The 57,671-nt window shown below is 38.1% G+C and carries 38 protein-coding genes and 1 pseudogene (2 of these 39 cut by a window edge); 32 read left to right on the forward strand and 7 right to left on the reverse strand.

The annotated features are described in order from the left end of the window. Both VEB00_13965 and VEB00_13970 read left to right on the forward strand, forming a co-directional pair. A protein-coding gene (locus VEB00_13965) for a S41 family peptidase (protein ID HYF84123.1) crosses the window boundary here: on the forward strand, window positions 1–1,299 show its 3' portion. 126 nt of this gene lie to the left of the window's left edge; 1,299 of the gene's 1,425 nt are visible here — the last part of the coding sequence; the start codon falls outside the window, past its left edge; the stop codon is at window positions 1,297–1,299. A gap of 391 nt (window positions 1,300–1,690) precedes the next feature. Then, window positions 1,691–3,301: a CTP synthase gene (locus tag VEB00_13970; GenBank protein ID HYF84124.1), complete on the forward strand. Its 1,611-nt coding sequence runs from the start codon at window positions 1,691–1,693 to the stop codon at window positions 3,299–3,301. Between the two features lie 59 nt (window positions 3,302–3,360). Here the strand turns inward: VEB00_13970 and VEB00_13975 are convergent, their stop codons facing one another. After that, window positions 3,361–5,793, reverse strand: a complete 2,433-nt coding sequence (locus VEB00_13975; protein ID HYF84125.1) for a hypothetical protein — start codon at window positions 5,791–5,793, stop codon at window positions 3,361–3,363. A 297-nt stretch (window positions 5,794–6,090) separates the two neighbouring features. Between VEB00_13975 and VEB00_13980 the strand changes: the two genes are divergently transcribed. The 18 genes and pseudogenes from VEB00_13980 (at window position 6,091) to VEB00_14065 (ending at window position 30,755) form a co-directional block, all read left to right on the forward strand. Further along, the gene (locus VEB00_13980) at window positions 6,091–9,795 is read left to right on the forward strand and encodes a hypothetical protein (protein ID HYF84126.1); all 3,705 of its coding nucleotides are present in this window, start codon (window positions 6,091–6,093) and stop codon (window positions 9,793–9,795) included. 147 nt (window positions 9,796–9,942) lie between these two features. Then, window positions 9,943–12,369: an O-antigen ligase family protein gene (locus VEB00_13985; GenBank protein ID HYF84127.1), complete on the forward strand. Its 2,427-nt coding sequence runs from the start codon at window positions 9,943–9,945 to the stop codon at window positions 12,367–12,369. Between the two features lie 108 nt (window positions 12,370–12,477). Further along, window positions 12,478–13,317: a dTDP-4-dehydrorhamnose reductase gene (gene rfbD / locus VEB00_13990; GenBank protein ID HYF84128.1), complete on the forward strand. Its 840-nt coding sequence runs from the start codon at window positions 12,478–12,480 to the stop codon at window positions 13,315–13,317. A gap of 96 nt (window positions 13,318–13,413) precedes the next feature. Beyond that, window positions 13,414–14,283 (forward strand): glucose-1-phosphate thymidylyltransferase RfbA, encoded by an 870-nt coding sequence (gene rfbA / locus VEB00_13995; GenBank protein HYF84129.1) that lies wholly within the window; start codon window positions 13,414–13,416, stop codon window positions 14,281–14,283. Window positions 14,284–14,395: 112 nt separating this feature from the next. Then, on the forward strand, window positions 14,396–15,451 hold the full coding sequence (rfbB, locus tag VEB00_14000) for a dTDP-glucose 4,6-dehydratase (GenBank protein HYF84130.1): 1,056 nt from the start codon (window positions 14,396–14,398) through the stop codon (window positions 15,449–15,451). A gap of 114 nt (window positions 15,452–15,565) precedes the next feature. After that, window positions 15,566–16,364: pseudogene (locus tag VEB00_14005) on the forward strand (3-hydroxyacyl-CoA dehydrogenase NAD-binding domain-containing protein). Between the two features lie 61 nt (window positions 16,365–16,425). Next, on the forward strand, window positions 16,426–17,208 hold the full coding sequence (locus VEB00_14010) for an ABC transporter permease (GenBank protein HYF84131.1): 783 nt from the start codon (window positions 16,426–16,428) through the stop codon (window positions 17,206–17,208). A 22-nt stretch (window positions 17,209–17,230) separates the two neighbouring features. Next, window positions 17,231–17,992, forward strand: a complete 762-nt coding sequence (locus VEB00_14015) for an ABC transporter ATP-binding protein (protein ID HYF84132.1) — start codon at window positions 17,231–17,233, stop codon at window positions 17,990–17,992. A 2-nt stretch (window positions 17,993–17,994) separates the two neighbouring features. Continuing rightward, window positions 17,995–19,095, forward strand: coding sequence for a glycosyltransferase (locus VEB00_14020; GenBank protein HYF84133.1), 1,101 nt, complete (start codon window positions 17,995–17,997; stop codon window positions 19,093–19,095). Window positions 19,096–19,101: 6 nt separating this feature from the next. After that, window positions 19,102–21,999, forward strand: a complete 2,898-nt coding sequence (locus VEB00_14025) for a glycosyltransferase (protein ID HYF84134.1) — start codon at window positions 19,102–19,104, stop codon at window positions 21,997–21,999. A gap of 80 nt (window positions 22,000–22,079) precedes the next feature. Then, the gene (locus VEB00_14030; GenBank protein ID HYF84135.1) at window positions 22,080–23,198 is read left to right on the forward strand and encodes a DegT/DnrJ/EryC1/StrS family aminotransferase; all 1,119 of its coding nucleotides are present in this window, start codon (window positions 22,080–22,082) and stop codon (window positions 23,196–23,198) included. Between the two features lie 151 nt (window positions 23,199–23,349). Further along, on the forward strand, window positions 23,350–24,324 hold the full coding sequence (locus VEB00_14035; GenBank protein HYF84136.1) for an ATP-grasp domain-containing protein: 975 nt from the start codon (window positions 23,350–23,352) through the stop codon (window positions 24,322–24,324). Beyond that, a complete protein-coding gene (locus tag VEB00_14040) occupies window positions 24,314–25,579 on the forward strand; it encodes an aspartate aminotransferase family protein (GenBank protein ID HYF84137.1) in 1,266 nt (421 codons plus the stop codon). Before VEB00_14035 ends, VEB00_14040 begins: the two co-directional genes overlap by 11 nt. Before the next feature lie 5 nt (window positions 25,580–25,584). Then, window positions 25,585–26,781 carry an iron-containing alcohol dehydrogenase gene (locus VEB00_14045; protein ID HYF84138.1) on the forward strand — a complete coding sequence of 399 codons (1,197 nt, stop codon included), beginning with the start codon at window positions 25,585–25,587 and terminating at the stop codon, window positions 26,779–26,781. Window positions 26,782–26,810: 29 nt separating this feature from the next. Then, a complete protein-coding gene (rfbC, locus tag VEB00_14050) occupies window positions 26,811–27,362 on the forward strand; it encodes a dTDP-4-dehydrorhamnose 3,5-epimerase (GenBank protein HYF84139.1) in 552 nt (183 codons plus the stop codon). Window positions 27,363–27,455: 93 nt separating this feature from the next. Beyond that, window positions 27,456–28,475, forward strand: a complete 1,020-nt coding sequence (locus VEB00_14055) for a glycosyltransferase family 2 protein (protein HYF84140.1) — start codon at window positions 27,456–27,458, stop codon at window positions 28,473–28,475. 1 nt (window position 28,476) lies between these two features. Continuing rightward, a complete protein-coding gene (locus tag VEB00_14060) occupies window positions 28,477–29,355 on the forward strand; it encodes a glycosyltransferase family 2 protein (GenBank protein HYF84141.1) in 879 nt (292 codons plus the stop codon). Next, a complete protein-coding gene (locus VEB00_14065) occupies window positions 29,352–30,755 on the forward strand; it encodes an undecaprenyl-phosphate glucose phosphotransferase (GenBank protein ID HYF84142.1) in 1,404 nt (467 codons plus the stop codon). The genes VEB00_14060 and VEB00_14065 overlap by 4 nt, the downstream gene beginning before the upstream one ends. A gap of 60 nt (window positions 30,756–30,815) precedes the next feature. Here the strand turns inward: VEB00_14065 and VEB00_14070 are convergent, their stop codons facing one another. Next, window positions 30,816–31,976 carry a TolC family protein gene (locus VEB00_14070; GenBank protein ID HYF84143.1) on the reverse strand — a complete coding sequence of 387 codons (1,161 nt, stop codon included), beginning with the start codon at window positions 31,974–31,976 and terminating at the stop codon, window positions 30,816–30,818. Window positions 31,977–32,403: 427 nt separating this feature from the next. Here VEB00_14070 and VEB00_14075 point away from each other — a divergent pair, with 427 nt between their 5' ends. Further along, on the forward strand, window positions 32,404–35,814 hold the full coding sequence (locus VEB00_14075; GenBank protein ID HYF84144.1) for a hypothetical protein: 3,411 nt from the start codon (window positions 32,404–32,406) through the stop codon (window positions 35,812–35,814). A gap of 81 nt (window positions 35,815–35,895) precedes the next feature. Here VEB00_14075 and VEB00_14080 read toward each other — a convergent pair whose 3' ends face one another. Genes VEB00_14080 through VEB00_14090 form a run of 3 tightly spaced genes read right to left on the reverse strand, consistent with a single transcriptional unit; the run spans window position 35,896 to window position 39,108 of the window. Next, window positions 35,896–37,107 carry an ABC transporter permease gene (locus VEB00_14080; protein HYF84145.1) on the reverse strand — a complete coding sequence of 404 codons (1,212 nt, stop codon included), beginning with the start codon at window positions 37,105–37,107 and terminating at the stop codon, window positions 35,896–35,898. Continuing rightward, window positions 37,104–37,814 carry an ABC transporter ATP-binding protein gene (locus tag VEB00_14085; protein ID HYF84146.1) on the reverse strand — a complete coding sequence of 237 codons (711 nt, stop codon included), beginning with the start codon at window positions 37,812–37,814 and terminating at the stop codon, window positions 37,104–37,106. The genes VEB00_14080 and VEB00_14085 overlap by 4 nt, the downstream gene beginning before the upstream one ends. Next, entirely contained in the window at window positions 37,798–39,108 is a 1,311-nt protein-coding gene (locus VEB00_14090; GenBank protein HYF84147.1) for an HlyD family efflux transporter periplasmic adaptor subunit, read from the reverse strand. Before VEB00_14090 ends, VEB00_14085 begins: the two co-directional genes overlap by 17 nt. Window positions 39,109–39,459: 351 nt before the next feature. Between VEB00_14090 and VEB00_14095 the strand changes: the two genes are divergently transcribed. Next, window positions 39,460–41,040 (forward strand): tetratricopeptide repeat protein, encoded by a 1,581-nt coding sequence (locus VEB00_14095; protein ID HYF84148.1) that lies wholly within the window; start codon window positions 39,460–39,462, stop codon window positions 41,038–41,040. A 41-nt stretch (window positions 41,041–41,081) separates the two neighbouring features. On the opposite strand, the gene VEB00_14100 is transcribed toward VEB00_14095, so the two are convergent. Next, window positions 41,082–44,768, reverse strand: a complete 3,687-nt coding sequence (locus tag VEB00_14100) for an Ig-like domain-containing protein (protein ID HYF84149.1) — start codon at window positions 44,766–44,768, stop codon at window positions 41,082–41,084. 581 nt (window positions 44,769–45,349) lie between these two features. Here VEB00_14100 and VEB00_14105 point away from each other — a divergent pair. Genes VEB00_14105 through VEB00_14125 form a run of 5 tightly spaced genes read left to right on the forward strand, consistent with a single transcriptional unit; the run spans window position 45,350 to window position 50,895 of the window. Then, window positions 45,350–47,071 (forward strand): S-layer homology domain-containing protein, encoded by a 1,722-nt coding sequence (locus VEB00_14105; protein ID HYF84150.1) that lies wholly within the window; start codon window positions 45,350–45,352, stop codon window positions 47,069–47,071. A 55-nt stretch (window positions 47,072–47,126) separates the two neighbouring features. Continuing rightward, entirely contained in the window at window positions 47,127–48,077 is a 951-nt protein-coding gene (locus VEB00_14110) for a glycosyltransferase family 2 protein (protein ID HYF84151.1), read from the forward strand. Next, a complete protein-coding gene (locus VEB00_14115) occupies window positions 48,061–49,044 on the forward strand; it encodes a lysylphosphatidylglycerol synthase transmembrane domain-containing protein (protein ID HYF84152.1) in 984 nt (327 codons plus the stop codon). Before VEB00_14110 ends, VEB00_14115 begins: the two co-directional genes overlap by 17 nt. Next, the gene (locus tag VEB00_14120; protein HYF84153.1) at window positions 49,041–50,402 is read left to right on the forward strand and encodes an NAD(P)/FAD-dependent oxidoreductase; all 1,362 of its coding nucleotides are present in this window, start codon (window positions 49,041–49,043) and stop codon (window positions 50,400–50,402) included. Before VEB00_14115 ends, VEB00_14120 begins: the two co-directional genes overlap by 4 nt. Window positions 50,403–50,406: 4 nt before the next feature. After that, window positions 50,407–50,895 (forward strand): transposase, encoded by a 489-nt coding sequence (locus VEB00_14125; GenBank protein ID HYF84154.1) that lies wholly within the window; start codon window positions 50,407–50,409, stop codon window positions 50,893–50,895. Window positions 50,896–50,919: 24 nt separating this feature from the next. Here the strand turns inward: VEB00_14125 and VEB00_14130 are convergent, their stop codons facing one another. Further along, window positions 50,920–53,025: a DUF2298 domain-containing protein gene (locus VEB00_14130; protein ID HYF84155.1), complete on the reverse strand. Its 2,106-nt coding sequence runs from the start codon at window positions 53,023–53,025 to the stop codon at window positions 50,920–50,922. A 248-nt stretch (window positions 53,026–53,273) separates the two neighbouring features. Here VEB00_14130 and galU point away from each other — a divergent pair, with 248 nt between their 5' ends. From galU to VEB00_14155, 5 genes are all read left to right on the forward strand, one after another. Next, complete coding sequence (galU, locus tag VEB00_14135; GenBank protein HYF84156.1) at window positions 53,274–54,137, forward strand: UTP--glucose-1-phosphate uridylyltransferase GalU; 864 nt, start codon at window positions 53,274–53,276, stop codon at window positions 54,135–54,137. Between the two features lie 223 nt (window positions 54,138–54,360). Continuing rightward, the gene (locus tag VEB00_14140) at window positions 54,361–56,058 is read left to right on the forward strand and encodes a phospho-sugar mutase (protein ID HYF84157.1); all 1,698 of its coding nucleotides are present in this window, start codon (window positions 54,361–54,363) and stop codon (window positions 56,056–56,058) included. 82 nt (window positions 56,059–56,140) lie between these two features. Then, complete coding sequence (locus tag VEB00_14145; GenBank protein HYF84158.1) at window positions 56,141–56,542, forward strand: response regulator; 402 nt, start codon at window positions 56,141–56,143, stop codon at window positions 56,540–56,542. A gap of 35 nt (window positions 56,543–56,577) precedes the next feature. Then, the gene (locus VEB00_14150; GenBank protein HYF84159.1) at window positions 56,578–56,961 is read left to right on the forward strand and encodes a hotdog fold domain-containing protein; all 384 of its coding nucleotides are present in this window, start codon (window positions 56,578–56,580) and stop codon (window positions 56,959–56,961) included. Between the two features lie 134 nt (window positions 56,962–57,095). Then, window positions 57,096–57,671: the 5' portion of a 3-keto-5-aminohexanoate cleavage protein gene (locus tag VEB00_14155; protein ID HYF84160.1), read on the forward strand. 240 nt of this gene lie beyond the right edge of the window; the window shows 576 of its 816 coding nt (coding positions 1–576); the start codon lies at window positions 57,096–57,098; its stop codon lies off the right edge, out of view.

A 57,671-nucleotide genomic window follows, 5' to 3' on the forward strand; every position in this document is an offset into this window, starting at 1 on the left:
TCTGAAGCTGCTCAGAAGATAGAAATGATGATGGACATAATAAAGGACGAATATTATAAGGACGTGAAGGAGGAAGACCTCTTAGAGGGTGCCATTAAAGGGATGTTTGAAACCCTGGACTCTCACAGCACCTATTTCAATCCTGAAGATTACAGCGAATTCATGAGCGACATAAAAGGTGAAATCGTAGGTATCGGTGTACAGATTGAAAGGCGAGATGAAAGAATAACTGTAGTTGCTCCTATTGAAGGAACACCGGCATACAAAGCTGGCTTGAAAACCGGAGACAAAATTATCAGTGTCGACGGAGTAGATATATCCGGATATACACCTGATAAGGCAGCAAAACTCATACGAGGCGAGGAAGGTACAACAGTAAAGATAGGTGTAAAAAGGGATGGAGTAAAGGATACAATTAACTTTGAATTCGTCAGGGAGCTTATCGTGTTAAATCCTGTGAAGTATGAGATAAAGGAAGGAAATATAGGCTACATACGAATCAGTGAGTTTTCAGAGAGCATCTACGACAATTTCGCAAACGCAGTAGATGAGTTTAGCGAAAAAGGAGTAAAGGGTGTTGTCATAGACCTCAGAGGAAATCCCGGAGGACTTCTGGACCAGGTGATAGAAGTGTGCAAGCTGTTGATACCTAAAGGACCGATAGTCAAGATACAGGTCAAAAATGAAATAGTTGAAACATATGAATCTGAGCTTGATAAAGCACCCTTCAAGCTGGTAGTGCTCACTAACGGAGGAAGCGCATCAGCCTCTGAAATAATGGCCGGCGCTATAAAAGACAGCAAAACGGGAATACTTGTGGGAGAAAAAACCTACGGCAAAGGCACAGTACAGCAGACAATGCGAGTCCAGGGCGGTGGCGGAGTGAAGCTTACTATAGCCAACTATCTGACTCCAAGCGGTTTCTCTCTTGACGGCATAGGAATCACACCTGATATTGAAGTGAAAGCCAGTGCTGCAGGTGCAGCTGCTGAGTATGCTCCAATAAAAGGCGACAGAAGCATAAAAAGCGGAATCATAGGCCTTGATGTGCTGGGAGTGCAACAGAGGCTGAACGCCATAGGGTATGATATAAAGAAGCAGGACGGTATTTTCGGCGAAATGACAAAGACAGCACTGCTGAAGTTCCAGAAGGATAATAGTCTCAAACTGGATGCTTCCATAGACGCTGACGACCTCAAAACTCTCCAGAGCAAGTTTGAAGAAAAACTGAGCAAAGGCGATCCCCAGCTCGACAGAGCAATGGCTGAGATGAAGAAGATGTTAGAAGCTGGGCAATAAGGTGGTTACGCGTTACGAGTTTCGCGTTTCGCGATTTAGCTTAGAGTTGGAGATTGTATAGAAGTACTTAATCAATAATACAGTGTAATTCAACCATAAAAACAAGAAGGTTAAAAAGTTTTAACCTTCTTGTAGTTTTTTGTTGATTTATATTATAATAATTAAGTATAATATATAAGTTATGAGAAATTTTATAGTATCAGGAGTAAATATATGAGCAAGACCAATTTTAAGGAATTGAAAATATGGCAAATTGCAAAAGATATAGCTGTGGATATATATAGAATTACTGATAGCACAAAATGCGCAACTCGTAACGCGAAACGCGCAACCCGAATTAACATTTAATTATTTACATAAATTATTGATTATATAAAGGAGGTATACAGAATTGTCTCATACTAAATATATCTTTGTCACCGGAGGCGTTGTTTCATCTCTAGGGAAAGGCATAACTGCTGCATCGCTGGGAAGGCTTCTTAAAAGCCGCGGACTGAGGGTAAGCTTGCAGAAGATGGATCCATACCTGAACTTTGACCCGGGAACAATGTCACCATACCAGCACGGAGAAGTATTCGTAACAGATGATGGAGCAGAAACAGACCTGGACTTGGGACATTACGAGAGGTTTACCGATACCAATCTCACAAAGAACAGCAATGTGACCACAGGAAAGATATATTGGTCGGTAATAAGCAAGGAAAGAAAAGGGGATTACCTCGGCGGCACAGTACAGGTAATACCTCATATAACAAACGAAATCAAATCAAGGATATACAGGGTTGCCAATGAATCAAGCCCAGATGTGGTTATAACAGAAATAGGCGGTACAGTAGGCGACATAGAAAGCTTGCCTTTCCTTGAAGCAATAAGACAGGTCAAATATGAAGTCGGAAGCGAAAATGTGCTTTTTCTACATGTCACATTAGTACCGTACCTTTCAAAAGCTGGAGAGCTTAAGACAAAACCTACACAGCACAGCGTGAAGGAGCTCAGGGGCATAGGTATCCAGCCGGATATCATCGTATGCAGAACCGAACAGCCGATTTCAGTTGATTTGAAGGATAAAATAGGTCTGTTTTGCAACCTTGAGGGAGACTCTGTTGTTCAGAACCTGGATGCAGATAATCTTTATGAAGTACCATTGATGCTTCATAATGAAGGTTTAGACGCTCTCGTAATAAAGAAGCTGGGGCTTAAATGCGGAAAAGCTGAACTTACAGAGTGGATAGAAATGGTCAATAAGATAAAAAATCTTAAAAATAAAGTTACAATCGCACTTGTAGGAAAATATGTAGAGCTGCACGATGCCTATATGTCAGTGGCAGAAGCTTTGAGGCATGCAGGTATAGCCAATGATGCGGAGATAGATATAAGGTGGATTCATTCAGAGGAAGTTCTTGAAGAAAACGTAAACGAGTACATGAATGGAGTTGACGGAGTGCTGGTGCCAGGAGGCTTCGGACACAGAGGCATAGAGGGCAAGATACTCGTAGCCAAGCATGCCAGAGAGCACAAGGTACCATACTTCGGAATATGTCTTGGAATGCAGGTGGCAGTTATAGAGTATGCCAGAAATGTTCTGAATCTTAAGGATGCTCACAGCACCGAGCTTGATGAGAACACTCCATACGGAGTAATACACCTTATGCCGGAGCAGGAAGAGATAGACGAGAAGGGCGGCACAATGAGACTCGGACTGTATCCCTGCAAGGTGGCGGAAAATACAAAGGCCTACGAAGCATACGGCGAAGAGTTGGTATTCGAAAGACACAGACATAGATATGAGTTCAACAACCAGTTCAGAGACCAGGTGCTGACCCATGGAATGCTGCTTAGCGGACTTTCACCTGATGAAAGACTGGTAGAGATGGTAGAACTTAAGGATCACCCATGGTTCGTGGGCTGCCAATTCCATCCGGAATTCAAATCCAGACCACAAAGACCACAGCCGCTATTCAGAGAATTCATAAAAGCAGCATTGGAATATAATAAGAAGTAAAAAAATAAAAGCTTTGGAGTAATCCAAAGCTTTTTCTATTAACCTCGAACCAAATGTATCTACTCTCCAAAAGTAGCTTTGGCGCTTACCTCTTTCGCTTTAAAAGTCACAGTAACCTCATCTTTATCTGCAACACGGACTTTAGCAGAGGCAGGAGCCTCCTTGGTAAACGCAAGCTTAACCGTAAATATCCCAGTGTTGATGCCTGTTTCGGTAAGAGTATATTCCAAATTGGTCTTGCCGCTTTTTGCTCTCACAAGCACATCCACCTTGTCACGGACAGTCGTGCTCTTGTTCTGGTCAGAATCATTCAAGCTGACTGTCATATATGTGTCATAACCTTTATAGGCTGCCTTATCCAATGTGAGCTTAGGCACAGATATGCCTCCCCAGGTTGCATATGCCGTCCGATACTCGGTGCTGCCACTTTTTGTATCCTTGTCGGTGTACACTATTTCCAGGCGGTCTGTGGCACTTAGGGCTATTGATGGATTATTAGAACCCTTTCCATTAATATATAGAGTACCGGTATATATTCCGGTGTTTTTATTTGTCTCCGTCAAGGTGACCGCGGTATATCTTGCGTTGCCTTGCATCTTCGCAGTCACTTTTAACTCGTCTTTTTCGTTGATATTGTTGCCTATATCAAAATCCTTTACTGTAATTCTGACAGGAGAGCTATTTCCTTTATATTCCGGTCTGTCCAGAGTAATCTGACCATCTTGCGGAATCCAGATTGCAGAGCATTCAACTTTGCTGTTTTTATCTTTTTTTGGGGTGTAAGAGGTATATACTATATCATTATTAGCAGCTTTCAGTACTTTATCAGAGGAGTTGGAGAATTTGCCAAAATAGAAAGTGCCAGTAAACTCGCCTGAGTCAAGGCCTGTTTCCAATAACTCAAGACTAATCTGGGAGCCGGTAGAAGTATATAGCTTTACATCAACATTGTCGAGCTTCTCTCTTGATTTATTCAAATCCATATTTTGCAGAGTAACTTTAGCTGCTGTATTATATCCTACGTAATTTAGCTTATCGAATTTCATCACAGTACTCAGATATTTCCAGTTAATAGACCTTGAAACCTCCTTGCTGCTTCCGTCAAGGGCAGTTTTATCAAAATATTTTATTGTTATTTCATCAGTTGGATATACTTGCAGTATATGTCCTTCTGTTTCCTCTTCTGTAAAATAAAGCTTTCCCTTGAAGATACCAGTATTGGTGCCGGTTTCTTCAAGCCATAATGACGTATCCTTGATACTAGACTCAGATGAGACTTTAATTATTATATTATCCTTTATATTTGGCATGTTGGCATCGGCATCATTTATCGTAATCTCCAGCATATTGCCACTGCCTTCAATATTATCAGCAGAAGTCAAGATGCTGGCCTCTGCATACTGAAAACTGGCTGTGGCTGTATTTATTGCATATTCCTTGTTTGATGTATTTCTATCATCTGTATAAGTTGCAGTAATTGTATCGGAAGGATTAATCCTAAGTAGTTTCTTACTACTTTCTGTCGAGCTTGCATTGAATCCGAAGCTGCCGGAGAAGGTTCCTGTGTTTACTCCAGTTTCTGTAGCAAGTATTATGAAGCCTTGGGGGTCAGATTTCGATACAAGCCTTACTCTAGCCACTTCCTTATAATCCTTTCGGAGATTAATATCTTGATCAGTGACTGTTACTGTAGCTAATGAATGTAGTCCAAGATAACTGGTTTTATTCAGACGGAGAGTACCTGAGAATGGTTTCCATATAGCGCCGCACGTTATAGTTTTGGCAATTCCCGTTAATCCAGTCGCATCATTATATGTAACGGTGATAGTATCTTCGGAAGATATTAAAAGCAGTTTGGACGAATCGTCAGCCTTATCCATCCTGAGTCCGAAATTACCTGTGAATATTCCTGAGTCTGGCTTGGTTTCTTTAAGCTTAACCGGAAAACCCTTGGGATATGATGTTGAACTTACATTAACAGTTGCTTCTTCCTTAATATTAGGGTTTAGATTAAGGTCAATATCATCCAAGGTTATAATAGGCTGAAGTCCTAGTCCGCTATAGGAGGTTCTATCAAGTTTTACTTCCGCATCATATATCTTCCAGGAAGCTGAAAAAGTTTGTTTTTCAAATTCCACATAGAGTTTAGCACCATCTTTGATTTTGATTACTCTCTCGGTTGCACTTGATTTGCTTAGACTAAAAGAGATTTGAGATGTAAAAACGTCTGAGTTCAAATTTTCCTCTTGCAGATACGCGTAAAAGCCTGTAGGATCCTCACTGCTATATACTTTGATCACAATATGTTCAGTTTTATTTTTATATAAATTATAACTTGGAGCTGTTACGGATACATTCATATGGTCACCAAGGCCAGAGTAAATAGAACTATCCAATTTCAGTGTTGATGCTGTTGTATCACAGCAGGCAGTTATGGTAAAATAAGATGCAGTTAGCAATATAAGACTCAATACCAACATTTTTCTTTTCATTATAAAGGCATCTCCCTCTCAAAGTGATCAAGCTTTTTAGTAACAATATAAATATACTATATTTGCCAGCAAATATAAATAAATTACTTATCGCAAATTTCGCGCCTTGAATAGCAGGTCCTCGAACCCCGTACTTCGAATCTCAAGCCAGAAAATCCTACTTACTTTCTTTACAGTATTGTTACATATCATTCCCACACATTGACTCTATATATAAGTGTTGCTATAATGTGAAATAGGTAGCAGTCCCTTTACAGGGTGCTATAAAAATTATTACATATCGAGGAGGTTGGTTAAATGAAGAAGACACTCGCGTTGGTCTTAGCTCTTGCTATGGTATTCTCAACAATAACAGTAGCATTTGCTGAAGGCACAATCGGTGCAGACGCTCAGATCTGTTCAGATCTGGGAATGCTCAAAGGTTCAACCGGTACAGTAGATGCAGCTTATACTGCAACTGCTCCAACAAGAATACAGGCAGCGGTTATGGTTTTAAGACTTAGGGGTCTTGAAGCAGACGCTCTGGCTTTCCCAGGCGAAGCTAATTTCACAGATGGAAACATAGCTTGGGCAGAAGGCAGCAATTTACTTGCTTACTTGAAAGCTAACCCACAGCTCGGCTGGGGTGGTAATCCTGACGGAAGCTTCAACCCATCAGGTCTTATGACAGCTCAGGCTTACTACAAAGTAATGCTTGAAGCTCTTGGTTACAAGCAGAACACAGCTGAAGTTGTAGGCGATTTTGCTTATGCTGATGTAGTTACATTCGCAGCCAGCAAGGGTCTTACAAAGGTAGCAGCAGTTACTAATTTCACAGTTAATGACCTTGCTACAGCTACAGTTGAAACTTTAAATGCTAACATGAAGGATGGCGGCAAGACTCTTGTTGCTACACTCGTAGAAGCTGGCAAAGTTGACAAAGCTAAAGCAGTTGCAGCTGGCCTTTATACTGATGTATTAACAACTACAGCAGCTAAATTGGATTCAGTTTCAACATTAGGTAACAGCTCAGTATTGGTTGAGTTTGACGGCGATGTTGAAAAAGCATTTGCTGAAAACGTAGCTAACTACAAAGTTGTTGAAAAAGGAACAACTACAGCAGTAGAAGTTAAGGCAGCTGTTCTTGACGGAACTGAATTAGTAGTTCTTGAAACACCAGCTCTTACAGCTGGTAAGGCTTATACACTCACAGTAGCTGGTGCATCAAAGAACTTTGCAGGTATTGCAAAGGACAGCAGTGCTCCTGAAATTGATGATGTAGACAGTGCTGACACAGAAAGAGTAGTTGTTACATTCACAACTAGCATGGATCTTGCTACAGCTCTTGACAAAGCTAACTATGCAATAGAAGGCGTAACAATTGAGAGCATAGCTTGGGATGATGCTGATGGCGCAAGAGACGCTGTAGAACTTACTACAAAAGGTCTTGTTGCTAGCAAAACTTACAAGGTTGCAGTTACAAACGTAAAGAGCATTGACGCTGTTACTATGAAATCAGACAGCATGAACTTCGTTGCTAAGTCTGATAAGAAAGCTCCAAGGCTCGATACTGATAATGACAATACTTTTGTTGATACAAACACAAGAATAGTTGTTACATTTACTGATGATAATGAGCTTACAAAGGAAAGCGCTGAAAACTTAGCTAACTACAAGCTCGAAATCGGCAATACTACAAACACTCTCGAAATCACTGCTGCTAAGTTAGTAGAATTTGATGACAATGATTTGAGAGTAGAACTTACAACAGTTCCACAGAAGAACAACCAGAAGTATGAACTTCATGTTAGCAACATAGTTGACACTTCAGTTCTTGCTAACAAGATGGCTAAAGAAGAGACAATTAACCTCTACGGTGAAGATGTAGATGAAGATGCTCCTGAATTAGTTGGAATGGAATATCTTTCCAAGAATTTAGTAGATGTTGAGTTTGATGATGACAGCAGATTGGATACTACTTCAATTCTTGATATAAACAACTATGAATTCGATAATGATGTAGTAGTTGAAAAGGCTGAACTTGCAGATGCAGATGATGCTGACAATATGGTTGTTAGACTTACAGTAAGCGATCTTGGTGAAGAAAGCAGATATGAAATTACTGTAGAAAATATCGCTGACGAGTATGGCAATGTAATGGATAAGCCAGAAGACGATCAGGAAACTTATGATAAGGAAGACGTAGCAAGAGTTGCTGGACTTCTTAGAGCAGAAGCTACAAGTGACACTGAAATAGTACTTCACTTCCAGTACAAAGATCTTGTTGAAGCTACTGCTGAAGACGTAGCTAACTACGAAATCGACGGCGACATTGGAACTCCAAGTAAAGCTTCCTATGACGACGAAGACAACACAGTAACATTGACAACAGAAGAAATGGATGCTAATGCAGAATATGAAATAACAATAAACGGAGTTACGGACATAGCTGGTAATGAGATTGTTGACTTAACTGCTGATGTTGTTGTTGCATCAACTGAAAACGACACAGAAGCTCCTGAAATTGATGAAATTGAATCCGATTTCAGCACTATAGTAGTTGTAACATTCAACGAAGCTATGGAAGTTGACCCAGCAGCATATACGGCTGTTGGTGGCTTGGAAATTGAAATAGACATCAATGGTGCAACAGTTGGTGGAAACGTATTTGGAACATATGCAGTATCAGGTGACGAAGATGATACAGTTCTTGAGTTCACAGTACCTGCATTTTTAGATGATAAAGATGTAGAACTGGTTAGCACAACTGCTGTTGACCTGGCTGGAAACGCTGCTGATGTAGACGAAGATGGTATCGAATTCTCAGCATCAGACGAACCAGTTGATGCTATCGAATTGGATACATGGGATCAGACAGATGTATTCACTTTCGAACTCCAGTACAGTGCAAAGGTTAGACTCATTAACTCACTTTTAGATCAAGTTTCTGATGGTGGATATGACTTCACTATCGAAGTTGATGATGATGACAAGACATTGGTAACTCTTACATCAGACGATGAGTTGGAAGTTGATGACGAGATATACCTCATACTTGACAACATGCTTGTGGGCTTCCACGGAGAACCTGTAGCTGACACTGATAAAAATGAAGCTGGAACTGCTAATTCAGCAACATATCTTGAAGTTGAACTTGAAGATGAAGACGAGCCATTCATTGAATCAGTAAAAGCAACTGATAGAACAACAGTAGATATTACCTTCAGCGAAGACCTGGAAGATGCAGGTTCTTGGATAATCGCATACGAAGATGAAGATGGCGATATGCAGGATATGACTATCGGTACTCCAGAACTTGACGATAACGTAGTAACATTAACACTTACTAATGAAATATTCGAGTCCGACATGGTGTATACTCTCATCGTAACAGATCTTCCTAAGGATCTTACAGGAAATGAAATGGATGCTGAGACTGGGGAAGACGAAAATGATGACGGAGTATATGACTTCGCAGGAACTGATGTAGTAGGTACTGATGCTTACATTACTGGTGTTAAGGTTGTAAACGGTACTAAGTTTAAGGTATATACAAGTGCAGATGTTACAGTTGCTACACAGGACGTATATTTAACCTCATTTGCTACAGCTGAAACTGACGAAACTGACGAGTTCTTATTTGTAGCTGGTACAGTTACAGTAGCTACTTACGATGATATACCAACATCCGTACTTGCTGTTGATAATGACTACAAAGTAACAATCAACGGTATGGAATATGAATTCGAAGGCGTAGTTGAAAATGACATCGATGTAGACTATGATGACGGTGCAAATGTCGCAGTTGAAGGCGATGAACTCTTCGAATTTGACTTTGATGATATGGAAGAAAACGACTTAGTTGTAGTTCTTGGCAATACTAACGCAGCTGCAGAAGTTGACGCAAACGAAGAAGCTGTTATAGATGCTGCAACAATCAGTGGAGAAGTTGAAATACTTGTTATGAGAGGCAACGTAGTACTCTTCTACTTGCCAAACTTCGACCTGGAAGATTTGAGATAATCTCAGACCATTAAGAAGGATGAGCGAAAGCTTATCCTTCTTTTTTTCTGCACAAATTTGTATTTGTATTATATCTGCTGTCGTTTTATTGTATAATATGTATATATATTGAATAGAATGTCAATTAACTAAGTTGAGGTGTATGAAATGAATGAACTGAAAGAAAAGATCAACCCCTTGGATTATACTCTTCTCGCACTTGTATCTATTATCATTGTAGTCATTCCGTTTTATAGAGGGCTGTTTTTTAGGGAAAACTATTTGCCGGCAGTTATTGTAACTTCATTGCTATTTTTGCTCATGTCAGCCCTAATGATTTATAAGAGACTCCGCATTTTTGAGAACTTTATGGATATTGCTATTCTGGGTTTAGTTACCGCCTATTTTATATCTTTCATATTTGGCATATCTAAAATGGATAGCCTGGATGGTTTGCTGAAGTATGCAGCAGCCTTCATGTTTTATAAGATAGCTTACCATGCAGCAAAAAATAGTAAGCTTAGACAATGGCTTCTGAATGTCTTGATATTCTCAGGCTTTCTTATATCCCTAGTATCAATGCTTGGGTCAGCAGATATAGTAAAGATAAATGGAATATTCGGATGGGGTCAAAGGCTAAACGGGCTATATCAGTATCCTAATGCTACAGCTGCTGTACTTAGTGCAGTTTTTCTACTTAATATTATTATGATACTTAATATAAAGAACAAGCATGTAAAGGCATTATACATAGTATCTGCTGCGACTATATTTCTCACTTTCATGGAAACAAGGTCAAGGGGTGGCATGCTTTCCATGATGGCGGCATGGTTATTAGCTTTAATCCTGCTTAGGGGAAGAGACAGGCTCAAGCTGATCTTATACTCGGCATTATGCGGTATATTGGCATTTGCGGCATATAACAAGGTTTATGACACTTTTATAAGTAAAAGTGGGTTCCTGTCTATTTACGCTTTATTTGTATTAGCTTCTGCCGCCTTTGGATACCTGGCTGTCCTATTAGAAAAGTATCTGGAGAGAATAAACGAAAGATATATAGGCAAAACACTCATGGGCATTTTCGCAGTCGCAGTCGTGGCAGTTATAGCTGCATTTAACATTACAATGCCTTTACAGCTGTCAAATGCGCTGCCTATAAGTGAATATCAAATATTTCAGATTAAACCGGCCAGCTCCTATATAGCCACAATAAATGCCGAAAGCGGCAATGGGATAGATTCGCGGATGGCTGTGTCAATTGACAGTATTGATGGTGCAAGGGTCAAGACAAACATTTATAACAATCAGTTAGAAATAAATGAAGATAAGGATATGCAGATTGAATTTAATACCTTGGAAACTACAAGTTACATAGTACTCAACATCGGGGTAGGCACACAAGGAAATGATATTCAAGTAGATAAGTTTACAATCAAGGAGAAATCCACTGGGCAGCTTATAGAGAATGTAAAGTTGAACTATAGGTTTATACCAGATGATATAGCTAAGAAGATTAATGAAATAAGCTTGAAGACAGAAAGCTCATCTGAGAGACTAGTATTCGTAAAAGATGGTATTGAGATGTTTAAGGACTATATGTTCGTTGGTACAGGGGCAAAGGGCTGGAGGATATTATATCCTAAGTATCAATCATATAGGTATAGTTCAAATGAAGCACATAACTATTACCTTCAGACTGCCATTGAATCGGGTGTTCTTGGTATTGTCTCAGTAATCGCACTGCTGGTTATTATTACAGCAGCATCTTATAAAGTCTATAGGAAAGATGAAGCAAACAGAAATATAATAATAAGTGTTTTCATTGCTACATTCGCCCTTCTTGCGCATGCTTTAATTGACTTTGATTTATCTTACTATGCAATATTACTGCTGCTATTTGCGCTTCTAGGGCTGTTATCAAGCTTTACAAATCAGCAGGAGGTAATGACGATCAAATCTGGCCGGACAAACATAAGCACCTATATAGGTGCTGTACTAGCTGTGGTTGTGCTATTAGTATCATCATCTAACTATTCCGGATTAATTGATGGTGACAGAGGCGCTAAACTAATGGATACAGACATAGGTAAAGCAAAGGAATATATTGAAAAATCTATAAAGAAAGACTTCTATAATCCAAATAATATAGTTAATTACAATCAATTACTGGCGTATGAAGGTGAAAAAGATAAAGATAAGAGTAAGATAACAAATGCATATGAAAACTATTTAAACCTTGAAAGAATAGACCCATATAAAGTGAAGTATTACCAAACGATGCTTAGCTTCTACTTAAAGCATGGGTACCTGGATGAGGCCAATGGAATCATGGACAGAGCGATCGAACTTCAACCCTTAGACCCGCAGAACTATGAATCGAAGGTGTCTATTGGCACCAATATTATGTCAATATTTATGAAGAATAAAGACTATAAGAAGGCGCTTGAATACTGTACAAATATTATTAACACAGAAGAGCATTATATAAATGTAAACAAACGTGTACTTACACCCTTTGAGCTTACTGAAAAGACCAAGTCACTTATTAGTAATGCTAAAGAACTAAAGCCGGAATTAGAACAAAAAACTAAGTAGTATAGGTATATGTTGGTTCATTGTGCAGGATTTTTATCATTAAAAGTAGAATAAAACAAATGCTTGCTATTTATTTGATGATTATTAGCAATAGTGAGGAGAGCGGCTATGAAAGTTTTGATTACCGGCTGTACCGGTATGCTAGGCTCGGATTTAGTGAAGGCTTGCAGCAGTACGCATGAAGTAGTAGGCACGTGCTCTGAAGACTTTGATATAACAAGTCTGAAAGAAACACAGGATTATATCAAGCATATTAAACCGGATGTGATAATCCACTCTGCTGCCTTTACTGATGTTGATGGTTGTGAGAGTAATATTGATAAAGCTTTTGTGATTAATGCCCTAGGTACAAGAAACATAGCTTTAGCCGCCAATGAGGTAAATGCCTCAGTAGCCTATATTAGTACCGACTATGTTTATGACGGTACTAAGGATTCGCCCTACTTTGAATATGATACAGTTAACCCTTTAAGTATATATGGGAAAAGCAAGCTTGAGGGGGAGAATTTCATAAAATCATTAAAAGGGAGATTTTATATTATAAGAACCTCATGGCTTTTTGGCAATAATGGAAAAAACTTTGTGAAAACTATGCTGGAGCTTTCAAAGACAAAGGATACACTGAATATAGTAAATGACCAGATAGGATCACCAACATATACGCCTGACCTTGCTGAAGCTATAAATGAGTTAATAATGAGCGAACGTTATGGGATATATCATATTACAAACAGTGGATATTGCTCGTGGTTTGACTTTGCCAGAGAGATATTCAAGTTTGCAGGTATAGATCATATGAACCTGGAGGCTATAACAACTGAAACTCTTGGCAGACCGGCACCTAGACCAAGGAACTCCAGACTAGAAAAGTTTTACTGGAAGCTCAATGGGTTTGAAGAGTTGAGGTCATATAAGGAAGCTGTTGCAGAGTATATCACTAAATTATAACTACTGGAATATGTCATCCTGAGCTAAGCGAAGGATCTTAGACTTAAAGAGATACGATACCAATTAAAAACAAATGATTATTAGGGGGATTATGAAATGAAAGGTATAATACTTGCGGGGGGCGCCGGGACAAGGCTTTACCCAATAACAAAATCAGTTTCAAAACAGATACTTCCTATCTATGACAAGCCTATGATATACTACCCTTTGTCGGTACTAATGCTGGCTGGCATTAGAGATATACTTCTAATTTCTACTCCAAGGGATATTGGAACATATAAAGAGCTATTAGGTGATGGAAATCAAATAGGTATTAATCTTTCATATGAAATTCAAGAGCATCCTAGAGGACTTGCAGATGCTTTCATTGTTGGGGAAAAATTTATAGGCAGTGATAAAGTTTGTTTGATTCTAGGAGACAATATATTCTATGGGCAGAGCTTTTCAGAGATTCTTAAAAGAGCTGTTGATAGAGAAAACGGAGCTACTATATTCGGTTATTACGTAAAGAACCCCGGAGAATTTGGGGTAGTTGAGTTTGATAAAAGCAATAATGCAGTTTCTATAGAAGAAAAGCCGGAGCAGCCCAAATCCAGCTATGCAGTTCCGGGCTTATATTTCTATGATAATAGCGTAATTGATATTGCTAAGAATGTAAAACCTTCAGCACGAGGTGAAATTGAGATAACTTCTGTAAACAATGAGTACTTAAGAAGAGGGCAGCTTAAAGTGGAATTGTTCGGTAGAGGCATGGCATGGCTTGATACGGGAACTCACAGAGGACTATTGGAAGCGAGCAACTTTGTAGAAGCGGTTCAGAACAGACAGGGGTTGTATGTAGCTTGTATAGAGGAGATTGCATACAGGAAGGGATATATCTCAAAAGAACAGTTGCTAGATGTAGCTAGTTTGCTTGAAAAGACGGATTATGGGAAATATCTCATAAGCATCGCAGAAGGTGTATAAAGACGGGAAACAACTATCAAAGAAATAGATTAGTGGAGCTTAGGATTGGCATCTTACTGATTTCGAGTAACAGTACTGAATACTAAGTACTGATTAATTCTGGAGGATAAACATGAAGACATATTTGGTAACAGGTGGAGCGGGCTTTATTGGATCGAACTTTATTCATTATATGTTAAAGAAGTATTCAGATATTAGAATAATTAATCTAGATAAGTTAACTTATGCAGGCAATCTGGAAAATCTAAAGGATACGGGAAGTAATCCTGCTTATACATTTATTCACGCAGATATATGTGACAAAGACGCAGTAACGAAGATATTTCAAGAAAATGCTATTGATTATGTGATTAATTTTGCGGCAGAGTCACATGTTGACAGGAGTATAAGAGAACCAGAAGTATTTGTAACAACAAATGTGCTTGGTACAGTCACATTATTAAATGCATCAAAAAATGCATGGGAAACAGGAACTGGGTTTATGGAAGGCAAAAAGTTCCTTCAAGTGTCCACTGATGAGGTATATGGCTCATTGGGATCAACAGGATATTTTACGGAGGAAACCCCACTGGATCCCCACAGCCCGTATTCATCGAGTAAAACATCTGCAGATCTTATGGTAAAAGCATACTATGATACTTATAAAATGCCAGTTAACATCACTCGCTGTTCAAACAATTACGGACCATACCAGTTTCCTGAAAAGCTGATACCTCTGGTAATTAACAACTGTTTAAACAAGAGAGCATTACCTGTCTATGGCGATGGTATGAATATAAGGGATTGGTTATATGTAGATGACCATTGTAAGGCAATTGATATGGTTATAAATAACGGCAGATTAGGGGAGGTCTATAATATTGGCGGCCACAATGAACGAACGAATATATACATTGTGAAAGCTATCATTGACTATATAAACAAGAATGTGGATAATACAGTGACAGAAAAGCTGATAAAGTATGTTGAGGATAGAAAAGGTCACGATAGAAGGTATGGTATAGACCCAGCTAAAATAAAAAAAGAACTTGGATGGTATCCAGAAACTAGTTTTGAAGTGGGAATAGAAAAGACAATAAAATGGTATCTCGATAATAAAGCCTGGATGGAAAGCATTACGACAGGGGAGTATCAGAATTATTATATAAAGATGTATGAAAGCAAATAATGCTTACCCAATATTGATTGAAGCAATTGCCTTGAAAATTAGGCACAGCGTAATGTAAACTAATAGACTTGATGTAAAAATAATCAAAAATACCAGCATACAGGAGGTACATATATGAGAATTGGCATTATTGATACGGGACAAATGAGTGTTGGCATTACACAAGTATTTATATCTAAGGGTTATGAATTAACTGTTATCGGTAGAAATACTGATAGTATAAATAATTTTAGAAAAAAAAATAGATCGTAATTTAGATAAATTAGTTGAAAAGCAGAAGATATCGGATTTAGATAAAAATGAATATACTTCGCTAATTAATACTCATTTAGATTATGATGTAATTATGGGCTCAGATATTATAATTGAAGCAGTAATAGAAGATATTAATGTTAAAAAAGATATTTTTAAGAAGCTAGATGGTATATGCGATAGTGATACTATTTTAGCAACTAATACATCTTCATTATCTATAACTGAATTAGCAGCTGTTACAAAAAGACCGGAGAAAGTGATAGGAATGCACTTTTTTAATCCAGCGCCAATAATGAAATTAGTTGAAGTTGTAAGAGGTCTATCAACTTCAAATGAAACGTTTGATAAAGTTAAAGACACAGCGGGATTCGCAGTAAACAGAATATTAATACCAATGATAAATGAAGCTATATGCGTATTAAGCGAAGGCACAGCTTCTAAAGAAGATATTGATGAATCTATGAAATTAGGTGCAAATCATCCAATGGGCCCATTAGAATTATCTGATTTTATTGGAAATGATGTTGTACTGGCAATAATGGAAATTCTATATAGAGAAACAGGAGATAGCAAATATAGACCATGTCCATTATTGAGGAAGATGGTAAGAGCAGGTTGTGTTGGAAAAAAGGAAAATAAAGGGTTTTATTCTTATTAACTCTTCAGCTGCTTGTGAGATTTAAGCTGTTAAGTTTTAATAGATTTATTGGAGGAACATAATGCTAAATTACTTTGAGAGAATTTATGCTGCTCGTTATTTTTGGTGGAGCTTGGTTAAAGCAGAGCTTAGAAATAAATACAGACGCTCTACTCTAGGTTTGTTGTGGAGTCTACTTTATCCATTTCTGGTAACATTACTTTTGGTTTATGTACTTGGTTCAATATTTAAGACGAATATACTTGATTTAATACCGTTTATTTATTCGGGTTTTATTGTATGGGATGTTATAAGTGGCTCTTTTTTATATGGTGCAGGGGGCATCATAAATTCTGAAGCATATATTAAGCAGTTTTCGCATCCCCTCGCGATATATTCTCTAAAGCAGACCCTAGTTCTTATAATTAATGCATTGATTTCTGGAATAGGCGTTTTTGCTTGGTGTGCTGTTGTAAAACCGCAAAATATTCCTTATATGATATTAACATTGCCAATTACAATTTTGCTATTGTTTTTATTCAGTTGGTCAGTTACAACATTATCAGGTATAATAAATACAAAATTTAGGGATTTTCAGCAAATGATAGGACTTATTATCCAGGCTTTATGGTTTATATCTCCGGTGTATTTTGAAACAAAAGTTTTCATTAATGCAAATTTAGGTTATTTAGTTTACTATAACCCTATAGCCAGAATTATGAATTTGGTAAGGGCTCCTTTTATTGACGGTACTCCCGCGACAGGTACAGATTATTTGTTTGTCATAGGTACTGTTGCTGTATTTTTTGTTATAGACATATTTTTAATTAAGAGAAATGAAAAAGAATTAATATTTTATATATAAGTTTAAGATTGGAGTACTAGTGATGAGTAATTGCTTTATTGATATGAAAGATCTCAGTCTTTATTATCCTTCAGCTCCTTATAATGCAAAGTCTTTGAAGGAATTAATATTTGGCATTGTAAAACGTAAGCAAACTAGCATTATTATTAAGGATGTTCAGGCTTTGAAAAATATCAGCCTTCATATAGAAGAAGGAGATCGTCTAGGGGTTATTGGTGCTAATGGCTCAGGTAAAAGTACTTTGCTTAAGGCTATAGCAGGGATATATCCTCCTGTTAGCGGTACTTTAAAGACAATGGGCACTATAAGGTCCCTATTTGAGCTTAGCCTTGGTTTTGATTTGCACGGAACGGGTCGTGAAAACATATTGTATCGTTCGTATCTTTTGGGGGATACACCTAGGACAGTTAAATCAAAAATGCAGGATATTATCGAATTTGCAGATTTAGGCGAATTTATTGATTATCCTATCAAGACTTATTCTGCTGGTATGCAGATGCGACTTGCTTTTGCCATATCAACTACTGTAAGCGGTGATATACTCTTGCTTGATGAGGCAATAGGCGCAGGTGATGCTGCATTTATGGTGAAAGTTAAAAACAGAGTTAATGAAATGGTAGCAAATTCGAAAATATTAGTTTTGGTTTCCCATGATTTTGAAACAGTAAAACAAATATGTAATCGTGTGATATGGCTTGGACATGGCAATATTATTATGGATGGAAAGCCTAATGATGTTGTAGAGAGCTATCTTGAAAAGGCCTATGGAAAGAAGGCATTGTAATCATGCAGATTGATATTAAGCCTTGTGTAAGTGTAATTATTCCGTCGTATAACCATCAAAATTATATTAGAGCAGCTATACAAAGTGTTCTTGATCAATCATTCAGCAATTACGAACTTCTAATTGCAGATGATGCATCAAGTGATGATTCATGGAGTGTTATCAAAAGCTTTAAAGATGAAAGAATTACTTCATATAGGTTTGATATTAATATGGGTGCAGCCGAAGCAACTAATTTTCTAATTACAAAAGCGACAGGGAAATATATTGCTTTACTAAATTCAGATGATTACTGGCATAAAGATAAGTTGAAATTGCAATATGACTTTATGGAACAGAATCCAGAATATGCCGCATGCTTTACCAATGTATGCTTAGTAGATGAAAACGGACTAACTTTAAAGCGCAATAAAAATCAATGGGAAAACATGTTTAAAAATTCAAACTTAGATAGAGGTGAATGGCTAGAGCGATTTTTCTTTAATTTAAATAGCTTATGCCATCCAAGTATTATGATAAAGAGGGAGGTTTACACATTGACAGGATTATATAATCCTTGCTATGTTCAGCTTCCTGACTTTAATATGTGGATTAAACTTTTGAAATTGGCATCAATATATGTTATAGAAATAGATCTCACTTTCTTTCGCATTATATCTGGTGCAAAAAATACAAGTAGTGTGACGTTTGACAATATTCAAAGACATGATCTTGAACTTGAGCTGATACTTGAAAATTTTTTTGATGATATGCCAGATGGTGTTTTTCTAGAAGGTTTCTCTAAATATCTTAAGAAAAAGGGTGATCTTTCAAAAGCAGAACTTAATTGTGAAAAAACTTTTATCTACTTTGATATTGAAGGAAAGCGTAAAAGTATATATAGTTCAGTTGGTATTAGGAGATTATACAGATTACTATCAGATGAAAATACTGCAGAGGCTTTAATGAAATCCTATAATTTCACACACAAAGATTTTCGTGAGTTGAAAAATGAAAATGAGTTGTTACTTGAAAGATTTGTTGCAAATGCCAAATCTATTTTAAGGCGAAACAGTTTTCTTTCTAATTTGGTTTATAAGATTATTCGAAGAAAGGATGTATAGATTAATATGATACCTAAAGACGATAAGGCATTTTTCTGGGATTTTTATGATGTTTATTCACAGATTGACACTGATTTTGGAGGGGGAAGCCCTTTTTTTAAATCCTTTCTTATGGCATACCTTATAAAATATAATTCTTTAAAAACATTTTTAGAAATTGGTGTTTATAAAGGTAAATGTCTTCTGCCATTGGCTTATATTATTAAGCAAAATAAAGGTTCTTCTATTGGAGTAGATCCCTACATTGATACTTGTGCAAGGGAATACGATGTAAAAGAAGAAATGCGGATTGCTATTGATGAATTCATCGACAATCTTGATTTTGGTATATTATATAATGATGTTTTAGCGAAAAAAGAAGCTTTAGGTTTATCTTCAAGTTGCGAGATTATTAGAAAGACATCGGAAAGCGCATACCTATCTCTTAGAGCAAAAGGAATCGTAATTGATATGCTTCATATTGATGGAAATCATGATACAAAATATGTTAGTTTGGACGCAGAAAAATACATTCCATTGGTTAATGAATTTGGGTTTGTAGTATTTGATGATATAGATTGGGAAAGTGTCAATATTGTATATCAAAAATATAAAAAGGAACTGATCCCAGTATTTGAATGTGATACATTTGGTATATTGCTTAAAGCAGAAAGAACACTAACTAACCTTGATAAAGCTCGAGTAATTAATAAGAAATTTGAGTTTTTATTTAGAAAGCTCTTGGACATGCACATAGAAATTGAGGGTGGAACATATGACACTAAAACTCCTACAGTAGCACTTGGAATTTTAACTTATAACCATGAAGATTACATTGAAGAATGTCTTGACGGAGTCTTTTCCCAAAAAGGAAAATTTAAGGCAAATGTATTCATAGTAGACGATTGCTCAACAGATAGCACATATGAAAAAATATGTTATTATCTTGAGGAAAATCACAATAAAGTAAAACATTTTACTGTTAAAATAATAAGAAATGAACCCAATAAAGGTGTTGTTAAATCATTTCAATTGCTTACGCAGATGACAAAAGGGTGCGATTATGTTTCTTTATGTGAGGGTGACGATTATTGGACAGATCCTTATAGAGTTCAAAGACATATAGACTTTTTGCAGGATAACCCTGAGTGCTGCATTTCGTTCAATAAGACTACTGTATTATGGCAGGAAACAGGGATTTCTGAGGTGTCGATCGTTCACAAACCATTGGATAAACGCATATACACCACTGAAGATATTTTAGATTCATATATTATAGGCAATGAAAGCTGCGCATTTTATGATGGACGCATATTTGAACTTTTGCCAGACTCATTATTCAATCTATTTATAGGGGATTGGATGTTTAATACATTTTGCTCTACATTCGGGGATATTGGTTATATACCTGATGAAATGAGTGTTTATAGAAAACATCCTAAAGGTATATGGAGCGGCTTGAATGATATACAACAGAAAAGGGAGGTAATACAAAACATAGATGAATATAATAGATACTTGGACTTTATATATGACAGAGAATACACAAATTGGCGTAATCGGTGCATTGCAGAAGCTAATGGGGAATTTTCAGAAAACCTTGATCTAATAATAATAGATGATATTTTTCCAAGTGATTTAAGTGGGTTTCGTTATCAGGAATTTACAAGTTATCTTAAAGAGATAGAGAGTTCAAAAATAAATTGTACAGGTGAGACAATTGTGCATTTTCTCAAGCAAAACCCAAATGAGGTAATGATTGATTTTAAGCGCAAGTTTCCTGAGTTTTCAGGGCGGGTATGCATGTATGATACTTGGAGACCAATTGGCTGTAAACTAATGTATTTTGTTTTTCCAACAAATGCATATAATGCATTACCTATTATGGAGAATTATTATATACCATTTATTTTTACACTTTACCCGGGCGGCGGATTTGCTTTAAATAGTCCTGAGTCTGATAAAAGGCTTAAGCGGCTAATGGACTCACCTTGTTTTAAAAAAGTTATTGTAACTCAGCAGGTAACATACAACTATCTAATAAATAACAATTTCTGCAAACCTGATAAAATCGAGTTCATTTTTGGTGGGGTTATACCACTCGTGGATTACAATGAAGCCAAAGCCTATACTAAAGTCCGGTATGGATTTGAAAAAGATAGTCTTGACATATGCTTTTTTGCACAAAGGTACACAAAAAAGGGTGAAGATAAAGGATATGACGTATTTATTGATACAGCAAAGATACTTTATAATAAATACCCAAATATTAACTTTCATATTGCAGGCGGATTTGATGAAAATGTTATAGATATATCAGAAATAAAAGACAGAATATCGTTTTATGGAAATCTTAATTTAGATGAATTCGATTCATTTTTTGCAGATAAAGATATTGTTCTCTCACCCAATATAGATAATAATATAAGTGCAGGAGCTTTCGATGGGTTTCCAACTGGGTGTTGTGCAGAGGCGGGATTAAGAAAAACTGCCTTGTTTTGTACGGATCCACTGAATTTAAATGGTGGTAGGATAATAGTTGATAAAGAAATTGTTATTGTGCCGCATGATGCAAAAGAAATAAGTGAGATTATTAGTTGTTATTATAATAATCCACAGTTAATTAAAGAGATAGGCGAAAACGGCCAGGAAAAGTTGCTCCACATATTTAGCTATGAATACCAGATTGCACCAAGGATTAAGCTGCTAAAAGATGAAATTAGCAAACCTTTTTTGCTTTCAAATCATGAAAAAGAAAAACTTAAAAAGTTAAATAAGCTTAATAAATTTGCATTTGCAAGACCATTAAATGAAATTGCACCAAGAAAGTTATATTTCTGGTACTTGGAACATTGTCCAGAGTTTATAAAAAGTATATATAGATTTGCTAAAAAAATAGTTAAAAAATTAATAAAGAGAGTATAGCAGATCATAAACATAATATCTATTGTTCGCGTTTTAAGTAAAGTGAGTGAATAATAAAAATTTTTAAGGGGTGCTTAAGCATGAAACCATTTGAAAAACCCATACAGGTAACAAAAGCCTTTTTACCGCCTATGGAAGAATTTGTGGAAAGTATATCTCGAATTTGGGAAAGCAGTTGGCTGACAAATCAAGGACCTATACATGAGCAGCTGCGCAGCCAGCTTAAACAATATTTGAAAGCCTCAAATATAACATTGTTTGTTAATGGTCATATGGCGTTAGATGTCGCATTAAAGGGATTACAGCTTAACGGAGAGATTATCACCACTCCTTTTACATTTGCATCGACAACTCATGCAATTTCAATGAATGGATTAACTCCGGTTTTCTGTGATATTAAAGAGGATGATTACACAATAGATGAAGATAAAATTGAAGCACTTATTAGCGACAAAACCTCTGCTATTATACCGGTACACGTTTATGGAAATCCTTGCAATGTAGAGCGGCTGCAGGAAATCGCTGCAAAGCATAATTTGATGCTGATATATGATGCTGCACACGTATTCGGGGTTGAATATAATGGAAAGCCAGTAAGTAACTACGGTGATATTTCAATGTTTTCATTTCACGCTACAAAGGTATTTAATACAATCGAGGGCGGCGCACTGGTTTATAATAATCCGGAATTTGAAAGGCAGTTCGATCTTTATAAGAATTTCGGTATAACCGGTCCTGAGACAGTTGAGGCAGTAGGTTTGAATGCAAAAATGAACGAATTTGCAGCAGCAATGGGATTATGTAACCTTAAATATGTTGACAAGGAAATAGAAAAAAGGAGAATAGCAGTAAACATATATAGGAGATACCTTAAAGATATACATGGTATAAAATATTTGGATGATAAGCCCGGTGTCAAGCATAACTATGCATATTTTCCCATAATAATTGAACCTGATGAGTTCGGATTAACAAGGGATGAAGTTTGCGAAAAACTTAAACAGTATAATGTATTTACACGGAAATATTTTTATCCATTAGTTACAGATTTTGATTGTTATAAAAATGATTACAATTCAAATGATACTCCCATAGCCAAGCATGTGTCACAGAATGTACTTACATTACCAATTTACGGGAGTTTAAGCGAGGACGAGATTATCCGTATATGCGAAATAATTAGCATGATAAGAAAATAGTCTAGATTTAAGATAGCTTTTTAATATATACTTATCAATTTAAAATACATGAATGTCTATCACATATAGATATACTGAAATCTAGTAATCCAGTAAACTAAAGTTATAACTAAACAATTTTAAATTATATAATAGATTGGAGTGAATAGAATTGTCAAATATATTAGTAACAGCAATAGGTTCCTTTTCTGCGGATATTATAATAAAAAATTTAAAAAAGGAAGGTAATTATGTTATTGGCTGTGATATATACCCGAAAGAATGGATTATCGATGCTCAGAATGTGGATTTATTCTACCAGTCACCGTATGCTAATAATATAGAGGAATATGTAAATTTTATCTGCAAAATATGTGATATGAATAAAATTGACTTTATAATGCCATTAACTGACCCAGAAGTAGAAATACTCAGCAAACATAAGAAAAGGGTTGAAGCATACGGCGCAATACTCTGCACCTCTGATTATGAAACAATACAGTTATGTAGAGATAAATATAAATTACCTAAGTTTTTAGCAGAACACGATATTCCTAATTCAATTAGTACATTTTTATTAGATGAGATTGATGTGAAAGAGTTTAGCTATCCATTTTTTGCAAAACCAAGGAGCGGTCGAAGTAGTCAAGGATGTATGTTAATTAATGATAAAACTGATTTCCAATATATTGTTGAAAAATGTAAAAAGGAGCAATATATAATTCAACCATATATAGAAGGAAAAATTATAACTGTTGATGTAGTTAGAAATGAAACATCAGGAATGGTATCAAGTATGTGCAGAAGGGAGCTCATAAGGAATAATTCTGGAGCAGGATTAACTGTAGAAATTTTTCATGATATATTTTTAAGTGACTTGTGCAAGAAAATAGCTAATGTACTAAATATTCGTGGAACAGTTAATATCGAATTCATTGAAAGCAGTAATGGATATTATTTTTTAGAGGTAAATCCAAGATTTTCGGGTGGTGTAGAATTTAGTTGTATAGCAGGATATGACGTTATTACTCAACATTTAAATTGTTTTAGAGATCTTCCAATCATTGCAGCACCGTGTACTCATAAAATGATAATATCAAAAAAGTATGAGGAATGTGTTACATGGGAGGAAAGAAATGATAAATAATAACTCAATAGAGCTATTTAAAGAGTACAAAGACTATTTATTTCCAGCAACAGATTTTTTACCTCGAATTATAGATAGATCAGAGGGTTCATACGTTTATGATGTTGATGGTAACAAGATTTTAGATTTGAATGCAGGTCAATTTTGCTCAATACTTGGTCATAATAACGAAGGGTTAAAAAAAATAATTAACCTTCAAATGGATAAGATTTACCATACGAGTACTGCAGTAATTTCACCTGAAGTGCTTATTGCCGCAAAAAAAGTGTCTGATATTTGTTATGGGCTTAAAGGTAAAGTATTATTTCTCTCAACCGGTTCAGAAGCAGTAGAATGTGCGTTAAGATATGCAAAGCATATAACAAAAAAAGATGGAGTCATATGCTTTGATAGAGCTTATCATGGATTAAGTTTAGGATCTCAAAGTGTTACATATGGTGGTATTTGGAGCTTGCCAAGAATTTCAAATGTTTATTCGGTAACAACACCAGACTTGCATGAAAAAAGTGGGGATTATGAGAAAATAATTGAGACTTATGTCAATGAGGTTAGCCAGATAGTATCAAAGTTTAGTAATGAAATAGCTGCCTTTATTGCAGAGCCTATAGTATCTGTAGGTGGCATGATATTTCCACCAAAGGAGTATTTTAAGCAAGTATATGAAATTTGCAAGAAGAATAATATAATATTTATATTTGATGAAAGTCAGACTGGATTTGGCCGTACTGGAAAATGGTTTGGCTATCAGAGCTTTGATTTTACACCTGATATTATCGTTGGTTCAAAGGGAATGGGGTTAGGATACCCGGTTTCGATGGTATTATTTAACGATGAAATACTTATGAATACGAAGATTAGTATAAGCCATTTTAGTTCACATCAAAATGACCCGTTAGCCGCTGCATTAGTATCATATGTTATTGATTATATTAATGAGAATAACTTGTTGAACCGTGTAACTCAATATGGGCAAAAGTTGCTCACTAAATTGATTAATTTATCAGAAAAGTGCACATTGATTAAGAATCCTCGTGGTTTGGGATTGATGATCGGATTTGATGTGTATAAAGATGGTTGGTCAGAGTACAAAGAAAAATCTAAGGATTTAATTACTAGATTACTAGATTATGGAATTATGTTGCAATCATCAAATCAATTTAAAACGTATAGATTATTGCCTAATTACTTAATAACTGATGAAGAGATTGATTATTTCATTAACGGGTTAGAAAAAGCATTAAGAGAAATGGAGTGATGAAGTTGTCGTATAAAAACTTTTCATACTCTTTTCCAACGCAAATCATTTTTGGGAAAGACTCAATTAATCAATTGGAAAGTGCATTGAAAGCATTTGATATTGATTCCTTGCTCATCGTATATGGTGGGAATTCTATAAAGCAAAATGGAATATATGATAGAGTAATAAGTAGTTTAGGAAGCTGTAATATAAATTATTATGAGCACGGTGGATGTACTCCTAACCCCAAGAGTTCTTTTGTAGATAAAGGGGTTGAAAAAGCTTTAAAAAACAAAGTTCAGCTTATATTAGCAGTCGGAGGAGGCTCAGTAATAGATGCTGCTAAGGCGATTGCGTTGCTTTCAGTTAATGAGAATTCTAGTGGAATTTGGCCTTATATGTTGGGACTTAAAAAATTTGCAGTAGATGCTTTACCAATCGGTGTAATATTAACAGTTTCTGGTACTGGTTCTGAAGGTAATGGTGCATTTGTCATATCAAACGAAGATACTCTAGAAAAGATAGGAAGATCACATCTTTCCGCGAGACCTAAATTTGCAATTTGTGACCCTTGTTTTACTTTTTCATTAAGTAGTTGGCAAACGGCATGTAATTGTGCAGATATAATGTCGCATCTCTTAGAACAACTATTTGTGATGGAAGAAAATACTGATTTAATAGATGAACTTATAGTAGCTGCACTAAAAAATGTAATGATTAATACGGACTTAGTTCTGCAAAATCCAAATGATTATGATGCTAGAGCAAATTTAATGCTTGCTGCTACATATTCACTGTCATATATGTTATCAAGTGGCAGAACATCAGACTGGGAAGCGCATAAAATAGAGCATGTTTTATCCGGAATGTATAATGTGGCTCATGGAGCAGGGATGGCTTGCATATTTCCTTATTGGCTTGAGTATGCAGCTAAAGAAGAAAAGATTGCAAATAAAATTCTATTAATTGGGCAAAGAATATTTGATGAAAAAGATACGATTATTTCTGAAAGCGTAATTCATAAGGTAATCTATAAATTTACGGTATTTTTTAACCAAGTTGGTTTACCAACAAATTTATACGAGTTATTAGGTAACTATCCAGATATTAAATGTATAGCTAATAAAGTTACACAAAGTGGAGAGCTTGGAACTATTGTTAAAATTGATTATAACTCTTGCATAGATATTTTAGCTAAAGCAGTTGGAGATATTAAGTAATTTATTGACTAGGGGTGGATATTTAGTATATGGGGAAATTTGATTTTATAGAGACCGAGTTAAATGGGCTTATAGTTATTGAGCCTATATTATTTGAAGATAACAGAGGGTATTTTATGGAGACCTTTAATTACAATGATTTTGCTGCCCTGGGACTAAATAAGAATTTTGTTCAGGACAACCAATCATACTCTAGAAAGGGTGTTTTAAGGGGGATGCATTTCCAGAAAAATAATCCTCAAAGCAAGTTGGTAAGGGTCATAAAAGGAGAAGTATACGATGTTGCTGTGGATATAAGAAAAAACAGCAATACTTACGGAAAATGGATTGGTATATATCTTTCGGAATATAATAAAAAGCAAATTTATATTCCGGAAGGATTTGCACACGGCTTTTTAGTTACCTCGGATGAAGCTGAATTAGTTTACAAATGCTCTGACTTTTATAACCCGTTAGATGAAGGTGGATTCATATACAATGATCCAACAATAGGCGTCGAATGGCCTTTACTTGATAGAGAGCATGCAATTCTTTCACAAAAGGACAAAGGCCTACCTAGTTTTGAAATGATTTGCGATTAATTCCTGTCTTTAATATTTAAAAGTGGTTTCTCGAATAATATAACATAGTCAGAGTTTGGAGACAAAATGAAATTTATAGGGAGACAAGCATAGATGTTGAATAAAGATATTGGAAGAGATGATTTATGTAAGCTAACAATAGTTATCCCCAATTACAATGGCATGAAATTTATTAAGGGATGCTTAGACTCCTTAGAGAACCAGTCTTTAAAGAACTTCGAATTAATTATTGTGGATAATGCCTCTCAGGATGGCAGCAATGAATTCATTATAAAAAACTATCCTGACGTTAGATTTATAGCTTTAGAACAGAACTATGGTTTTAGCAGAGCAGTAAATGAAGGGATAAGAGCTTGTGACAGTGACTATGTTGTTTTACTGAATAATGACACAGAAGTAGAGCCAGAATGGTTATCAAATCTGATGAGATGCATTTCTAGTGATGCGAATATATTCTCTTGCAGCAGCAAAATGGTACAATACCAGGATAGAACCAAAATCGACGATGCAGGAGATGAGTATAATATATTAGGCTGGGCGTATAAACGCGGAGATGGACGACCTAAAGAAGAATATAATATAAACAGTGGAATATTCAGCAGCTGCGCTGGAGCGGCCATATACAGAAGAAGCGTATTTGATGAAATAGGCTATTTCGATGAGAACTTCTTTGCCTATATGGAGGATGTTGACATAAGCTATAGAGCTAAAATTCACGGATATAAGAATGTTTATTGCAGTGATGCAATTGTTTATCATATAGGCAGTGCTACAAGCGGCAGCAAGTACAATAGCTTCAAGATAAAGCTGGCTGCCAGGAATAATATATATGTTGCTTATAAAAACATGCCTTGGCTGCAGCTGTTAATTAACAGCCCTTTTCTGTTTGCCGGGTTTGTAGTTAAATATATTTTCTTCTCAAGGAAGGGCTTTAGTAAAGAGTATGATCAAGGAATTAGTGAAGCCTTTAAGAATCTGAAAAATATAGAAAAAGTAAAATATAGCAGTAGAAATTTAGTGAATTATGTTAAAATAGAGATAGAGTTGATGGTAAATACCATTAAATATTTCTATGATAAAGCCAGTCAAGCCATTGGCAGGCAAAGAGGTTGATATGCGATTATCAATAATTATTGTTAGCTACAATACTAGGGAATTACTCAAAAACGCTATAGAGTCTATATATATGACGTACCAAAATGATGATTTGGAAGTAATAGTAGTCGATAATGGGTCCTCGGATGGGAGTACGGCTATGGTTAAAGAAGAGTTTGGGGACGTCATTTTAATTGAGAGCAGCGAGAATCTTGGATTCGCTAAGGCCAATAATATTGCAATAAAACAATCTAAAGGTAAATATATTTTACTCCTGAACCCGGATACTATTCTGGTTGAAGACTGCTTAGAAAAATGTTTGGCATATATGAATAATAATCAAAGTATCGGGGCTCTGGGGTGCAAGGTGGTAATGCCTGACGGGAAGCTTGACCTTGCGTGCAGAAGGAGCTTTCCTACCCCTGAGGTGTCTTTCTACAGGATGACTGGACTATCAAAGCTGTATCCTGATAATAAGAGGTTTGCTCAATACAATCTCACATATCTGGATGAGAATGAAACCTATGAGGTAGACAGCATCGTAGGTGCTTTTATGTTGATTAGGCGGGAAGTGATTGAGCAAGTTGGCATTCTTGATGAAGAATACTTTATGTATGGAGAGGATATTGACTGGTGCTACAGAATCAAACAAGCAGGCTGGAAGGTTGTTTATAATCATGAAGCGGAAATAGTCCATTACAAGGGTGCAAGCGGCGGGAAGAGAAATCCCAGAACAATATATGAGTTCTATAGAGCGATGTACTTATTCTATAAAAAACATTATGAGTCCCAATATTCTTTTATCGTAACGGGTATAATCTATTTTGGAATAGGTATGAAACTTATATTAAGTTTGGTAATGAACCAATTAAAGGGTCATAGGAGGAATTCCATATGATAAAGAGTCGGCAGAAGTTTCTGAATACGGTTATTGTATTGATTGACTGTGCAGTTGTTGCTTTAGCATTGATTCTGGCTTGGGAAATCAGATTTAACTCTGGTATTTTTAATACTTCCGAAGGCCACCTGGATTTCATGACTTATATGGTTCCTCTGGTCGTGGTCATACCGCTATTTATTTTCATATATAATTCCGTAGGTCTCTACGCTCCTCACAGGGTAAAGAAATTATCGCAGGAAGTATTTTCGATATTTAAGGCCAATATTATCGGGATATTGATACTTACTAATATTTTGTTCATAGTAAAGCAGGTGCATTATTCAAGATATGTATTGCTGCTTTTTGGACTTTTGAGCGTAGTGTTAAGCACCGCTGAAAGGGCACTTCTTAGGGGTTCTTTAAGAAAATTGCGTGAAAGCGGCTATAATATCAAGCATATAGTGATAATTGGTGCAGGAGATCTAGGTCTCAGTTTTGCCCATAAGTTAGAGCAGAATAAACATCTTGGATATAATATAATTGGATTCCTGGATGATGATAAAAAGGAAGGGTACAAAATACTAGGAGCTAATGTAATCGGGAAAATAGATGAGCTTGATAAGATAGTGAAAGAAAATGACCTGGATGAAGTTATTATAGCTATACCCTTAAAGCAATATGAACGACTTCATGAAATAATAAAAGCCTGCGAAAAACTTGGTGTGAAGGCTCAGATAATACCAGACTATTATAAATATCTACCTGCCCGGCCTTATATTGATCAACTGGATGATTTACCGATCATTAATATCAGGTATGTGCCCTTGGATGATGCCTTCAACAAGCTTATAAAAAGGTCTATGGATATTATAATTGCATTAATAGCGATAATAATAGTATCTCCCATATTGGTAATAACTGCACTCTTAATAAAGCTGACTTCCCCAGGTCCCGTGATATTTCAGCAAACCAGGGTGGGTATGCACAGGCGTGAATTTGAGATATACAAGTTCAGGAGCATGAGGGTGCAAGTCGAAGAGGAAGAGGTATCGCAGTGGACTACGAAAAGTGATCCGAGAAAGACCAAGCTTGGGGAATTCATAAGAAGGACAAGTATTGACGAGCTTCCGCAATTGTTTAATGTCCTGAAGGGCGATATGAGTATCATTGGCCCAAGACCTGAGAGACCATTCTTTGTAGACAAGTTTAAAGAAGAGATACCGAAGTATATGATCAAGCATCATGTAAGGCCAGGTATATCAGGCTGGGCACAGGTTAACGGCTTCAGGGGGGATACCTCCATTAAAGCGCGTATAGAGCATGATATATACTATATAGAAAATTGGACTATATGGTTGGATATAAGAATCATACTACTGACATTTTTCAAAGGGTTCATTAATAGGAATGCTTATTAGAATAGATTTAGAGAACAATAAAAGGAGTGCATTGTGCACTCCTTTAAGTTGCTTAAGATTCTATTTTTCTTGTAGGTAGCTATACTGCGTCAAAGCGAGATATTGATCATTAAGAGAAATCATTGTTGTGTTAAGCTTATTCTCTAAATCCCTTAAATCGGATTCGCTATTATCAAAAGCAATTTTAGATATCAGTCCTAGTTCTAATCTTATTTTATCCTGCTCAACTGTTGTTTTTGTGTCATCTACATTTTTCTGAAGAGATTCTATTGCCTCTAGCGTCGTGTTTATACCTGTGTAGAGAGAATTCAATGTTACGTCAAGTTCTTTTTCTGCTTCATCGAACTTGTATTTGGCTTTATCATAATCTCTGTTTGCCTTTTCGAGAAGATCATTCAGATCTTTTATAATCAGTCTGGTTTTACTAGGATTTCTTTTATAGTAGTAATCATACTTTTCCTGGGTCAAGTCCTGCTTGTATTCTGCTATTTCGAGAGATTCTTTGAGTAGATAAAGACCTTCACTATTTTTAATATAATCTTCTTTAATTTTGTTAAGGTCTAGAGATTTGACATCCGGTGTATTAATTGTCATATCTATTTCAGTATTAAATACATCCAGGGTTTTTCCAATATTCCTGCTTAGTGTTGACATTGAATTTTGAAGTTCAGAAAATGCTTTGTTATATTCTGTTTGTGAAGCTGTGTATGCGTTTTCAATTTGCGAAAGTCCGTTCTTTGTAATAAGACCTTGCTCAAACTTAATTTTTGCTACATCTAAATTTTTCTTTGCAGTGTCTATAGCTCTTTTTTTATCATCAAGAGTGTAGTTTGCTTTCATGACACCATAATAAGACGTAGTTACATTGTAATCAGACAATCTCTTGAGATCATTTCTCGTAAATACTTCCTGTCTTACTGCAAAGGCTGCATTCTCAATTGCCATCTTTCTGCCAACTTCTGCAGCGGCTCTATCAGAAACTGATTTATAGGAGGTATTATCAGATTTTGAATTATCATCATATACTTCTTCATAATCATCTGATTTTTGCTGTATGTAGCTTTGCTGAAGCTTGAACTGGACATCATTATCCAGCGCTATTCTCTTTGCTTCTTCAAGAGTCAATACTGTTTTCCCACCCGGATCCCCCACAACAGTAAGGGTAGATAAAAGCATTACTGTACATAATGTTAGTGCTAATGCCTTGCACAGTTTTTTCATTCTTAGTTCCTCCGTTTCTAATATGCATCTACAATATATACGTGTCGATGCCTTGAAATGTTTCATTTAGGTTATAAGATTCTTCACTCCGCTCAGAATGACATGAATTATATATTTGGTGTTATTTTGCAGCTACTGCACAGGTGTATCTCTATTATAGCACTAAGCGAACAATAATCAAACGAGGGCAATAACTGTATTTTCAAGAGAAATGTTGGAATTGGCTTATTTGACGCAATTATTCAACCCCATTTCATGTTTGCATGTTTACTTATACTGGTATAAAATATTTAATATAGGAATTTAAAGGGGGTTAAGAAGAATCTTCAAATTATTATGGTAAAGCTGGAACAAATAAGGAAGTTTTTGCTTCTAATATGTATGTTGACTGTAATAGTATGATTATAAGGTTATGAGGAGGTAAGTTATGAAAAAGCAAAAGATGTTAGCTGTACTAATGGCAGCAATTATTATGATAGCTTCAATGCCGGGGTTATCTGTGCAGGCAGACAGTATCGGCAAGGAAGCTCAGGCCTGTAAGGAGTTGGGGATCCTCATAGGAGCGGATGAGGGAGTTACATCCCAATATTTATCCACTGCACCCACAAGGATACAGGCGTATATAATTTCACTTAGGCTCAAGGGGCTATACAATGAGGCTGGCGCGTATGAGAGCAGTGCGAACTTTAAGGATGCTGCATTGGCAGGCTGGGCAAAGAATTATCTCGCTTACGCCAAGAACAAGCCTGAGCTAGGCTGGGGTGGGTATCCCGATGGAAGCTTTGCTCCTGCAGATAAGATAAGTGGACAAGCTTTTTATAAAGTTATGCTAGAGACTCTAGGGTATAAGCAGGGATTGGATTTTACATATCCCGAGACTCTGGAATTTGCTGAGGAAATAGGTCTTGTAAGCAATGCGGATACTATAGCCAAGATAAAGTCTTTTACAGTAAATGACATCGCAAAGGGCATATACAGCGCACTCAATACCAAGCCGGCAGACTCTTCCAAGAAGCTTATAAGCGTCATGGTGGAGAAGAATATTATTGCGTCAGATAAGGCCGTTGCTGCAGGGTTTACCCTTGAAACAAAGGAAGCCAAGGTTACACGTTTTAGTGTTGTGTCAAACAGCAGGATAGAGCTGGAGTTTGATAAAGAAATACTGCTGCAGAAGGGTGATATAGAGGTATCGCAGCTGGGGGGCAGTGCTAGATTATCGGTCTTGTCCGTAGCGTCTGAGGGTAAGACTGCTGTGGTTACTACTACTGAGGCTAAACCCTTCAATGCTTATGAAATCACTATCAACACCTTAATACCTACAAATAGTATGGTGATTAAGGGATATAAGAATAAATTCGTAGCAATGCCTAAGGATATTACAAAACCTACTGCAAAGCATGAATTGCTTGGAAGAAATGAGATACTGGTTACTTTCAATGAAGAAGTGGACAAGAACACAGCGGAGAACCTTTCAAACTATGAAATAGAGGAAAATGTAGTAGTACTAAGCGCAGAATTAGGAGAGTCTAATAAATCAGTGCTGTTAAGGACAACAGATATGTCGAGGTTTTATAGACTGACTATAAAGAATGTTACTGATGTATCTGGGAACAAGATGACTGATTATAGTGCGCTGTTTGACGGAGCCAAAAGTGATACGCAGGGACCATTAATAACCTCTGTAAAATCAGAGAACAGTGCAACAATACTTATATCCTTCAATGAAAGGCTGGACGGCCAGACTGCGGAAGATATGGATAATTATGATATTAATAATGATATTTCTATTATCAGCGCAAAACTGGACGACAGCAGAAAACAGGTAACACTTACTACAACCGTTCAAAAATCGGGAGTGAATAAGCTGATAGTACAGAATATAACCGATGCATGGGGCAATGCAATGAACAGGAAGGAATACAACTTTGTCGGCGATACTTCTAAGCCCACAGCCACGGTATTAGCAATTTCAAACAATGAGGTTATGGTTACCTTTAATAAGGCTATGAGTAAGGAATCTGTAGAAGATATAGACAACTATTCCATAAACAAGGATCTGGACATAAAAGATGCAGTGATTGATGGGACAGGCAAATCGGTAACGCTTATTACTTCAAACCAAACCCTTAAGGAACTTTATACACTAACTATTACAGGGGTAACTGACTTGTGGGGTAACGAAATCGATACATATACCAAAAACTTCGGAGGTATGCCTGCTAATAATAGGGAGCTGAGCTATACAGTAAAAAGTAATGGTAACAGCTTAACAATTAACTACAACAATAGAGTGGATAAAGTGACTGCCGAGAATGTATTCAACTATTATCTGGATGCTGCGCTTGGATACGCTGCAAAGGCCACTTTGGATGAAGCGGATGGACGTACAGTTACACTGTTGACAGCCAATCAGACTAGTGGAAAGGTCTATACTATTGAAATAAAGGATGTAAAGGATATATTCGGGAGAAAAATCAGTACTGAAGAAAAGATATCCACTAAGAAATTTGCAGGTATCAATTTGAGCGACGAAGATAACTCAAACGGCGAACTTAACCTGGAAGCAGTTGTTACAGTAGATGTAAACACTATTGATTTGATGTTCAGTGATGATATATCAGCAGAAGAGCTGGCTGAAATGAAGGTTGAGGTTGATGTGCCTGAAGAATACAATCACACTCTCCCCTCAAGCTTAACCTACTATAAGTATTTTGTAGGGGAAGAAAAGAATGTAAGAGTGCAGTTTAAGACAAGCAGCTCATCAAACCCTGAACTGTTTAAGGCGGGCAACATATATGAGGTTGAAGTAAAGGACATAGACAGACTCAATAGTGAAGACGATGCAAATATAACTATGTTTGCCGGTACCAGCAATCCTAATGAGGCACCTGAAGTGCTGGAGGTTGAGGCAATTAACAGTACCGCAGTAGAGGTTATCTTCAGTGAACCGGTAAAGGGCCTAAGCAAAGCACAGTTTGAGATAAAGAACAGTATTACTATCAGCGGGCTCTCAGTAGAAGACGATGATACTATAACAGATACAGTAACCCTTTATCTTAGCAGTAGTACAGAGTTGAAGGACAATGTTGAATACAAGCTTTATGTGAAGACAGGTATAAAGGATGCAGCAGGGCTTGTTTCAATAAACAACTCAAGTTCCTCTACCAGCAGCTATATTGAATTTGATGGAAACGATGAGGAGAATGAGCCGCCATTTGTGGATGATGATGTAGAAGTGCTCGACACACATACAATACAGTTCATATTTAACGAGCCAATAAAGAGCATAACAAATAGTTCATTCTCAGTAAAAAAGGTATCGGGAAGCAGTTCTACCAGCTTCAACGTATCCAAAGCGATTCTTGGAGAAGATGGAAAGACTGTAACTGTATATCTGAATACAAAGTACGCAGGCTTTGATAGTGACGATGAGTATGAGCTTAGTATCAGCAGTTCAGTAAGCGATTTGCAGAACATGTCACTTGATACTGATGATAGAAAAGTAGAATTTGACGGAGTTGACAATGAGCCTGAGGAGCTTGAAATCATAGCAAGCTATGTAAGCAATGACAACAAGCAGATCATATTAATCACAAACCGCGAGCTTAATATCACAAGCCTGGATGTCGATGACTTTAAGTTTACTGGTGCAGGCTACTATGGAAGCTCTTCAGATGTTGTCGAATACGATGACAAAACCATTAGAATAGAGCTTCGAAATGAATTGGATAGTGAAGAGACATTGACTATCGAAATAACAGAAGACGGTAGAGACAAAATAAAGGACTTCAACAATCAGGAACTGACTACTGAAGAGGTTGAAGTGGAGACCAACTAAGATAAGATTCTTCGCTGCACTCAGAATGACAATGCCTGCCGAACTCGGCAGGCATTGTCATTCTGAACATAGTGAAGAATCTTATTCGTATCTTAAAGCTTCTATCGGATCAAGCTTTGCAGCTTTGTTCGCAGGATACAGTCCGAAGAATATACCTACTGCTGAGGAGAAGCCGAAAGCCAATAGTATTACTCCGGGTGATACACCAAGAGGTATATTTATTGCTTTGCCAACAACGAAGCCCAAGAGTATGCCCAGCGTCATTCCTATTGTCCCGCCGATAAGGCAGAGTATAAGGGACTCAGTGAGGAACTGGAGCATAATGTCCTTGTTCTTGGCGCCCAGCGCCTTTCTGATACCTATTTCTCTGGTTCTTTCCGTTACAGATACCAACATAATATTCATAACTCCTATGCCGCCTACTATAAGCGAGATACCTGCAATTGCCCCTATTACCATTGTAAATATATTAAGTACATTGTTTAACATATCCAGCTGCTTGAAGCCTTCTTCGGCAGCATATTTCCCTTCGTTTCTGTGGGATTGTTCAAGCAAACGCACTATCTTAGTGGCTATTTCTTTTGAGTTATCCATGCTGGTCAGCATAACTGAGAAAAATGTAATTTTTGAATCCGGAAGAACTCTTTCGCTTATGGTAATCGGCGTATAGCCTGTGCCGGGATAGTTGTCTCCGAACATTGCTGCCATACCGCCGCTGGCACTTTCAGTTACACCTATTACCGTCAAGTTGGTATTATTATCTCTGACAGTTACCTTGACCTTTTCTCCTATTGCTTTCTCTGGATTCTTAAAGAGTTTTGTAGCTGTAATTTCATCAATGACTATAACGTTTCTTGCAGTTTCGACATCGCGTTCATTCAGGAACCTGCCTGCCAGCATATCTACAGGCATTAACTTATCAAAGTCCTGGGTTACACCATCGATTTCAGCAAATTTCGTATCCTTTTCTGTCTTTATATTCCCCATGTCGCCTGCAGCAGGTACTACAGAGGTGACTTCAGGGATTTTCGCTTTTATAAGCTCAGCATCCTTAAGTGTGAGGTAATCTCTATCCTCGATATCATTATTTGTTGATTTGACATTAATATTAATTACATTGGTGCCCATATCGTCAAATTCACCTACTATGGCCTGTTTGCCGCCCTGGCCTATTGACACTATGGTTATAACTGATGAAATACCTATTATTATACCAAGCATAGTAAGGAAGGAACGCATTTTATTCGATCTAACGCTTTGGAGGGCTGAGATGAAGCTTTCCATTAGGTTCATGCTGTTATCCCTCCTCTGATTATTCTGTTCTCTACCTGTTTGTCGGATATGATGCTGCCATCCCTGAATACCACAGCTCTCTTGGTATGCTGTGCTATATCCTGCTCGTGAGTTACCATTACTATAGTAACACCCTCGTTGTTCAGTCCTTCAAATATACCCATTATTTCTTCGCTGGACTTCGTGTCCAGGTTTCCTGTAGGTTCGTCAGCCAGTATTATTGCCGGGTCGTTTACAAGAGATCTTGCAATGGCAACTCTTTGCTTCTGACCGCCGGAAAGCTCATTAGGCCTGTGATGCATTCTATCACCTAAGCCTACTCTCTCGAGGGCAGCTTTTGCTTTCTTTACTCTTTCAGCACTCGGCATACCTGCATAAACCATTGGAAGCTCTACGTTTCCTAATGCTGTTAGCCTTGGAAGCAGGTTAAAGGCCTGAAATACAAAGCCTATCTTTTTATTTCTTATTGCTGCAAGCTCGTTGCCATTAAGAGTGGAGACATCCACATCATCCAGTATATATTTGCCGTCTGTCAGCCTATCGAGACATCCAAGGATGTTCATTAGTGTTGACTTGCCGGAGCCGGAGGCACCCATTACAGCCACATACTCGTTTTTTTCTATTTCAAGGTTTATCTCCTTTAAAGCTTCAACCTGTATTACACCTGTATCATAAATCTTCTTAAGGTTCTCAACTCTTATTATCACTATTTTTACCCCCTGACTGCTTAACCGGGTCTCCGTCCTTAAGTGTCGTAGGTGGGTTCTTTATATACTGGTCACCTACTTTTATACCCTCTAATATTTGTACGTCGAAATCTGTCTCAAGGCCTGTCTTTACAAACCTTTGCACTGCTTTGTTCTTTTCAACTGTAAAGATATATTTTTTGCCATCCTTATCCTCGAGAACGGATTCAAAGCTGACTGCTACAGCGTCCAGGCTCTCCTTAAGTGTAATGTCTATATCAGCTTCATAGCCGACTTTAACTTTTTCATCTGGATTGTCGAGTGTCACTTCAAGTTCAACCTTCGGTTCCTTGTTAGTCCCTTCCAAAGTTATGACTGCTGCATCTCCTATGTCTGTTACCGTACCTGTATACTCTTTATCTATGCCTTTTACTTTGATAACGGCCTTTTGACCCTCAACTACGCTTACTGCATCATACTGGCTTACCTGGATCTTTACTTTATATTGTGAAAGGTCATATATCTTTACGGTACTGTTTTCCATAGTAGGGTACTGGTTGTTTTGCACATCTAGCTGCACTACCTTGCCGTTTATACTGGATTTAATAGTGCTTTTTTCGATTTTATCCTTAATATTTGCTATATCAGCCTTTGAATCTTCTACTTGGCTTCTTTTCTCTTTAATCTGATCGCTATTGCTAGTACCGAAGTCTTTTAAAGAGGTCTTGGCATTATCAAGCTGCATCGTAGATAGTTCCATTTTATTTTTGAATTCATTCATTGTTTTAAGTGATGTTTCAAAGTCTTCTTTAGAGACTGCTCCGCTTTCGTAGAGCACACTATCCTGGTCATATTTTCTCTTTGCTTGATTGTAGTTGGTTTCTGCGCTGGCAAGCTCTATCTCAGCTGTTCTTACTGCATTCTCAAGAGTTTTTTTGTTGTTTTTGCTGCCGCTGGTCAAAAGCCTCTGAAGGTCAAGATTTGAAAGCTCCAATGCCAATTCATACTTCTTCAACTGATATTCACTGTCTGTGGAGTCTACTCTAAGTACTGCGTCACCGGCTTTAACATCCGCACCCTCTTGCACATATATCTCAAGGACTTTTTGTTGAGTCGGCAGTGAAATTTCCTCTTTGCCTGCAGCTTCGATGTTGCCTGTTACTGAGATTGTCTGAGAAAGATTTTTCGTTTCTATCTTACCAATATCTACCTCTTTCACCTTGTCTTTGCCTGAAGTTATTATCCTTACAGCACCTAAAACTACTACTATAAGCACAATAGATGCTATGATAATCAATTTTTTTCTGTCCTTCATTTTTATTCTCCCTTCTATGCATTTCGCGAAAAACATTTTAAATTCTTAATTCAAATTTCGCGTAAATGTTTCCTTTTCTCTCTACACATATTCTATACGTATAAAAAGCAAAAAAGTTTTATAAAATTTCTATAAGATAAAATAAAAAAAATACGAGCGGCTCGAACATACTATATCATTATATAGCTTATGAGTATGGCACACAAGGCACATTATGTAAATCTGAATTGCAAGTTTTTGGATAGTATTATACAATAGTAGTATGGAATGCCATATTGAACGCACAAAAGTATTCCTGTTGGGTAGTGTGCGAATTCAATAACAGCTAAGGAAACTTTTTGCGAAATCTGAATGAACAATACTAAGGATATTTCGCAAAACGTATGGGAGGTGGTAAAGCTGTTCAAACTTAACTTTGAAAAAACGGCAATATTTGTGTTAATACTGATTTTGTGTATTTCTACGGCTAATATTTACAGCCAGTTCATCAGTACGTTTATAGATCGTAGAGATAAAAATGAGATTCACACAAGTATTACCCCAAATTTCAGCTTTCCCGGAATGCTCTTAAAGGTTGACCAGCTATATAAGGAGAGCATGTATAAGGAGGCTCAGAATGAATATCTTAAGCTTACGAGCAAACCCGATCTGAGCCCCCAGCAGAAGGCTACAGTCTATTTTAAGTTGGGAGTATGCAACTACAAGCTTGAGGAATATGACAAGGCCAGAGACAGTTTTTTGAAAGCTGCTGAATATAATTCCAATGATCCAGTTGCTTATAATAATGCTGCTGTATGCTCCTTCTACCTCAATGAAATGGGAAAGGCTGAGGAGCTCCAGAAGAGGGCAATTGCAACTCTTCAAGTTGTTGAATATTACTATAATCTTGCAAGAATATATGAAGCTTCGGGACGATATATCGACGCTGCAAAATACTATACCGCAGTGGTCAGGGGAGAAGAGAACATAACCATTGATGATAGTATTGATCCAGTCCGAATTAAAAACAAGCTAATGAAGCTTTTGTCAGATTTGAGCAATGCAGAAGAGTTTTCCAAAGATTTGATGATTGCACTTAGGCTTAAGGATACAAGAGAAGTGTTCGTTATAGCTGATACTGATATGGACATAAAGGATAAGAATTTTCAATGGCGTATACAAAACGAAAATGGGATAAATAAGCTTTATTGCTCTTATGATAGAGAAAAGTCAGATCCATATAATCTAATTGACTCTCTGCAATGGACCGTAAGTAGTGGCGGAAGGGCAGTCTTCACTGGTAAAAAAGATGACTTCTCACTTTCACTTGGTGCGGGAGATAACTACATTGTATATCTTGATATTGATTATGACAGTAATAGGCAAGCAAGAAGCTATGTAGATGTAACTAGAAACAATGGCATGTATTCCAACCCAACCACGAATCCCTCAAATGCGAAATGCAAATATTATGAGTTTGCAGCATATGAACAGGTTTTCGAAAAGAATTTCAAAATCAGCAGTAATGGGTATGTTGACAGGTTCAATGCAAAGTGGGGCAAGGACAACATCGAGACAAAGGTTATGGATAAGGATTTCATAGATGCTCAAAGTGCCTTGTATATTAAGAATACCACAGGTAAAAATGCAGGAATATGGGCGGACTTATCCTCGTTGCTAAATGACAAGCAGTTGAAAGGCAGGACAATAGGTATTAAGTTTTATGCCAGGAAGATTTCAAGCAATGCGGATTTGGATGTGAGTATTAGAACCAAAACCGGAAAGGTATATAATAAGAACACACCCAGAGAATATGAACTCGATTATAAGTGGAAACGGTTTGGTGTTGATGTGCTGATACCAGAAAATGCAGATGGTTTGACTATAAGTTTCAGGACAAACCCTGGAGAAGAAATTAAAATTGATGGTTTTATTATCAGTATAGTGAGATAAAAAAAGGATGAGCAATTGCTCATCCTTTTCATTTTGTTAAATTATTGAACGTCAGCTAAGTCAGTGTGGAGGAAGAAGAGAACTACTGAACCTCTTACTACAACTATATCAGATACACCGTCAATTCCTGATATCTTAGCTTCTTTATTAGCGTCTACTATTGCTCCGGTTCTTGTACCGTCAGCTTCTGTAACTACTACTATGTCGCCTGCTTTTATGTCTTCATAATCGAAGAAGAAGTCAGTTCCATCTTTGTCGATGTCAATATCATCTTCAACGATACCCTTGAATGTATACTTGAGGCCGCCTGTTACTGTTACAGTATAATTTTCACCAGCAGCCAATACAGCTGTAGGTATAGCATATTCAGTTCCGCCTATAGTTACATCTGTTGTATTGCTGTAAACTGCGAATTCTGATTCATTCTGATCTGCTGCATCGATAGCTTTAATGCTGAAGCCTGTGTTTGTTGTGCCATAAGTTACGCCTGTTACTGTAGTTACGTCTTCGTTAGTGTATACTTTGAATGTAGCACCGTTAACAACCTTTACGCCTGTTACGTAGTTGCCGATTCCTACTACATCAGTACCAACAAAGTCATATACTTCTTCATTGAGTTCTGCATCCATCTTGTTTCCTGCTATGTCTTTAGGCATTTCTTTTACAATTAAAGTATATACGTTATCGGATTCGAGTATCTTGCCACTTGCAAGTGTTATTGTTACTTTATTGTCCTTCAATCCGAATGTGTTTGAAACACTTACTGACTGTGTATCACCATCTTCATCTTCGTAAGATATTGCCCACTTACCTGCAGTTGACATGTTCTCGTTGAATTTAACTTCTATTGTTGTTCTGTTTATTGCTTTTACAGAGTCAATAAATGGAGCGTCTTCATCTTCGAGTTCTGCCTGGAGGTATGTTACTGCATTATTGTTTTCTTCGTCAGAATCTACAACTGTTTCACCATGGAAACCAGCAAGCTTATCGGTTAATACGAGGAAGTACTCTTCGTCAACTTCCATTTCGTCATCTGCTGTCAAAGTAACTAATGTCTTGTCATCATCGTCTACTTCGATTGTGAAGTCAATTCCGTTGTCGGATACTTCGTCGTTAGCTGGGTTGATAAGTTCAACTTTTCCGCTGAACTGAAGTTCGAATGTGTAAACATCTGTCTGATCCCATGTATCTAATTCGATATCATCAGCAGCTTCTGTTGTTGATGAGAATTCGATGCCGTCAGTGTCTACATCTGCTTTGTTTCCAGCCACGTCAGTTGCAGTTGTACCAACAAGTAGTACATCTTCATCATCACCAAATGCAGGTACTGTGAATTCAAGAACTGTATCATCTTCGTTAGATGATACTGCATATACTCCTGTCACATTAGCACCGGATCCGTTGCCATCTACGTCTATCTCTATTGTTGGGTTTGAGTCAACATCTATCGGTTCGCTGAATGTTACAACTACTATTGTGCTAGCAGTAGCTTCTACATCTTCAACTTCTGGAGCGTCTACGTCGTTATCAGTTGATGCTACAACTATATCTGCAGTTACATCAACAAGTACATTACCAGCTATGTCCTTAACTCCATTAATTGTCAATTCATATTCTGTGTTTCCATTCATTTCTTCTGTTGTGAGTGTCACTGTCTTTGCATCTGCATTATATTTAGCTTCGCTTGGAGTTCCGATGTTGCCGTCGATCGCGTAGTTAACTACGTCTTCAGCTGAAGCTTCATCTAGTTCTTTGCTGAATGTTACTACAATTTCTGTGTTGCTCTTAGTTACAACATTTTCTATTGTAGCAACCATGTTAACATCTTCTTTATCAAATGTTTCCTGATCATCTTCTGGCTTAGCCATTGTATTGCCATATTCGTCAGCTATGTTTTCAACGGTAAGCTCGTATCTGCTGTCGGCACCGAGCTTGCTTACTGTAAGTCTTACTATGTCATTCTTTGCATTATCTGAATCTTTAAGTTCTGCTTTTTCAACAACTATGTCATTATCGATTGAGTAGTTGTTTATGTCAAGAACTGAAGTAGCATCTATTCTGCTGTCATCGCTAAATTCAACTTCTATTATTGTGCTGGAAACATAAGTCATTCCTTCGAGTTCAGGAGCGTCTGTATCAGCTTCTGCACCGTAGAGGTTTATAGTTGTTTCTTTAGCCATCTTGTTTGCAAGTACTGAAGTATCAACTATGTTATTAACATGGAGTTCATACTTCTGGTTTTTCTTCTGTGCAGCTGTTGTAAGTTCTACTACCTTCATATCGTCATCAGCATCTTCTACTAATTTAGCTGATAATATTTCAAGTGTATCTGTAGTATTTCCTACTTCAAGCTTGTAGTTGGCTACGTTTTCTGCACTTTCCTTTGTTATTTCGTTATCATCAACGAATGTAACAATTATTCTAGTGTTAGTATCAACGAAAGTAGCGTCATTTGCTGTGTCAACTACTGGAGCCTTCTTGTCAGCCTTGGCAACGAAGCTCATGCTGTCAGACTTCATTACTACACCGTCAATGCTCTTAACGTTTGTTACTACTACTTTGTAAGTTCTGTTTGTAACAAGACCCTTTGTAACAAGTTCTACTGAGTCTCTGTCAGAATCATCTTCCCAGTTTACGCTTTCAATTGTTACGCCTTCGATTGAATAGTTAGCTTTATCAAGAGCTGTTGCAAGGTCCATACCAGTTGTAAATGTTAATACTACTCTTTCTGTATCAGTACCTTTTACAGTGTCGATTTCTGGAACTTCTGTGCTTTTTGAAACACCTGCGAAGTTAATTGATACTGTTCCAACTGTCATTTTGTAAGCTGTACCAGCTGTCTGAGCTGCTGTTTCAAGAACTACCTGCTTAGTTCCATCAAGAACTGCTGATTTAACTTCAAGTGCAGTTGTTGTACCGTTAACAACGATTTTGTAGTTTGCTGCGTTTTCAGCAAATGCTTTTGCAACTGCTGAATCAAATTCAACTAATACTTTGTTGTTTCCGAGAACTTTTACTTCTTCTACTTTAGCTGTAGTTGAAGCTTCATATAAACCAGCTGCTATAGCTGCGTCTTTGTTTATCATTCCTGCATCAACCATTGCAGTTGCAAGAGTTGTTGTTGTTTCTTTTACGTTTGTCTTTAAAGCTTCAATTGTAGCAATTGCTACGTCGTTGTTTGTGAACTTAGTTACGTCAGCAACTTTTACAAGACCCTTTGAAGCTGCAAATGTCATAACGTCTGACCAAGAGAAGTCTCCAACTACTTCAGTAGTTGTCTGCTTGTAACCGAGAGCTTCAAGCATTACCTTGTAGTACTGGTTAACTGTGATTGTTTCTAATGGATTGAACTTTCCAGCATCTGCACCAACCCAACCGAGCTGTGGATTAGCTTTGAGGTAAGCCATTATTGCTTTACCCTGAGTCCAAGTCATTGTGCCAGCGTCTGCGAAGTTTGCTGCACCTGTGAATGCCATTGCTTCGTCTTCAAGACCCTTAAGTCTTAAGAACATTATAGCTGCCTGCATTCTTGTTGTTTCTTTTGCGAGGTATTCAGGTGTTACACCAGTTGAATTATCACCCTGAAGAACTCCCATAGTCTTAAGTGCTGCTGCATCTGCGCCGATTGCTGCTGAAGTAGTAGCTGTTGTATCAGCGAATGCTGTTGTCATTGATGAGAATATCATCGCAAACGCTAACACAAGAGCAAGTATCTTCTTATTATTCATACGTGTAGTTTCCTCCTTATAGATCTTTTTAGTTTGGTAATAGTTATTTGTGCAAGTACCAGTTTGTTGTTGATCAACTATTCTACGTGAACCTATACTATGCACCCCCTTTCCAGGCTGTAAGAAAAATTGATTTAAATCATCTCTGGTTAACATAATTCTACACAGTATTCGCTTTTCCTTCTTGTGTAACAGTATTGTAATCAAGTGTAATATGCGTGTAATAAAAGTATTAGCGAAGCTGCAACAAGAATTATGTATAATGATTATGTCAACCAGTGAGTTCAAAATTATACGTCATATCTTTTCTGTCTTGCTGCACCTATTTGACGCATGAACCAACTAAGAAGTTTCATTACAGTTTTGTGACAGAGGCTGGTCCCATTTTGAACAATAGCTGTTGCTTTAAACTGATGATCCTCCGATACTTACTTATGTCATTCTGAGCTTGCGAAGAATCTTAGATCCTTCACTACATACAGAATGTATTTTTTTTGCTGCAATTTCCTTTTCAAGCAGGATTTGTGCAACTTCTACAGAATATATTCTGTATTAACGTGTAAAATAAAAGGAGGATACAGATGAGGAAATTTAAAACATTAAAAGCAGCAGTCATTTCGTTCGCACTACTATTCACAGTTACCGGTGTTGCTTATGCGGATAACAATACTTCAAACTTTACCGATATAGATAATAGTTGGGCTAAACAGCATATCATAAACGTATGCAGCAAGGGCTTGATGGGAGGCGCTACAGCAACCCAGTTCAAGCCGGGTGATAACATTAAGAACTATGACGCATTAGTAAGTATATCACGTATGATTCGCCGGGAAAATGATATAAATCTGGAACAATTGGAGGGAAAATACCAAGTAAATGTTATTGAAAAGTTCAAGGTTCCGGATTATGCAAGGGAAGATATACTTTTCTGTTTGGGACAGGGTATTATTTCTGATTTTGATGTAAGTGCTTTCGCCGGAAATCCATATGCTACAAAGAAGGATGTTGCAAAGTATCTCGGATTGGCATTCGGGGTGACGGTAAAGAAGGATGCACCTCCTGTTGTACTCGCATTTAAGGATTCCATGTATATTCCTACTATGTATAAGCCTTATGTGGAGTTTTTGATTAAGAATGGTATTGTAAATGCCAGCGGCGATGTAAACGGCAAATTCAATCCTGATAGCTTTATAGACAGAGCAGCCTTTGCAAAAATGCTGGATACTTCAAACTCTGCGTATGAAAAAAAGCTCGGACTGGGCACTGCGACTACAGACAGTAGCAACGCCGATACAACAGTACCGGATACCAATACTGACTTAGAAGATGTGTTGCCGGACACAATTGTTTCGACACCTCCTGTTATAGTTGATGATGGTGCAAAGGCAGATGTAACTGCTTATATAGATGAAGTAATTGCTGAGTATGGTAATCTGGCGGTGTTTGTTGGAACAGAGAGAAAAATATATAAAGTAGCTGATAATGCTGCATGTACAATAGATGATGCTGCAAGTGGATATTGGAAGCTCAAGAAAAGCGACATGGTTAAGCTTTACCTTGAAAACGGCAAGATTATAAAAATCGTTGGTGAAAGCAAAGTCAGAAAGACAATGGGTAAACTTGTGGGTATAGAATCCACAGATAAGACCACACTGAAAATAGAGACACTCGCAGGTGGAACAAAGAGCTACATAGTAACCGCAAAGACTATAGTTATAAAAGACGGAAAGAGTGCGTTATGGCAGGAGCTTAAAGAGGGCAACGCTTTAGTAATTACTACCTCCTACGATGAGCTGATAGAGATTAATGCAGACGGAGTAAAAAGCACCGACAAGGGTGTGATTGAGTCTGTAGTGTATAGTAGGATGGCCCCGCCCAAAGTTGTAATAACAGAACCGGATGGAAGTCAGAACACATATTATGCAAGCAAGAGCATAGAAATAGCGGGGGCGGACAACGATGTATATTCCTTAAGGCCTGGCATGCAGATAGAGGTAAGCTTGCTGGACGATGAGATAAGCAAGATTGAAGTTATAAATGAAAGCGCCTCTGTCCTGGTAGAGCTTAAAGGTGTAATAAAGAGCATAGATGTTGATTCCAAGCTTGTAGTTGTAGAAGTATATGACAGCAACATTAATAAATATGTTGATAAGAAGGTTTACACAACTGTCGAGACCAAGATTGCCGATGTAGACTTCAACTTACTCGGGTTAAGCAGCTTGAAGATTAATCAGATTGTAAGCATAAGGGGTACCGGAAGTGTAGACGGCGTGTTTGCAAAAACAATACAGTTGATGAATTAGGCAGTGTAGGGGCGAACAGTGTTCGCCCTTTATCTTTGGTAAGGGCGGGATATTAATGAACAGAAAACTTATTTCAATAGTAGTTCCCATGTATTATGAAGAAAAGGTGGCAGAAGAGTGCTACAAGCGTCTAAAAAGTGTGATGGACGGCTGTGGCTATGAATATGAGCTGGTTTTTGTAAATGACGGCAGCAGGGACGGAACTCCGGACATACTTGAGAGGATAGCAGTCAATGACAGAAATGTAAAAGTGCTTGGCTTTTCAAGGAATTTCGGACATCAAGTGGCTGTCACGGCAGGTATAGATAAAGCCAGGGGCAATGCCATCATAATAATTGATGCAGATCTGCAGGATCCTCCGGAGCTTATTCCGGAAATGCTCAAGCTTTGGGAGCAGGGCTATGAAGTGGTCTATGCCAAAAGAAAAAGGAGAAAAGGGGAAAGCCTATTCAAAAGAACAACAGCCAGGATATTTTATATAGTGCTGGATAAGCTCTCGGATACCAGAATACCTCTCGACACAGGAGACTTCAGGCTTATTGATGCAAAAGTGGCGGATGAGCTTAGAAGGATGCGGGAGAAAAACAGGTTCCTGCGAGGCATGGTCAGCTGGATTGGCTTCAAGCAGACACCTATTGAATATGAAAGAGAAGAAAGATTTGCAGGAGAAACCAAGTATCCTCTGAAGAAAATGGTAAAGCTCGCGTTGGACGGCATCATTTCCTTTTCCTCGAAACCTCTCAAACTGTCACAGTATTTAGGCTTTTTTGCAGTTGTTTGTGCTATGGTGATATTTATATATTCACTTGTATATAGGCTGGTAGGCGGGAAAAATCTCGTGACCGGCTGGGCATCAATTATGACTACCGTGGCTTTTCTCGGAGGAGTGCAGCTTATTTCCATTGGCATATTGGGAGAATACATAGGCAGGATGTACGAGGAGAGCAAAGGTAGACCGTTATATATAATAGAAAAGGAAATCAATTTTGATGATGAGGAACAGTAAAAAATTATTGACTACTGGGTTGAGCATAGCTCTTGCGACAGCGCTTATGTACTATCTGCTTTCAAAAGCAGGCTTTGGGCTGATTGTAAAAAACTTGACGCTGCTTGATTATAGATGGGTGTCTTTAGCCATTGCTCTATACACTTTTGATATGGTAATAAGGGCGTTCAGGTGGAGGGTTGTATTAAAAGGCAATGATATTAATATTAGCATCTGGGATTCCTTCCTTGCATACAATCTGGGAAACAGCCTCAATATAATCATTCCCGCCAAAATGGGAGACATCGCAAGATCATATTATCTGAAGAAAAAGTTTTCATTAGGGTATTCACGGACGCTGCCGGCTACATTTTTGGACAGGGTGTTTGATGTGCTGGGGGTATACGTGGTTTTGCTTTTTTGCGGTATATACATAATAACGAGAACCAAGCTTGCGACATGGCTTTATTATACCTTTGCGGCAGGGATTGCAGCGCTTATTGTCACAGTTGCTGCAATGGAAATACTGTTAAGAAGGAAAGATGTAATTGAACGTATTAAAAATGAAAAACTGAAAAGCCTGGTGCAGTCATTAATGGAAGCTTTCTCAAGCTCCTTCAAGGATAAAAGCAACTTCATGCTGCTCCTTGCATGCTCAGTTGCAATCTGGCTGTGCGAGGGAGTATTCTCATATTTTATATTCATTTCTATGGGGCAATATATGAATCCTTTCATTATTATATTCGCAACCATGATAGCCATTCTTACAAAGGTTGTTCCAATTACACCCGGAGGCATCGGAGTGTTTGAGGGAACAATGGCGCTTATGCTCTCCCTCTTCGGATTGGATGCCAGGACCGGGGTGGTTGTGTCTACTGTCAATCATTTCATTATGAATTTTTACACAATTTTACTTGGGATATATGCATTGCTTAAGGAAAATATAAGTATATCGGCGATACAGCAGGAAAGGGTAGATGAGAAATGAGGATTGGCATAATAGGGTGCGGGATAACAGGCTTGACAGCAGCATATGTGCTCGCGAAAAAAGGACATGAGGTTGAGCTTTTTGAAGCAGCTGAAGCTGTGGGAGGCATAGCAGGAGCTGTGCAAATGGATGGATTTTATCTGGAGAAGTACTATCACCATTTTTTTAAATCAGATAAGCATATAATATCGCTTCTGGAGGAGCTGGGCATAGGAAGCGAGCTTTCGTGGCTGGAAAGCAGGATGGGATATTTTACTGACAATATGGCATATGAATTTGGTACTCCGCTGTCACTTTTGAAATTCAAACCCTTGCCTGTTATGGATAAATTTAAGTTCGGAATGTCTGTTTTGAGACTTATGGGGATAAAAGACTGGCGGCCATTGGAGCAGGTGACTGCAAAGAAGTGGCTTGTGGAAAACGCTGGAGAAAAAGCCTTTGAAAAGGTTTGGAAGCCTCTTCTGGTCACGAAATTCGGTGAGCAATATGACAGCATCTCTATGGCATGGTTTTGGGGTAAAATCAGACTCAGGGGCTCCTCCAAGGAAAATGGAAAAGAAGTGCTGGGCTACATCAACGGAAGCAGCAGCCTTCTTTTTGAAAGACTGACAGAGAGCTTGGAGGGTAGCGGAGCAAAAATAAACCTAAACTGCAGGGTTGAGTCGATAAAAAAGGATGGAGCTGGCTTTACTCTTCTGACACAGCAATGTAGGGGCGAACAGTGTTCGCCTTCCAAGGACAGCTTTGAAAGAATCATAGCAGCTGTACCCCTGCCGATTTTTGGAAAATTGGCAGAAAGCATACTGCCGGAGAATTATATTGATAAGATTTCTGCGGCAGAGCATACATCAGTTGTCTGCATGGTGCTTATGCTTAAAAAGTCCTTCAGCCGCTACTATTGGCTGAATATAGGTGATGAAAGCATACCCTTCGGGGGCCTTATTGAGCATACCAACCTTTTGGATAAGAGCTCATACAACAATAAAAATGTATTATACATATCCAACTATTTATATAAGGACAGCAAACTTTTTTCAATGAGCAGCGAAGAGCTATTGAAGGAGTATATTCCTCATTTGAAAAAGATAAATCCAGAGTTTGATGAGAGCTGGGTTGAAGGAGTCTATACTTTCAGAGACGAATACGCACAGCCTATTATAAAATGTGGATATTCCAAAATAAAACCAGAGTTTGAGACTCCGGTGGCAGGGCTGTTCATAGCCAGTATGTGCAATATCTACCCGGAAGACAGAGGCGTTAATTACGCCGTGAGGGATGGGAAAATGGTGGCAGAGCTTGTAGGGGCGAACAGTGTTCGCCCAATAACACACGTAAACAATTCGGATTTTGTGAGGTAGCAAAATGGATAACGAACATCATCAAAGAAAACAATTGAGGATAAAGGGTTATGATTATTCACAGGCAGGTTATTATTTTGTGACGATTTGTGTACAAAATGGAGCATGCATATTATGTAGGGGCGAACATTGTTCGCCTGAAAACAACACAAAATTTGAGTTGTCAGATATTGGTGAAGTTGTAGATACAGCGATAAATAATATAGAAAAATATTATCCGAATATTAGAATTGATAATTATGTTATTATGCCAAACCATATACATATGATTATTGCAATAGATGGTGAAGAAAGTGGGCGAACGATGTTCGCCCCTACGATATCTCGGATTATTAAACAGTTTAAGGAATATGTAACAAAGCAAATTGGTTATTCTTTTTGGCAAAAATCATATTATGATCATGTTATCAGAAATGAACAATCCTATAAAGAAATATACGAATACATAGAAACAAATCCATTGAAATGGGAATTAGACAAGTATTATAAGTAGGGGCGAACATTGTTCGCCCAGACATTAATATTTAACTACAACCCTAACAATCTTCGTATTCCCGCTTTCAAATACCACTTCACCAAGGGACAAAAGCTTATCCTCATTCAAATTCACAAACTTCTCTCTTTCCAAGTCGCCTATGATAATATACTGCACATCATATTTTCTTATTATATCCAAACTTGCATCTATATCCTGGGATTCATAAACCGTTTGTACCTCCTTGCCTCGTTCTAAAGGCTCATTTCTGTCATTTCTCCACAGCCATTCATGTACGAACCATCCCTGCACAGTGGGAAGGCCGGTAGCCATGGAAATCCTGCCATAGTTGGTGTAGCTGTCTCCGTGGGCTTCAAGTATGGTTGGCTGCCCTTTGACATTGGTGTTCAGCCACTCTATAACTCCATAGTCTTCAGGATATTTTGACTCTATGAACTTCAAGCCGTCAATCCCTTTGTAGTTGGAGGGTTTCCAGGCAGTATAATAACCTTTCAAAGCCAGCGGGAAATATGACATGGGCAGCATATATACAATTAGCAGAATTACTGCGGTGAGTACTTTATAACTTCTATTCCTAAGTGCTGAAGGTATCCTCACGATTATATAGCCTGCAGCTATGCAGAACATTATAAATGCCTGGTAAGTAAGCTTGAATATGGTGTTCGCCCTGTGGTATCCATTGGAGTATATATCACTTACATATACTATTTCAGGTATCAGGAGCAGTCCCAATCCGCAACAGCATATGATCAAGCAAAGCATATCAGGAACAGCAATATTCTTCACAAGCCTTTCGAGCCAGCTTTCATTCTTATGACGTACCCGCATTCTTTCTCGAGTGGTAATTATAAGAAATACAACAAAGCATAGTACATAAAAGAGTTGGTATCCCCATAATATAGCCAGTTGATACAAGGGCGTGTGATAATGCACAAGACCCACACCGGCTGATATACCTTCAAACTTCAAGGAATAGGGCAGGGCAAATAACTGTGAAATAGCTATTACAGCAAGCACAACCGCCAAAGTTTTAATAATGGGGTTTGCGGGCTTAAGAGTATTGAAATAAATGTGAGTATGCCTATACAGCATTGTAATCGCAAGAACGGTGATATATATAGGATAATCCCAGGTGTTAGTCATATATATAGTTGAAAGGAGAAATCCCAGCAATACAACCTTGTCGAAGCCAAGCCGTCCAATTCCCTCACCTGCAGCAAAGCAGCCCAATAAAACCGCCATGAAGGTCAATACAGTCGGAATGTCCGAAACATGACCGTGGAGGTCTGATACTATGAAGGAATAGGTCGGAAACTCATGAATAGTCTTGTCATCGCTAGGCGGATTATAGCCTATGTATCTGGTGGAATCAGGATAAAAGTATGTACCGCTATCCCCCAGGATTCCATAGCCGTAAATAAGGCTGTGCAGATTACCGCCAAAAGAAAGAAGGGATGCAGCTATGAGACCTGCTATCACTAGTTTCTTGACGCTGAACCTTTTCATCATATGCAGCATAGTGGAAGCTATAGAAAAGGTAAGCAGGAAAGATGTTGAGAAAAGGGTTGCAATCATCAGATTATATGCAATTGCGGGCTCAATGCCTGAGAGCTTTATAAGATATGCGCAGATGTAGTGGCCAAAATAATAGTAATTGATACCCTTTCCGGCAAACCATATATCAATGGGAGGCATGCTGTCAGCCCTGAGAATGGCATTGACAAAGCCGAAGTCCATGTATTTCTCAAGTCCATATATGTCAGGCTGAAGCCCCCTTACATAGCTCCACAAAAGGAGCAAGCCCATAAATATCAGCTCTTCAAAAAGTATGATAAGTATATTTTCTTTAATATCTCTGAGTATATTAGAGTCCTTACACATAAAAGCTGCAAGAGGTATCAGAGCAAAAGGTATAATAAAAGAGAATATCCTTTCAGAGCCGATTATACCTAAAGAAGACAAAAGCCATGAGCAATAGGATAAAACTAAAATACCCACAACCTTTGAAAAGACATAGCCTTTATCAAAGAATGAGCGGAAGTATTTTTGGGTAAACGGCAGGAATAATATACCTATAAGTAGAATATATAACCACCATTTAAAGATAATAAGGACATCTCCAAACATATATAACAGCCTCCTGAATATAACGTAATCTTACATTAATATAATACAAGATAAAGGAAAATATTAAAAGGGACAACTGGTTACGCGTTTCGAGTTTCGCGTTACGCGTATTATCTTGAGTCAAGCTCTGAAGAATGGCAATAGGCTATAGGTCTATGTATGACTTCGAAGGCTTTTCTAAAACCACGCGCAACTCGTAACGCACAACGCGCAACCAGTACCCAAAAGGAATACGGAGGAAGAGAAACATGAAAGTCAGAAAAGCGATAATACCTGCAGCGGGTTTGGGGACGCGCTTCCTGCCGGCCACCAAGGCACAGCCTAAAGAAATGCTGCCTATAGTGGACAAACCGACAATACAGTATATCGTAGAAGAGGCAATAAACTCAGGGATAGAAGAAATTTTGATTGTGACAGGAAGAAATAAAAGGGCTATAGAGGATCATTTTGACAGATCGGTGGAGTTGGAGCTGGAGCTTAAAAATAAGGGGAACAGTGAACTTCTAAAACAGGTGCAGGATATTTCCAACCTGGTGGATATACACTACGTGAGACAAAAGGAAGCAAGGGGACTGGGTCATGCTATCTACTGTGCCAGGACTTTTGTGGGTAATGAGCCCTTTGCAGTAATGCTTGGGGATGATGTTGTGGACTCCTCTGTTCCATGTCTGAAGCAGCTGATTGACGTATTTGACGAGTATTCCGGCACTGTACTTGGTGTCCAGGAGGTAAGCCCTGAAGATGTGAATAAATATGGCATAGTTACCTTTGATAGGATTAGTGACAGGCTGTATAAGGTAAAGGATCTCGTTGAAAAGCCTGCCAAAGAGAATGCTCCATCCAATGTTGCAATACTTGGAAGATATATAATAACACCCGAGATATTTGGCATATTAGAGCACACAGAACCAGGCTCGGGCGGAGAGATACAGCTGACAGACGCATTGAAGGCCTTGAGAAAAGTACAGGAAATGTATGCATATAACTTTGAGGGCAAAAGATATGATATAGGCTCGAAGCTTGGCTTCCTTCAGGCAACAATAGAGTTCGCCCTAAAGCGTGAAGAGCTAAGCCAAGACTTCAGGGAGTATCTGAAGACTATAGATATTTAGGTTGCGGGAGGACGGTACCACGGAACACACGGGAACCCACGGGAACCCACGGAATTCCACGGATATAATATATTTAAACAGCCGTGGCTTCAGTGGATTTCAGTGCATTCAGTGGTTTCCGGTCCTGCTCAATAGCACAAGCCCTAAATCCACGCGCAACTCGTAACACGAAACGCGAAACCAGCCCAACAGGAATGCCCAAAATGATTATGGAGGTTTTTTTATGAGCTTTTATGAAAGGTATAATAGATGGACGACTGATGCTGCCTTTGACGAGGAAACCAGAAAAGAACTTATTGCAATTAAAGACGATGAAAAGGATATAGAGGATAGGTTCTACAAGGATCTGGAGTTTGGGACAGGCGGTCTTAGAGGTGTGATCGGGGCAGGTACCAACAGGATGAACAAATATACAGTTGGAAGAGCAACTCAGGGCTTGGCAAACTATATTATAAAAAAGAAGGTAGAAAATCCGAGCGTTGCTATAGCTTATGACCCCAGGCGCTTCTCCCATGAATTCGCTATAGAAGCAGCAAAGGTATTAAATGCCAATGGTATTGCTGCTTATGTATTCAGCGAGTTAAGACCGACCCCGGAGCTATCTTTTGCAGTCAGGGAGCTCAAAGCCACTGCCGGAATAGTTATAACAGCAAGCCACAACCCACCCCAATACAATGGCTATAAGGTGTATTGGAGCGATGGGGGCCAGGTGGTTTCCCCAATAGCTGAGGAACTTATTGCAGAAGCGAATGCCATACAGGACTTTTCTGAAATAAAATGCATGGATGAATGTGATGTAAAGGGAAAAGGCCTGCTTAAGTTTTTAGGAAAAGAAATGGATGACAGATACATTGAAAGAGTCAAATCCCTCGCTCTGAATACTGATGTAGTCAAAGAAGTGGGAGACAACTTCAGGATAATCTACACTCCTTTGCACGGTACAGGCAACCTTCCTGTCAGGAGGGCTTTGAAGGAAGCGGGGTTTAGCAGCGTTACGGTAGTGCCTGAGCAGGAGCTTCCGGATAAAGACTTTCCCACAGTAAAATATCCAAATCCTGAGGAGCATGAAGCTTTTACTCTGGCTATTGAGCTTGCTGAGAAGGAAGCTGCTGATATTATAATAGGAACTGACCCGGACTGTGACAGGGTGGGTGTCGTAGTTAAAAATACTCAGGGAGAATATGTGGTGCTTACAGGGAATCAGACAGGAGCGCTGCTAATAGACTATATTCTGAGCTCCCTTCATAAGCTGGGCCGGTTAAATGAAAAAAGCACAATAATAAACACCATAGTCACTGGCAAGCTAGGGGAAAAAATAGCAGAAAGCTATGACGTGGGGACAGTATCGGTGCTTACGGGTTTCAAGTACATAGCAGAGAAGATAAAGGAATTTGAGAGCAGCGGAAGAGAATTCGTATTCGGATATGAAGAAAGCTACGGATATCTCGCAGGAACCTTTGTAAGGGATAAGGATGCAGTAATGACATCAATGCTAATTTGCGAAATGGCTGCCTGCTTCAAGAAAAAAGGGATGACGCTGTATGAGGGACTTATTGAGCTCTACCGCAAATACGGCTATTACAAGGAGAGCCTCAACTCGATAACTTTCAAGGGCAAGGAAGGCATGGAGGAAATGGTTAAGCTTATAAACACTCTAAGGAATAATCCTCCAAAAGAGATTAACAGCCTGAAGGTGGTTGAAATAAGGGATTATTTGGATTACAAAGGGCCAATAAAGCTGCCGAAGGAAAATGTTCTTCAATTTGTGCTGGAGGACAAATCATGGTTTTGCATAAGGCCTTCAGGAACTGAACCAAAGCTGAAGATATATTTCTCTGTAATAGGGGAAAGCAATAATGATGCTGATGCCAGAATGGCAGGTCTTAGGGCAGCAATTGAGGTCTTGATAGAGGCTAAATAGACAAAAAAAGAAGGAAATATTAAATCGATATGGAATATATATTACTGCACATTATAAGGAAATATCGAGGGGGGCTAGGACCATGAAGGGCAAGAAGCTGCTTGTAGTAGATGATCAACAGGGTGTTAGGTTTCTAATAAGCGAGATATTCCAAGAAGAAGGCTTCGTTGTTGCAGAAGCGAGCAATTATGAAGAAGCGATAATTGTTGCCAAAGCATTTGTACCTGATATTGCACTGGTAGACATGAGATTGGGGAACAATACAGGCTATGACGGAGGGGATATCGTCAAGGAGTTGAAACGGCATATCCCTGAACTGGTACCTATTGTTGTAACTGCTCATAGTGAGCCTGACAAGCTTAATAAGGCAATAAGGAGCGGTGCAGTATACTGCCTTGAAAAACCTTTTGATGTGGAGAGAATTGTAAGTGTGGTCAAGGAACAATTCTTAAAATACTCATGTATTAATGAGGATACTAAATAGTATTGACAACATACCCCAAAATAGGAGGAACAAAAATGGATAAGGTTACTATCAGATTGAGAATGAGTGCACATGATGCGCATTACGGCGGAAACCTGGTGGACGGAGCAAGGATGCTGGGATTATTCGGAGACGTTGCAACGGAACTCCTTATAAGGAACGATGGAGACGAAGGTTTGTTCTGTGCTTATGATAATGTTGAGTTTCTTGCGCCAGTATTTGCAGGAGACTATATCGAGGCTATAGGTGAAATAACGAAGATAGGGAATACATCAAGAAAAATGCAGTTTGAAGCCAGAAAGGTAATACAGGCAAGAACCGATATCAATGATTCCGCAGCCGAGGTGCTGGAAACACCTATAGTAGTATGCAGAGCAAGCGGAACCTGTGTAGTACCTAAGGATAAGCAGCGACTGTAGTCGCTGCTCAGGTGCGAGGTGCGAGGTGCGAGGAGTAGGGGCGAACAGTGTTCGCCTTCACTAGGCTTCGAAGGTTATTCTAAAGCACGAGCCACGTAGCACGAAGCAATAAACACATGACCAGGAGGTTTAACATGGATAAATTAATTATAACTGCTTGTCTTACGGGAGCAGAAGTGACCAGGGAGCAACAACCCAACCTTCCAATCAGCCCGGATGAAATAGCAGAAGCATCATACCAGGCATGGAAGGCAGGCGCTTCAATAGTGCATATACATGCCAGGAAGGCTGATGGCACGCCAACTCAGGATATTGAAGTTTACAGAGAAATAAAGGAAAAGATTGCAAAAAAGTGCGATGTGATTTTCCAGCCTTCTACAGGCGGAGCGGTATGGCACTCCAAGGAAGAAAGAATTCAGCCGGTGCACTTGAAGCCCGAAATGGCTTCGCTCAGCACAGGTACATGTAATTTTGGCCCTGATGTGTTCATGAATACCGAAGAATATATGGAAACCTTTTCAAGAGTCATGCTGGAAAATGGTGTGAAGCCTGAAATAGAAATATTCGAAAAGGGCATGATTGATAATGCTCTGAAGCTGGTAAAGAAAGGGCTCCTTTCAATGCCGATACACTTTGATTTTGTAATGGGAGTTCCTGGTGCAATTCCGGGAGAGCCCAGAGACCTTGTATATCTTGTAAGCAGCATACCT

The sequence above is a fragment of the Clostridia bacterium genome, from assembly GCA_035628995.1.
In the GTDB taxonomy this organism is placed as follows: Bacteria; Bacillota; Clostridia; order Lutisporales; family Lutisporaceae; genus BRH-c25.

What these genes read in the sequence shown, in the direction of transcription:
- VEB00_13975 (HYF84125.1), bottom strand. Translation starts at nt 5,793, where the DNA reads ATGAAAAGAAAAATGTTGGTATTGAGTCTTATATTGCTAACTGCATCT.
- VEB00_13980 (HYF84126.1), top strand. Translation starts at nt 6,091, where the DNA reads ATGAAGAAGACACTCGCGTTGGTCTTAGCTCTTGCTATGGTATTCTCA.
- VEB00_13985 (HYF84127.1), top strand. Translation starts at nt 9,943, where the DNA reads ATGAATGAACTGAAAGAAAAGATCAACCCCTTGGATTATACTCTTCTC.
- rfbD (HYF84128.1), top strand. Translation starts at nt 12,478, where the DNA reads ATGAAAGTTTTGATTACCGGCTGTACCGGTATGCTAGGCTCGGATTTA.
- rfbA (HYF84129.1), top strand. Translation starts at nt 13,414, where the DNA reads ATGAAAGGTATAATACTTGCGGGGGGCGCCGGGACAAGGCTTTACCCA.
- rfbB (HYF84130.1), top strand. Translation starts at nt 14,396, where the DNA reads ATGAAGACATATTTGGTAACAGGTGGAGCGGGCTTTATTGGATCGAAC.
- VEB00_14010 (HYF84131.1), top strand. Translation starts at nt 16,426, where the DNA reads ATGCTAAATTACTTTGAGAGAATTTATGCTGCTCGTTATTTTTGGTGG.
- VEB00_14015 (HYF84132.1), top strand. Translation starts at nt 17,231, where the DNA reads ATGAGTAATTGCTTTATTGATATGAAAGATCTCAGTCTTTATTATCCT.
- VEB00_14020 (HYF84133.1), top strand. Translation starts at nt 17,995, where the DNA reads ATGCAGATTGATATTAAGCCTTGTGTAAGTGTAATTATTCCGTCGTAT.
- VEB00_14025 (HYF84134.1), top strand. Translation starts at nt 19,102, where the DNA reads ATGATACCTAAAGACGATAAGGCATTTTTCTGGGATTTTTATGATGTT.
- VEB00_14030 (HYF84135.1), top strand. Translation starts at nt 22,080, where the DNA reads ATGAAACCATTTGAAAAACCCATACAGGTAACAAAAGCCTTTTTACCG.
- VEB00_14040 (HYF84137.1), top strand. Translation starts at nt 24,314, where the DNA reads ATGATAAATAATAACTCAATAGAGCTATTTAAAGAGTACAAAGACTAT.
- rfbC (HYF84139.1), top strand. Translation starts at nt 26,811, where the DNA reads ATGGGGAAATTTGATTTTATAGAGACCGAGTTAAATGGGCTTATAGTT.
- VEB00_14055 (HYF84140.1), top strand. Translation starts at nt 27,456, where the DNA reads ATGTTGAATAAAGATATTGGAAGAGATGATTTATGTAAGCTAACAATA.
- VEB00_14060 (HYF84141.1), top strand. Translation starts at nt 28,477, where the DNA reads ATGCGATTATCAATAATTATTGTTAGCTACAATACTAGGGAATTACTC.
- VEB00_14065 (HYF84142.1), top strand. Translation starts at nt 29,352, where the DNA reads ATGATAAAGAGTCGGCAGAAGTTTCTGAATACGGTTATTGTATTGATT.
- VEB00_14070 (HYF84143.1), bottom strand. Translation starts at nt 31,976, where the DNA reads ATGAAAAAACTGTGCAAGGCATTAGCACTAACATTATGTACAGTAATG.
- VEB00_14075 (HYF84144.1), top strand. Translation starts at nt 32,404, where the DNA reads ATGAAAAAGCAAAAGATGTTAGCTGTACTAATGGCAGCAATTATTATG.
- VEB00_14080 (HYF84145.1), bottom strand. Translation starts at nt 37,107, where the DNA reads ATGAACCTAATGGAAAGCTTCATCTCAGCCCTCCAAAGCGTTAGATCG.
- VEB00_14090 (HYF84147.1), bottom strand. Translation starts at nt 39,108, where the DNA reads ATGAAGGACAGAAAAAAATTGATTATCATAGCATCTATTGTGCTTATA.
- VEB00_14095 (HYF84148.1), top strand. Translation starts at nt 39,460, where the DNA reads ATGAACAATACTAAGGATATTTCGCAAAACGTATGGGAGGTGGTAAAG.
- VEB00_14100 (HYF84149.1), bottom strand. Translation starts at nt 44,768, where the DNA reads ATGAATAATAAGAAGATACTTGCTCTTGTGTTAGCGTTTGCGATGATA.
- VEB00_14105 (HYF84150.1), top strand. Translation starts at nt 45,350, where the DNA reads ATGAGGAAATTTAAAACATTAAAAGCAGCAGTCATTTCGTTCGCACTA.
- VEB00_14110 (HYF84151.1), top strand. Translation starts at nt 47,127, where the DNA reads ATGAACAGAAAACTTATTTCAATAGTAGTTCCCATGTATTATGAAGAA.
- VEB00_14115 (HYF84152.1), top strand. Translation starts at nt 48,061, where the DNA reads ATGATGAGGAACAGTAAAAAATTATTGACTACTGGGTTGAGCATAGCT.
- VEB00_14120 (HYF84153.1), top strand. Translation starts at nt 49,041, where the DNA reads ATGAGGATTGGCATAATAGGGTGCGGGATAACAGGCTTGACAGCAGCA.
- VEB00_14125 (HYF84154.1), top strand. Translation starts at nt 50,407, where the DNA reads ATGGATAACGAACATCATCAAAGAAAACAATTGAGGATAAAGGGTTAT.
- VEB00_14130 (HYF84155.1), bottom strand. Translation starts at nt 53,025, where the DNA reads ATGTTTGGAGATGTCCTTATTATCTTTAAATGGTGGTTATATATTCTA.
- galU (HYF84156.1), top strand. Translation starts at nt 53,274, where the DNA reads ATGAAAGTCAGAAAAGCGATAATACCTGCAGCGGGTTTGGGGACGCGC.
- VEB00_14140 (HYF84157.1), top strand. Translation starts at nt 54,361, where the DNA reads ATGAGCTTTTATGAAAGGTATAATAGATGGACGACTGATGCTGCCTTT.
- VEB00_14145 (HYF84158.1), top strand. Translation starts at nt 56,141, where the DNA reads ATGAAGGGCAAGAAGCTGCTTGTAGTAGATGATCAACAGGGTGTTAGG.
- VEB00_14150 (HYF84159.1), top strand. Translation starts at nt 56,578, where the DNA reads ATGGATAAGGTTACTATCAGATTGAGAATGAGTGCACATGATGCGCAT.